At 69.9% G+C, this 57671-nt stretch carries 52 protein-coding genes (1 of these 52 running past the window's edge); 33 read left to right on the forward strand and 19 right to left on the reverse strand.

The window, feature by feature from the left end; all coding sequences use genetic code 11:
* From E4V01_RS14355 to E4V01_RS14415, 12 genes are all read left to right on the forward strand, one after another.
* Positions 1-2403 (forward strand): caspase family protein (locus E4V01_RS14355; RefSeq protein WP_245517568.1); only part of this gene is annotated, 2403 nt, incomplete at its 5' end.
* A complete protein-coding gene (locus E4V01_RS14365; protein ID WP_135298806.1) occupies positions 2400-2960 on the forward strand; it encodes a hypothetical protein in 561 nt (186 codons plus the stop codon). The genes E4V01_RS14355 and E4V01_RS14365, both read left to right, overlap by 4 nt.
* A gap of 7 nt (positions 2961-2967) precedes the next feature.
* Positions 2968-4119 carry a hypothetical protein gene (locus E4V01_RS14370; protein WP_135298807.1) on the forward strand — a complete coding sequence of 384 codons (1152 nt, stop codon included), beginning with the start codon at positions 2968-2970 and terminating at the stop codon, positions 4117-4119.
* A gap of 17 nt (positions 4120-4136) precedes the next feature.
* Positions 4137-5180 (forward strand): serine protease, encoded by a 1044-nt coding sequence (locus E4V01_RS14375; protein WP_245517569.1) that lies wholly within the window; start codon positions 4137-4139, stop codon positions 5178-5180.
* Positions 5181-5403: 223 nt separating this feature from the next.
* Positions 5404-6252, forward strand: a complete 849-nt coding sequence (locus tag E4V01_RS14380; protein ID WP_135298808.1) for an OmpA family protein — start codon at positions 5404-5406, stop codon at positions 6250-6252.
* A 29-nt stretch (positions 6253-6281) separates the two neighbouring features.
* Complete coding sequence (locus E4V01_RS14385) at positions 6282-7247, forward strand: hypothetical protein (protein WP_135298809.1); 966 nt, start codon at positions 6282-6284, stop codon at positions 7245-7247.
* Positions 7248-7437: 190 nt separating this feature from the next.
* On the forward strand, positions 7438-8433 hold the full coding sequence (locus tag E4V01_RS14390) for a hypothetical protein (RefSeq protein ID WP_135298810.1): 996 nt from the start codon (positions 7438-7440) through the stop codon (positions 8431-8433).
* Between the two features lie 51 nt (positions 8434-8484).
* Positions 8485-9252 carry a hypothetical protein gene (locus E4V01_RS14395; protein WP_245517570.1) on the forward strand — a complete coding sequence of 256 codons (768 nt, stop codon included), beginning with the start codon at positions 8485-8487 and terminating at the stop codon, positions 9250-9252.
* Positions 9253-9277: 25 nt separating this feature from the next.
* Positions 9278-9724 carry a hypothetical protein gene (locus E4V01_RS14400; RefSeq protein WP_153227047.1) on the forward strand — a complete coding sequence of 149 codons (447 nt, stop codon included), beginning with the start codon at positions 9278-9280 and terminating at the stop codon, positions 9722-9724.
* On the forward strand, positions 9721-10146 hold the full coding sequence (locus tag E4V01_RS14405; protein ID WP_135298812.1) for a hypothetical protein: 426 nt from the start codon (positions 9721-9723) through the stop codon (positions 10144-10146). Before E4V01_RS14400 ends, E4V01_RS14405 begins: the two co-directional genes overlap by 4 nt.
* A 97-nt stretch (positions 10147-10243) precedes the next feature.
* Entirely contained in the window at positions 10244-10507 is a 264-nt protein-coding gene (locus E4V01_RS14410; protein WP_135298813.1) for a hypothetical protein, read from the forward strand.
* A gap of 301 nt (positions 10508-10808) precedes the next feature.
* A complete protein-coding gene (locus tag E4V01_RS14415; RefSeq protein WP_135298814.1) occupies positions 10809-13124 on the forward strand; it encodes a Tex family protein in 2316 nt (771 codons plus the stop codon).
* On the opposite strand, the gene E4V01_RS14420 is transcribed toward E4V01_RS14415, so the two are convergent.
* Entirely contained in the window at positions 13111-13419 is a 309-nt protein-coding gene (locus tag E4V01_RS14420) for a hypothetical protein (RefSeq protein WP_245517571.1), read from the reverse strand. The two genes, E4V01_RS14415 and E4V01_RS14420, sit on opposite strands and share 14 nt — an antisense overlap.
* Before the next feature lie 673 nt (positions 13420-14092).
* Between E4V01_RS14420 and E4V01_RS14425 the strand changes: the two genes are divergently transcribed.
* Together E4V01_RS14425 and E4V01_RS14430 are read left to right on the forward strand one after the other, a co-directional pair.
* Positions 14093-14746 carry an ABC transporter ATP-binding protein gene (locus E4V01_RS14425; protein ID WP_135298815.1) on the forward strand — a complete coding sequence of 218 codons (654 nt, stop codon included), beginning with the start codon at positions 14093-14095 and terminating at the stop codon, positions 14744-14746.
* Positions 14747-14896: 150 nt separating this feature from the next.
* Complete coding sequence (locus E4V01_RS14430; protein WP_135298816.1) at positions 14897-16141, forward strand: capsule biosynthesis protein; 1245 nt, start codon at positions 14897-14899, stop codon at positions 16139-16141.
* Between the two features lie 8 nt (positions 16142-16149).
* On the opposite strand, the gene E4V01_RS14435 is transcribed toward E4V01_RS14430, so the two are convergent.
* The gene (locus tag E4V01_RS14435) at positions 16150-16866 is read right to left on the reverse strand and encodes a hypothetical protein (protein ID WP_135298817.1); all 717 of its coding nucleotides are present in this window, start codon (positions 16864-16866) and stop codon (positions 16150-16152) included.
* 36 nt (positions 16867-16902) lie between these two features.
* Positions 16903-17208: a hypothetical protein gene (locus E4V01_RS14440; protein WP_135298818.1), complete on the reverse strand. Its 306-nt coding sequence runs from the start codon at positions 17206-17208 to the stop codon at positions 16903-16905.
* 201 nt (positions 17209-17409) lie between these two features.
* On the opposite strand from E4V01_RS14440, the gene flhA reads away from it, so the two are divergent.
* A complete protein-coding gene (flhA, locus tag E4V01_RS14445; RefSeq protein ID WP_060768554.1) occupies positions 17410-19551 on the forward strand; it encodes a flagellar biosynthesis protein FlhA in 2142 nt (713 codons plus the stop codon).
* 530 nt (positions 19552-20081) lie between these two features.
* On the forward strand, positions 20082-21758 hold the full coding sequence (locus E4V01_RS14450) for a methyl-accepting chemotaxis protein (protein WP_060772126.1): 1677 nt from the start codon (positions 20082-20084) through the stop codon (positions 21756-21758).
* A 150-nt stretch (positions 21759-21908) separates the two neighbouring features.
* On the opposite strand, the gene E4V01_RS25715 is transcribed toward E4V01_RS14450, so the two are convergent.
* The 5 genes from E4V01_RS25715 to fliI form a co-directional block, all read right to left on the reverse strand.
* Positions 21909-22058, reverse strand: a complete 150-nt coding sequence (locus E4V01_RS25715; RefSeq protein WP_158509724.1) for a hypothetical protein — start codon at positions 22056-22058, stop codon at positions 21909-21911.
* A 223-nt stretch (positions 22059-22281) separates the two neighbouring features.
* Complete coding sequence (locus E4V01_RS14455; RefSeq protein ID WP_135298819.1) at positions 22282-23334, reverse strand: lysylphosphatidylglycerol synthase domain-containing protein; 1053 nt, start codon at positions 23332-23334, stop codon at positions 22282-22284.
* A gap of 280 nt (positions 23335-23614) precedes the next feature.
* Entirely contained in the window at positions 23615-24151 is a 537-nt protein-coding gene (locus tag E4V01_RS14460; RefSeq protein ID WP_135298820.1) for a hypothetical protein, read from the reverse strand.
* A gap of 347 nt (positions 24152-24498) precedes the next feature.
* Positions 24499-24903: a flagellar export protein FliJ gene (gene fliJ, locus E4V01_RS14465; protein WP_003599595.1), complete on the reverse strand. Its 405-nt coding sequence runs from the start codon at positions 24901-24903 to the stop codon at positions 24499-24501.
* A 95-nt stretch (positions 24904-24998) separates the two neighbouring features.
* A complete protein-coding gene (fliI, locus tag E4V01_RS14470; RefSeq protein WP_060768558.1) occupies positions 24999-26354 on the reverse strand; it encodes a flagellar protein export ATPase FliI in 1356 nt (451 codons plus the stop codon).
* 438 nt (positions 26355-26792) lie between these two features.
* Between fliI and ctrA the strand changes: the two genes are divergently transcribed.
* A complete protein-coding gene (ctrA, locus tag E4V01_RS14475; protein ID WP_003599593.1) occupies positions 26793-27494 on the forward strand; it encodes a response regulator transcription factor CtrA in 702 nt (233 codons plus the stop codon).
* Between the two features lie 327 nt (positions 27495-27821).
* On the opposite strand, the gene E4V01_RS14480 is transcribed toward ctrA, so the two are convergent.
* Both E4V01_RS14480 and E4V01_RS14485 read right to left on the reverse strand, forming a co-directional pair.
* A complete protein-coding gene (locus E4V01_RS14480) occupies positions 27822-28073 on the reverse strand; it encodes a DUF3297 family protein (protein WP_012252550.1) in 252 nt (83 codons plus the stop codon).
* A 33-nt stretch (positions 28074-28106) separates the two neighbouring features.
* Complete coding sequence (locus E4V01_RS14485; protein ID WP_060768560.1) at positions 28107-28733, reverse strand: CatB-related O-acetyltransferase; 627 nt, start codon at positions 28731-28733, stop codon at positions 28107-28109.
* A gap of 75 nt (positions 28734-28808) precedes the next feature.
* On the opposite strand from E4V01_RS14485, the gene E4V01_RS14490 reads away from it, so the two are divergent.
* Both E4V01_RS14490 and E4V01_RS14495 read left to right on the forward strand, forming a co-directional pair.
* Positions 28809-31142 carry an NADP-dependent malic enzyme gene (locus E4V01_RS14490; protein WP_060768561.1) on the forward strand — a complete coding sequence of 778 codons (2334 nt, stop codon included), beginning with the start codon at positions 28809-28811 and terminating at the stop codon, positions 31140-31142.
* Positions 31143-31244: 102 nt separating this feature from the next.
* Positions 31245-32684, forward strand: a complete 1440-nt coding sequence (locus E4V01_RS14495; protein ID WP_135298821.1) for an acetamidase/formamidase family protein — start codon at positions 31245-31247, stop codon at positions 32682-32684.
* Positions 32685-32923: 239 nt separating this feature from the next.
* On the opposite strand, the gene E4V01_RS14500 is transcribed toward E4V01_RS14495, so the two are convergent.
* The 5 genes from E4V01_RS14500 to E4V01_RS14520 form a co-directional block, all read right to left on the reverse strand.
* Complete coding sequence (locus tag E4V01_RS14500; protein WP_135298822.1) at positions 32924-33808, reverse strand: hypothetical protein; 885 nt, start codon at positions 33806-33808, stop codon at positions 32924-32926.
* Positions 33805-35880, reverse strand: a complete 2076-nt coding sequence (locus E4V01_RS14505; RefSeq protein ID WP_135298823.1) for a glycosyltransferase — start codon at positions 35878-35880, stop codon at positions 33805-33807. The genes E4V01_RS14500 and E4V01_RS14505 overlap by 4 nt, the downstream gene beginning before the upstream one ends.
* Positions 35881-35883: 3 nt before the next feature.
* Positions 35884-37905, reverse strand: coding sequence for a glycosyltransferase family 4 protein (locus tag E4V01_RS14510; RefSeq protein ID WP_135298824.1), 2022 nt, complete (start codon positions 37903-37905; stop codon positions 35884-35886).
* Entirely contained in the window at positions 37905-38603 is a 699-nt protein-coding gene (locus E4V01_RS14515; protein WP_135298825.1) for a hypothetical protein, read from the reverse strand. Before E4V01_RS14515 ends, E4V01_RS14510 begins: the two co-directional genes overlap by 1 nt.
* Positions 38604-38796: 193 nt before the next feature.
* Complete coding sequence (locus E4V01_RS14520) at positions 38797-40182, reverse strand: M20/M25/M40 family metallo-hydrolase (protein WP_135298826.1); 1386 nt, start codon at positions 40180-40182, stop codon at positions 38797-38799.
* 289 nt (positions 40183-40471) lie between these two features.
* On the opposite strand from E4V01_RS14520, the gene E4V01_RS14525 reads away from it, so the two are divergent.
* From E4V01_RS14525 to E4V01_RS14560, 8 genes are all read left to right on the forward strand, one after another.
* Positions 40472-40996 carry a (2Fe-2S)-binding protein gene (locus E4V01_RS14525; RefSeq protein ID WP_056501342.1) on the forward strand — a complete coding sequence of 175 codons (525 nt, stop codon included), beginning with the start codon at positions 40472-40474 and terminating at the stop codon, positions 40994-40996.
* Entirely contained in the window at positions 40993-42009 is a 1017-nt protein-coding gene (locus E4V01_RS14530; RefSeq protein ID WP_135298827.1) for a xanthine dehydrogenase family protein subunit M, read from the forward strand. Before E4V01_RS14525 ends, E4V01_RS14530 begins: the two co-directional genes overlap by 4 nt.
* A gap of 9 nt (positions 42010-42018) precedes the next feature.
* Positions 42019-44280 (forward strand): xanthine dehydrogenase family protein molybdopterin-binding subunit, encoded by a 2262-nt coding sequence (locus tag E4V01_RS14535; protein ID WP_135298828.1) that lies wholly within the window; start codon positions 42019-42021, stop codon positions 44278-44280.
* 321 nt (positions 44281-44601) lie between these two features.
* A complete protein-coding gene (locus tag E4V01_RS14540) occupies positions 44602-44925 on the forward strand; it encodes a CrcB family protein (RefSeq protein WP_245517575.1) in 324 nt (107 codons plus the stop codon).
* 11 nt (positions 44926-44936) lie between these two features.
* A complete protein-coding gene (locus E4V01_RS14545; RefSeq protein ID WP_135298830.1) occupies positions 44937-45374 on the forward strand; it encodes an EamA family transporter in 438 nt (145 codons plus the stop codon).
* Positions 45374-46036, forward strand: coding sequence for a M15 family metallopeptidase (locus tag E4V01_RS14550; protein ID WP_135298900.1), 663 nt, complete (start codon positions 45374-45376; stop codon positions 46034-46036). Before E4V01_RS14545 ends, E4V01_RS14550 begins: the two co-directional genes overlap by 1 nt.
* A gap of 168 nt (positions 46037-46204) precedes the next feature.
* Positions 46205-46480 (forward strand): hypothetical protein, encoded by a 276-nt coding sequence (locus E4V01_RS14555; RefSeq protein ID WP_060768571.1) that lies wholly within the window; start codon positions 46205-46207, stop codon positions 46478-46480.
* Complete coding sequence (locus E4V01_RS14560; protein ID WP_135298831.1) at positions 46477-46803, forward strand: hypothetical protein; 327 nt, start codon at positions 46477-46479, stop codon at positions 46801-46803. The genes E4V01_RS14555 and E4V01_RS14560 overlap by 4 nt, the downstream gene beginning before the upstream one ends.
* Positions 46804-46914: 111 nt before the next feature.
* Here the strand turns inward: E4V01_RS14560 and E4V01_RS14565 are convergent, their stop codons facing one another.
* Positions 46915-47556: a MarR family winged helix-turn-helix transcriptional regulator gene (locus E4V01_RS14565; RefSeq protein ID WP_060768573.1), complete on the reverse strand. Its 642-nt coding sequence runs from the start codon at positions 47554-47556 to the stop codon at positions 46915-46917.
* Between the two features lie 246 nt (positions 47557-47802).
* Between E4V01_RS14565 and E4V01_RS14570 the strand changes: the two genes are divergently transcribed.
* From E4V01_RS14570 to E4V01_RS14595, 6 genes are all read left to right on the forward strand, one after another.
* Positions 47803-49980 (forward strand): glycosyltransferase, encoded by a 2178-nt coding sequence (locus tag E4V01_RS14570; RefSeq protein WP_135298832.1) that lies wholly within the window; start codon positions 47803-47805, stop codon positions 49978-49980.
* Between the two features lie 31 nt (positions 49981-50011).
* Positions 50012-50779, forward strand: coding sequence for a glucose-1-phosphate cytidylyltransferase (rfbF, locus tag E4V01_RS14575; RefSeq protein WP_135298833.1), 768 nt, complete (start codon positions 50012-50014; stop codon positions 50777-50779).
* On the forward strand, positions 50779-51885 hold the full coding sequence (rfbG, locus tag E4V01_RS14580) for a CDP-glucose 4,6-dehydratase (RefSeq protein WP_135298834.1): 1107 nt from the start codon (positions 50779-50781) through the stop codon (positions 51883-51885). Before rfbF ends, rfbG begins: the two co-directional genes overlap by 1 nt.
* Entirely contained in the window at positions 51882-53111 is a 1230-nt protein-coding gene (locus E4V01_RS14585; protein ID WP_135298835.1) for a class I SAM-dependent methyltransferase, read from the forward strand. The genes rfbG and E4V01_RS14585 overlap by 4 nt, the downstream gene beginning before the upstream one ends.
* Positions 53112-53228: 117 nt before the next feature.
* On the forward strand, positions 53229-53762 hold the full coding sequence (locus E4V01_RS14590) for a dTDP-4-dehydrorhamnose 3,5-epimerase family protein (RefSeq protein WP_135298836.1): 534 nt from the start codon (positions 53229-53231) through the stop codon (positions 53760-53762).
* Positions 53759-54724 carry an NAD(P)-dependent oxidoreductase gene (locus E4V01_RS14595; protein ID WP_135298837.1) on the forward strand — a complete coding sequence of 322 codons (966 nt, stop codon included), beginning with the start codon at positions 53759-53761 and terminating at the stop codon, positions 54722-54724. The genes E4V01_RS14590 and E4V01_RS14595 overlap by 4 nt, the downstream gene beginning before the upstream one ends.
* Here the strand turns inward: E4V01_RS14595 and E4V01_RS14600 are convergent.
* From E4V01_RS14600 to gcvP, 3 genes are all read right to left on the reverse strand, one after another.
* Entirely contained in the window at positions 54699-55097 is a 399-nt protein-coding gene (locus tag E4V01_RS14600; protein WP_056200438.1) for a response regulator, read from the reverse strand. The genes E4V01_RS14595 and E4V01_RS14600 overlap by 26 nt on opposite strands.
* A 243-nt stretch (positions 55098-55340) precedes the next feature.
* Complete coding sequence (locus E4V01_RS14605; protein WP_135298838.1) at positions 55341-56591, reverse strand: adenosylmethionine--8-amino-7-oxononanoate transaminase; 1251 nt, start codon at positions 56589-56591, stop codon at positions 55341-55343.
* A 78-nt stretch (positions 56592-56669) separates the two neighbouring features.
* A protein-coding gene (gcvP, locus tag E4V01_RS14610; protein WP_135298901.1) for an aminomethyl-transferring glycine dehydrogenase crosses the window boundary here: on the reverse strand, positions 56670-57671 show its end. 1845 nt of this gene lie beyond the right edge of the window; the window shows 1002 of its 2847 coding nt (coding positions 1846-2847); its start codon lies beyond the right edge, outside the window — the gene reads right to left on this strand; it ends in the stop codon at positions 56670-56672.

The following is a 57671-nucleotide window of genomic DNA, read 5'->3' on the forward strand; positions in this document are numbered from 1 at the left end:
ACCGCCTGCCTTGCCCTCGTGGTGCCGGCCGAACTCGCGCTGGCCCAAGCGACACCCGAAGCGATGCCCTTCACCGACAACGCCGACTCGGTCGCGGTGGTGATCGGCAACCGCAGCTACAAGCAGACGGTGCCGGTCGATTACGCCCACAACGACGCCGAGGCGATCCGCGCCTATCTCATCGAGCGTCTCGGCTACCGCGAGAGCAACGTCTTCATCCTGAAGGACGCGACGCTCAACGAGTTCAACCAAGCCTTCGGCACCGAGCGCAACCCGCAATCGGGCCGGCTCTGGCGCAGCGTGCGCGAGGGTCGTTCGAACGTGTTCGTGTACTATTCCGGCCACGGCGTGCCGGATCTGACGACGCGGCAGCCCTTCCTGCTGCCCGAGGACGGCAACCCGAACCAGGGCGAGAGCGGATATTCTCTCGAAACCCTCTACCGCAACCTCGACCTCGTGAAGCGCAAGATCGGGCCCGAACGCCAGCTCGTGGTGATGGTCGATGCCTGCTTCACCGGCGAGACCGGGCGCAAGGGCGAGAGCCTGCTCGCGGTCTCTGCGCCCGGCTTTGCCCCGGCCCGGCCGAAGGCGGAGAGCGGCATCGTCCGCCTCGTCGCCACCTCCGGCGCGACGCCCGCGAACTGGGACGAGACGAACAAGCTCGGCCTGCTGACGAGCCGTTTCCTGATGGGCGTTTCGGGTCTCGCCGACGCCAAGGATGGGGCCGGCAACGGCGACGGGTTGATCCAGTGGCCGGAGCTGAAGGGCTACCTGCGCCGCGAGGTCGAGGAGGCGGCGCGGCGCGTCTCGGGCCGGGAACAAGTGCCGGAGATCGACGACGCACCGATCGTGGTGAAGGCCTCGCTCCCCGTCACGGCGGTGGCCGGCGGCGTCGCGGCGATCCGCGACGAGGCGGCGTGGCGGCGGGCGGAAAACCTCGGCACGCGCGAGGCTTTCGAAGCCTATGTCGGCACCTGCGGCGAAGCCTGCGCCTACCGTTCCCAGGCGATGGACCGGCTGCTCGCCGGCCGCAAGCGCGACGCGGCGGCGATCGACCAGGAGAACTGGGCCAAGTTCGGCGCGCAACGGCAGTATCAGGCTTATCTCGATTCCTGCGGCGAAACCTGCGCCTATCGCAGTCTCGCGGAGGGCTATCTCGGCGGCGCCAATCCGAGCACCGATCCGCGGGTGAAGCGCTGCGACGCGCTTGCCGCCGGCACCGACGATCCCGACCGGCCGAAGGGCGTGCCGGGGGTGAAGCTCGGGCGGGTCGAGGCCTCGGCCGCCATCGAGGCCTGCCGCGGCGCGGCGGCCTCCTATCCGCAACTGCGCCGCCTCAGCTACCAGCTCGGCCGCGCCTACGACCGGGCCGACCGCTCCAAGGACGCGTTTGCCGCCTACGACCGGGCGGCCAAGGCCGGCAGCGTCTCGGCAATGAACAACCTCGCCGCGCTCTACGAGAACGGCCAGGGGGTCAAGCGCGGGCAGGCCGAAGCCTTCCGGCTCTACCGGCAGGCAGGCGAAGGCGGCAACGTGGTGGCGCTCGCCAACGCCGCGCGGATGCTCGAATACGGCAACGGCATCCCGAAGAGCGAGGCGGAGGCGGTCGCGCTCTACAAGCGCGCGGTGGCGGGCGGCGACGGGCCCTCGATCTCGAAGCTGGTGCCGCACTACGCGACCGGTGCCTACGGCTTCCCGAGGGATCTGCGACAGGGTTTCGACCTGTTCCGGCAGGCGGCCGACAAGGGCGATCCCGTCGCCATGGCGACGATGGCGACGCTGATCGACAACGGTTTCGGCCGCTACTTTCCGGGCGTGCGCTCCACCGACATGGTGCTGCGGGCGCTCAAGCCCGGGGCCGAGCGCGAGGACCTCGCCGACTTCCTGCGCCTGGAGCCGTTCCACCGCACCCGTCCGCTGACGGCTTTGCGGGCGGCGAGCTTCGGGCGGGTGCAATCGGGCATCGCCAACCGCCTGCGCCGGGGCGGCGGCGGGGCCGAAGTCGCCGAGCGGGCGACCTGCGCCGAGGCCAAGAGCTACGCGGCGCTCCAAGAGCGGGCCGGCGCGCTCGCCGCTCATCTCGCCCGGATGCTGCGCATCGCGGCGGCCCTGCGCATCGCCGAGCGCGACGGACTCACCCCGGAGGTGCGGGCCGCGCTGGAGGCCGCGGAGGCGGATCTGCGCCGGGTGCGCCGGGCCGGTTTCGAGGACCGCGCTGCCCTCACCGCGGGCTTTGCTGCCACGCAAGCCGCGCTCCTGCGCCTCACCGAAGAAGCCGGCCGCCTCGAACGGGCGCTCGCGGCTTTGGCCCGGCAGCGCCCGCTCGACGCGGCCTTCGCAGCGGATCGATCCGTCTTCGCGGCCGCCTTCGCGGCGGCTTATGCCGAGGAGGCGGCTGCGTGAGCGACGAAGCCCAACTGCTCGCCGAAATCCACGCCGCCCGCGCCCTGATGCGAGTGCAGACAACCGCTGTCCGGCCAAGCCGCGCCGCTCAGCCGGGTCACGCCGCCCTCTGGGCGCATGCCAACCGGGAGCCGGGCGGCCCGGTCGATCTCGCGGTGGTCCGGGCGATCCGCTCCGATCCCGAGGCCGCGCAGCGCTACCGCACCCTGCTCGGCGCACAGGCCCTGGCCCACGCTCCCCTCGCGGCCGCGGCCTCGGACGGGGGGCTGACGCGGCGCCGGGGCGGCCCGTTCGAGCTGGAGATTCTGGAGGGCACGCCGCCGCTCCTGATCCTGCGCGGGCCGGACGGGCCGATGCCGCGGCGGATCGAAGCTTGGCTCGGTGACGAGACGGTGCGGCTCGATCTCGGCCCGCCGGTCGACGGCGCGATCCTGCTCGCCCTCGATCCGGCCTTGGCCGAGGCCGACCGGCTCGGCCGCATGCTGCGCGATCCGGCCTGCGCGGTGTTCCTGCTGGGAGGAAGCGGGCCGCGCCCCGGTGGAGTGCATCCGGCATGAGCGTGGCATGACCGGGCTCGCGATCCTCGTCCTCATCCCGACGACCCGGGAGCCGCTCCGTCTGAGGTCTTTGAACCGACGTCCCGGCCTGCCGGCGCCGGCCGCCTTCGCCGACGGCGATTACCGCCCCCTGCCCTGGTCGCCCGACTACGCGCGGCTCTGCGCACCGGGCGGGCCCGTCGCCCGGCTCGGCGGCGACGGGGGCCTGCCGCACGAACTGCGCCTGTCGGGCTCGTTCGATGCCGGCCGCTCCTGGGAGGTGCCGGTCTGTCTCGCCCACGGCCTCGCCGCCCGCGGCCACCGCTTCGTCGCGGAGCCGGCGCAGGCCGACCTAATCCTCTGGGCGACCGGCGCGGTCGATCTCGACCTCGCGGTCCTGCCCGGCGACTACGCGCTCCTCGACAAGATCGAGCGCTCCCGCGCCTTGCTCGCCGCGGCGCCGGAGGTGCCGCTCGCGGTCCTGCTGCCGGACGGGCCGGAGCGGGAGCCGGCCGCGGCGGCCTTCCGCGCGCTCGGACGGAAGGAAGCGCCCCACATTCTGCCGGCCGGGAATGTTCCGGCGGCCGTGGAGGCGCTGACCCGGCCGGGACGGGCGACCGCACCGGAGCCGCGGCGCCGCACGCTCCGCCTCGCCCTGCCCGTGAGCGCCGCCGCGGCCGTCGGCCTCGTCGCGCTCGGCGGATTCATCGCGCTCGGGGCCCGGCAGGCCCCAAGCGTCGGCGCGGGGAACGAACCCGCTGCCCTGCCCGCCTCCTTGGCCGAGATCGCCGCGCCCTCCCCTCCCCCGGTCGAGACGCCGGCCGCGATCCGCGTCGAGGAATTGCGGGCGCCGCCCGGCTCGTCCTGCCGCCGCGTCGCCTTCGGCGCCGAGCCGGCCGAGCGCCGCCCTGTCGCACCGGAGGACGGCGACCGCCTCGCGCCGACCCGGCTCGTGCCCGAACTGTGCGGGGTCGCCATCGCGGCGGCACCGGGGCTGCGGCTCGAAATCGGGCCGGAGCTGCGCGCCGCCGCCCTGCCCCCGGTCCGGCTCGCCGACGGGGCGCAAGGCTACTTCCTGCGCGCGGCCGGGCGGCAGAACCTCGTCTACGCGGTCCAGGCTCAACCGAAACCGGGCGCCGCCCTGTCCGGCGGCCGGATCATCCACGCTCTGACGCGCTGATGGCGGAGCCGCAGCCGATGATGTTCGACCCCGCCGCGAGCGGCCCGACGACGATGCTGACGCAGAGGAGGGAGACGATGACCCCGATCCGCCGGAGACGCCGGGCCGCCGCTTGCCTGCTGCTGGCCCTCTGCACAGCCGGCCCCGCGCGGGCGCAGAGCGTCGGCTTCGACCCCGCCGATTACGGCCGGGCGCAGCTTCCGCTGCGTCAGACGACCGGCGACGCGGCGGCCTATGTCGATCAGAACAAGGGGGCGTTCGAGCCGATCAGCGAGCTCGACCCGAAGGACGGGCTCGCCGCGCTCGCTCGCCCGATCGGCCGCGTCGACATCGTTCTGCGCAACAACCGCACCGGGCAGCAGGTCGGCGCCTCCTGCACCGGGGCGCTGCTGCCCGGCGACTCCGTGCTGACCAACCACCATTGCCTGCCGCAATCGGGCGACCTGACCCCGATCAAGGCGTCGATCCTGATGGATTTCCTGACGCTGGACGGGAAGGGCGCGCGCCGCTTCGAGATCGACCCGAAGCCGGTCGAGCACGACGCCCGCCTCGACTACGCGCTGGCCCGCGTCGCCGGAAACCCGAGTGCGACCTACGGCACAGTCCGCCTCTCGGGCGAGACAGTTCCGGGCAACCGCTCGATGCTCGTGATCCATCACCCGCTCGGGCGGCCGAAGGTGATGAGCCGCTTCCGCTGCTTCGCGATGAAGGATCAGGCCGAGGGGCCGGACCTGCGCCACCGCTGCGACACGCTCGGCGGCTCCTCCGGCTCGCTGATGTTCGACGCCTCCGTGGCCGGTATCGCCCTGCACAAGGAGGGCGGCCTCGACCCCAAAGATCCGTCGAGCTTCAACAAGGCGACCCGGCTCTCGGCGATCCTCGGGCGCAGCCCCATCCTCGCCGCGATCGCCGCCGGCCAGGGCCGCCCGGTCGCCGCCGCTTCACCCGCCGGCGACGCGCCGCCCAAAGCGAGTGCGGCGCCCTCCGCCAAACCCGCCGCCCCGCCCGCGGACGGGCCCCTCGACCCCGCGAGCATGAACGCGATCCTGCGCGGGCGCTGACGTGGCACCCGGCAAGGTTGCGATATGATGGCACTCGGCTACCACCCCGTTCGAGGCCGCCGGAATCAGCGTCATCGATCCGTGGCGGGTCGGGGGGTAAGCGGGGCGCCGCGAACGCATTCGCGTTTTTTCTCATAAGCAGGCGGCAAAAGCCGCTCTGCGAAGTCCAGGGATGCGGGGGGACGGGGCCGCGGCAAGGCCTCTTGAGACGGAGACGAAAGCCATGGGGGCAATCGAGGGGACAGCCGCGCCTGCGCGCGGTGCAGGCGGAAAGGCCGGGGAAGCGGCGCCGGCATGGCGTCGGCGTCTCGGCCCGATTCTGGCGGCGAGCGTCATCCTCGCCGTCGCACCCGCCCGTGCCAACCCGCTGACCGAGGCGCCGGGCACCCGCACACCCGCCGCCGAGGCGGAGGCGCCGCCGGCCCGTGACGAGGCCGCCGAGCAGGCCGAAGCCGGGGCGGTGAACCCGTCCGCGAACGCGATCATCCGCTCGCTCGCCCCCTTCGCCGACGGCAATCCGGGCCGTCCCGCCGCGCCGGTCGCGGTCTCGCCCGGCGATGGCGGCCCGAGCCTGCGGGTCGATCCCGCCCGCTCGGTCGATCTTACCGTGTTCTTCGCCTACGACAGCGCCCGCCTGGCGCCGGAGGCGCGCGTCCAGCTCGAACCGCTGGGCCAAGCGCTGCAATCCCGCGATCTGGCCGCCCACGGCTTCCTCATCGCCGGACACACCGATGCCGCGGGCGGGCTCGGCTACAACCGGCGCCTGTCGCTCGCCCGCGCCCGTGCGGTGAAGGCCCATCTCGCCGAGGCCTACGGCATCGATCCGCGCCGCCTTCGCATCCACGGCTGGGGTCCGTCCCGGCCGAAGGATCCGGCCCAGCCCCTCGCGCGGATCAACCGGCGGGTCGAGGTGAGCCTGATCGCGCCCCTGCAAAGCGGCGCCCTGCGCTTCGTCCTGCCCGCCGCCGCGGAAGGCTGCGGGGCGGACGGGCTCGGCGATCCGCGCCGCCGCCTCCCGCTCGACCTCGACGATTTCGACGCGGCGCCGACGCCGCTGCCCTGCACCGAATGACCCTCGCGACATCACCGCCGACCCACAGGATGCTTCCGATACTGCGCACACCCGCCCGAACGCTCGCCACCCTCGCCCTGATCGGCGGCGCCCTCCTCGGCTTCGCCGCGCAGGCCGAGGCGCAGACCCGGCCGAATATCGTCGTGATGGGCGAGGATGCCGACGAGGATTCCGTGCCCCGCGGCAACCGCATCTTCCAGCGGGTGATCGCCGAACTCTCCGAAACGATGAACCTGCGCGGCTACAACGTCTACGACGAGACCGCGGTGGCGATGGGGATCACCCAGGCCAACCGGGTCCGCCGCCGCGACGCGGAGCTGATCGAGGTCGCCCGCGCGGTCCAGAACCCGCCGCTCGACGTGGTGGCGGTGTTCCAAGTCTACGCTTCGGCCTCGAAATCGGGCTATTCCGACATCGTGCGGCCAGAGGTGCGCATCCCCGGCCGGCTCCTCAATGTGCGCACCGGACAATCGCTCGGCGCCTTCGAGGTGGCGGGGCTGCAGCTTCCGCCCCTGCCCCAGGGCTGCGACCGGGAATGCCTGCTCGAACGGGTGGGCGCCGAGGCCAAAAGCATCGCCGCCGACGTCGCCACCGCGCTCACGGCCAAGCTCGACGGCGTGATCGCCCCCCGCCGTGGCGCCGATGCCGGTGCGCCTGCGAACGCCCTTCCGAACGCGCTTCCCGGCACCGAGCCCCCGCCCGCGGCAGCAGGTGGAGCCTGCGGCGGCCTGCCGACGGCCTATGTCGTGCGCCTCAGCGGGTTCTCGCCGCAGGAGGTGCAGGCGGCGGAGGAGTACATGGCCGCCTTCCGCTGCTACGAGCACCATCGCCCGGTGCGCTCCTCCGGCGCCACCGCCGAGTACTGGTACGAGACCCGCTCCGATTCGGCGCGGCTCGGCCGCAACCTGCGCCTCATGCTCGAGCACATGAGCGCGCCGGGGCAGGTCCAGTTCTCCGGCAACACCTTCGTCGTCAGCCGCGTCGCCACCCGCTGACCCCGGTGCCGGACATGGCCGAGGCTGTGCCTGATGGGGCCGGCCCGCGAGATCGCGATCCACGACGACCGGTTCGAACTTGACCGGTTCGGTCCCGGCGCCACTCGGGTCCACGGATGGCGCTGTGGCCCGGACGCACCGCAGCCGATACCCTCGACGCGCTTCTGCACGCCGCCTTCGGAGAGACCCCATGACCGATCGCACCCCGCTGCGCCGCACCCTCGCCCGCCTCGTCCCCGGCCGGTGGGCCCGGCGCGGCCTGTTCGCAGGGCTGATGAGCGCGCTGACGGCCTCTTCGGCGCCGGTCCTCGCGGCCGAGCCGGTCTTCCCGCCCGCCGGCTCGCTCGGCCTCGCTCCGCCGCCCGGCATGAAGCCGGCCGCGAGGTTTTCGGGTTTCGAGCACCGCTCCGGCGCCTCGATCGTCCTCGTGGAGATGCCGCCGGAGGCCTGGGATCAGATCAACGGGAAGTTCACGCCCGAGGCCATGGTGCCCTCCGGCTTCCGGGTGAAGGGCGGACCCGAGCCACTGACCGTCGCGGGTGGCGAGGGCTTCGTCCTGCGGGGAATGCAGGGTGCCAACGGGCTCACCTACACCAAGTGGGTCGCCGTGGTGCGCGGCACCTCCGGCACCGGGCTCGTCACCGTTCAGGTGCCCGAGACGGCGGCCAAGCAGGTGCCGGCTCCGGCGGTCGAGGCGGCCCTGCGCACGATCGCCTTCCGGACCAAGGCGAGCCTCGCCGATCAGGTCGCGGCCCTTCCCTACACCGTCGGCGACACCGCAGGCTTCCGCCCGATGGGGGTGTTCGCCGGCAACGGCCTCATCCTGACCGAGGGACCGAAGGACATCGATCCCGAGCGCGAGCAGCCGGTGGTCATCGTCGCGCCCTCGCTGGGTCAGGCGCCGGCGGGGGCGGAGGTCGCCTACGCCCGCCGGATCTTCACCACGCAGAAGGATCTGAAGGACGTGGCGATCACCGACGAGGCACGCAGCACCCGTGGCGGCGCCGTCGTGGTGCGCCTGCGCGGCACCGGCACCGATGCCAGGAACGGGCGGACGCTTGGCATGACCCAGACGACGGTGTTCGAAGGCGGGCGCTATATGCGCGTGATCGGCTTCGCCGATGCCGGCCGGGCCGACGCGCTGGCTCGCGCCGAGCGCGTCGCCGCTTCGGTCGCGATGCGCTGAGCCCTCGTGCCGCGATCCCCCGTTCGCATCGTCCAGACCGAGAGCGCTTCCGTGAGCTACCCCCATTCGATCCCCCGGCCGGGCCTTCGGTCACGCGGCCTGATCCTGCTGGCACTTCTCGCTGCCACCACGGGCGCCGCACGGGCGCAGGATCGGGAGGCCTCCGCGAAGAACGAGTGCCGGCGCACGCCCTCGCTCTCCGAGGGACCGGCCCTCGGCTTCGGGCGGATCACCGCGACGGGCCGCACCCCCTTCGTCAGGGACGGGCTCGCGCAGAACGGCTGCCCCGATGCCAGCGCGGAATGCCGCGAGCGGGCCTATCTGGTGACCGGCGACCCCGTGATCCTGGGCGAGCGCCGCGGCGGCTATGTCTGCGCCAGCTACCGCGGCGCGAAGGGCGATTTGGCCCGGACCGGCTGGATCCCGGCCGACGCCGTGGCGGCCGAGCCGCCGGCCCCGGTCGCGCTCGACGACTGGCTCGGCACCTGGACCCAGGCGGAAGGGCGCATTCAGGTGAAGCCGGGGGACAAGCCCGGCGCGCTCGCGATCTCGGGCGAGGCGACCTGGGGCCTCGGCGATCACGAGCGGGTGAAGCGCGGCGGCGTTCATCTCGGCGAGATCTCCGGCACGGTCACGCCCAGGGGCGACGGCGCCAGCTTCGCCATGGGTGAGAAAGAGACCCTGCCGGTCGAGAAGGGCGGCGCGTCCGATTGCAAGGTCTGGCTGCGGCGCCTCGGCCCCTGGCTCGTGGTGGAGGACAACCTCGCCTGCGGCGGCATGAACGTCACCTTCCGCGGCGTCTACCGGCGCGAACCGTGACGGGGTGCAGGCGATGGGACCGGGCATGACGGAGCACGGCCGGGAAACCCTTCGCCGCCTCGGCGCCCGGGCGCGGCGAGACTTCTCGCGCGCGCACATGTCGGACACGACGTGGCGCAAGCGTCTCTGCGCCCTCGACGAAGCTGGCTTCGGCCGGGGGCAGATCATCGTGCAGTTCATCGCTTGTCCCGGGCCGCGGGTCATGACCCGGCCGACGCGGGCCGACCTCTGGCCGCCGCGGCCTTCCGTCGATTCGATCGCGGTCGGCCCGTTCGAGCTGCGCGCCATCGCGTGGCGCGAGCGACCCACCCTCGCCCGATGGCCCAGCCGGGACGGACGCCCCGTACCCACCGTCCCCCAGGACGGGGCGCACGCCCGCGCGGTGCCGGAGGTCCTCGGTCGCTTCCCCCTGGAGGAGACGGAGCAGGGATTGCGCATCCTCGGCTTTAGCGGCCGGTGGAGCGAGACATGATCCGGCGCGCTTTTCTCGTCGCCCTCGCCGCCGGTCCAATACTCGCGGCCTGCTCATTCCCGCCGACGACGATGACGCCGGAGGCCGTCGAGGCCTTTCTCGCAACGCCCCTGCCGCCCGGCCGCCGCGACCTGCGGACCTACACCGAGGCGGGTATCGACCGGCTGGTCCTGCTGCGCCTCGACGCGCCGGAGGCGGAAGCCGACGCCTTCGCCGCCCGCCTCATACCGGACGGTCTCGAAGCGGGCGTCGATCCGGGGCTCGGCTTGCTGAGCACGTCGTTCGAGGGCTGGATCGCGACGCCGCCGGAGGGAAGCTTCGGCGGCGAGGCGCCGTACGACGGGCGCCGGTCAGTGAAGGTCGTCGTCGCGCCGGCCGAACCCGGCTGGCGGCGGATCTGGGTCGCGAGCTTCACCCTATGAGCCCCGCATGCCGGCAGCATCGCGTCGCCCGAAGCGGAACGTCCGGTGGTGCAGAACGGATCGGCGAGGATGGAATCTTCCGCGGAGAAGCCGGCGCATGATGCTTGCCGTGACCGCCCTCGTGTGGACGCCGGCCCTGCTGTTCGCGCTCGGCTTCGGGCTGGCCCACCTCACCGGCTGCCGGGTGGACGAGGGAAGCGCGCATCCCTGCCTCGTCGCCGGCATCGATATCGGCGGCCTGCTCTACACCCTGCTGATGATGGGCTGGCTGGTCATCCTGGCCCTGCCCTTCATGCTGCTGACGGGTCTGATCTGGCTCGGCATCGGCCTGCGGGCGCTCGCGAGCACGTGGCTGTCGTGAGGCCGTTGCCGCGCCGGTCTTCGCGCGTAATCCGAAGAATCGGCCACCGGTTCGTCGAAAGAATCCGCCACACCCTCACCCCGACCGGCGCGGACGGACACAGCCGGCGCCTGTTCTTCGCCTACAGCTCCCAGAATGAGCCGCCCGAGGTCGATCGCGACATGATCTTCGCCGGCGACAGCGTGTTCAGCGCGGACGACTGCGCGCTCTCCGAAGAACGGGCACCGCTTGCGCCGCCTCGCCCGATCGGAGAAGGACGGCCGCTCGACATTCCCTGCCACTGCGACCGAGGCCTGATCCCGTGAAGAGCGTGAACCTGCTGATCGCCGAGGAACTCGGTGCCCGCGAGGCGCAGGTGGCCGCGGCCGTGGATCTGCTCGACGGCGGCTACACGGTTCCGTTCATCGCCCGCTACCGCAAGGAGGCGACCGACTCGCTGGACGACGCGCAGCTCCGCACCCTCGAGGAGCGGCTGGGCTATCTGCGCGAGCTGCGCGACCGGCGTGCAAGCGTCACCGAGAGCATCCGCGCCCAGGGCAAGCTGACGCCGGAACTCGCCGCCGCCATCGCTGCCGCCGACACCAAGGCGCGGCTGGAAGACATCTACCTGCCGTTCCGGCCCAAACGCCGCAGCAAGGCGCAGACCGCCCGCGAGGCCGGGCTCGCGCCGCTGGCCGAGACCCTGCTCACGCGCCCCGAGACGGTGCCGGAGCGGGCGGCGCAGGGCTTCGTGGACGCCGCCAAGGGCATCGAAACCGCCGAGGCGGCCCTGGAGGGCGCCCGGGCGATCCTGATCGAGCGCTTCGCCGAGGATGCCGACCTGATCGGCCGCCTGCGCGAGGATTTTTGGCGCGGGGGCGAGGCCGTGGCGAAGGTCCGCAAGGGCAAGGAGACGACGGGTCAGAAGTTCTCCGACTATTTCGATTGGCGCGAGCGCCTGGAGCGGATGCCCTCGCACCGGGTGCTGGCGGTGTTTCGCGGCGAGAAGGAGGAGGTGCTCGACCTCGCCTTCGCGGCCGAAGGCGAGGATTCGGCGGCGGGCGTGCCGGGGCCGTTCGAACTCGCCGTTTGCCGCCGGTTCGGCGTGTCCGCGCGCGGCCGTCCGGCGGATGCGTGGCTGCTCGACACCGTTCGCATCGCCTGGCGCACCAAGATCCGCACCGGCATCAAGGCCGATCTGCGCGCGCGCCTGTTCGAGCGGGCGGAGGAGGCAGCGGTGAAGGTGTTTGCCGGCAACCTCAAGGATCTTCTGCTCGCGGCCCCGGCGGGCGGGCGAGCGACGCTCGGGCTCGATCCCGGCTACCGCAACGGCGTGAAGGCGGCCGTGGTCGACCGCACCGGCAAGGTCGTGGCGGTCGAGACCACCTATCCGCACGAGCCGCAGCGGCGCTGGAAGGAGGCGGTGGCCTCGCTCTCCCGTCTCTGCCGCCAGCACGGCGTCGAGTTGATCGCCATCGGCAACGGCACCGCCTCGCGGGAGACCGACCGGCTCGCCACCGAGATCCTGGCCGCCAACCCCGATCTCAAGATGGCCAAGGTCACGGTGTCGGAGGCCGGCGCCTCCGTCTACTCGGCCTCGGCCATCGCCACCCGTGAGTTGCCCGATCTCGACGTGTCGCATCGCGGCGCCGTCTCCATCGCCCGGCGCCTACAGGACCCGCTGGCGGAACTGGTGAAGATCGACCCGAAATCCATCGGCGTCGGCCAATACCAGCACGACGTCACCGAGCAGAAGCTTTCGCGCTCGCTTCAAGCGGTGGTCGAGGACGCGGTGAACGCGGTCGGTGTCGATGTGAACACCGCCTCCGGCCCGCTCCTGGCCCAGGTCTCGGGCCTCGGCACGTCGGTGGCGGACAAGATCGTCACCCACCGCGACGCCAACGGCCCGTTCCGGACCCGTGCCGGGCTGAAGAAGGTGCCGGGCCTCGGCGCCAAGACTTTTGAACTCGCGGCGGGCTTCCTGCGCATCCCCGATGGCGAGGACCCGCTCGACCGCTCCGGCGTCCACCCGGAGGCCTATCCGGTGGTGCGACGCATTCTCGAGGCGACGAAGAGCGACATCCGCGTGCTGATCGGCAATGCCGCGGTTCTACGCCCGCTCTCGCCCGCCGCCTTCGCCGACGAACGCTTCGGCGTGCCGACCGTGCGCGACATCATCACCGAGCTGGAAAAGCCCGGCCGCGACCCGCGCCCGGCCTTCAAGACGGCGAGCTTCCAGGAAGGCGTCGAGACGATCGGCGACCTCAAGCCCGGGATGCAGTTGGAGGGCGTTGTCACCAACGTCGCGGCCTTCGGCGCCTTCGTCGATATCGGCGTGCATCAGGACGGGCTCGTCCACATCTCGGCGATGGCCCGCAAGCGGATCGCCTCGCCCTCCGAGGTGGTGAAGACCGGCGACGTGGTGCGCGTGCTGGTGCTGTCGGTCGATGTACCGCGCAAGCGGATCGCACTGTCGATGCGGCTCGACGACCCCCTCGAGGGCGCGACGGCGCCGCGTGGAAACGCCCCCCGCCCCGATGCGCAGCCCCGGCGCCCGGCGCCCACAGCCCCGCTGCAGGACGGGGCGCTGGCCGAAGCGCTCCGGCGCGCCGGCGTCTCGTCGCCTAAGCGTTCCTGAGCGAAAAGCGTACGATCTGCCCGCGGGCGGGGACCGGCTTCTCGCGGCGGGAGACCTCCGGGACCGTCGCCGACCGGTGAGCCGGCCACCCCAGCACGTCGCCCGCCTCACGGTGGGAATGCGCGTTCCGACAGAGTGGTAGCCCGGCCTGCTTCGTCAGCGCGACGGCGGGCGTATGCCCGGCCGAATTCCAGCTCTTGAACCGGCACAGCACGAGGTAGTCCTGGATCGTGATCAGGTCCGCGTCCACGAGTGCCAGAGCCTCTTCGCGAGTCTCGATGAGATCGGGATTCAAGACCAGCTCCATTGCCAAAAACAAACCTAGAAGAAATTATTTCACGTAAAATATCAACCCAAGGTAGGCGCCGGGGATCAAACCGGACAGTTTCAGGCACGCGAAAGGCTGCTCATGAGCGAGCTGTCGCCCCGACGGTCCATCGCCGATACAGTGAGAGCAGTCTCGCCGACTTAACATTGTCTCCTCAAATATCCCTTGAGCAAAAGCAATTCGTCCAGGCAATCGATTGCACACGCCTCGGCATTTATGCCGCTTGACCCAACATTCTATAGCTTCGTTCGCCCGAACATCATTTGGCATCTCTTGATCGCACTCAGCGTATCCGGCGGCGATGGCATCCCATGACGTGAAACATCGACAAAGATCGGGATGGCCGACGCCGTGCTCATCGCGGAGGGAGGACACTCGGACGCAGTGCAGCAGAGCGGGCAGATCCCCTTGTGCACGCCGCCCCGGAGACCCTCGCGTTCGAGATGGCGTCGCGCGGGTTCGCATCGCCTTGCCGTCCCCAGATTCGCCGTTTTTTTCGGTTTCCTACGCGGCACAAGGTGCGGGCTTCACCCGCCCGATATGCCTCGCCGACTTTCGCTGGCGACGCGGCGGTCGTACGGCGCGCGCATCCGTCGCGTCGGTCCGGCCCGCAACGTTCACCGGTGGAGCCTACCGAACCGTGATCCGCTTCGAGAACGTCACCAAGGTCTATTCCACCTATGGTCGGCGGCGCACCATCCTGGACCGGGTGAACTTCACCCTGAAGCCCGGCATCAGCTACGGCATCATGGGGATCAACGGTGCCGGCAAATCGACCACCATGAAGCTCATCGCCGGCGTCGAGGAGCCGACCCGGGGCCGCATCGTCCGGGGCCTTCGCGTCTCCTGGCCGCTGGGCTTTGCGGGCGGCTTCAACTACAAGATGACGGGTCGCGACAACGTCATCTTCGTTTCCCGAATCTACGGAGAAGATCCGCGGCGCGTGCTCGAATTCGTCGAGGATTTCTCTGAACTCGGCAGCTACCTCAACATGCCGGTTAGCACCTACTCCTCCGGCATGGGCTCGCGGCTCGCCTTCGGGATGAGCATGGCGATTCCCTTCGACACCTACCTCATCGACGAAACGCTCTCGGTGGGCGACGCGCGCTTCCAGAAGCGGTGCGCCGAGGTGTTCAACAAGCGGCGCGAAACCGCGGACGTGATCCTGATTTCCCACAGCATGGAACAGATCCGCGAATATTGCAGTCAGGCGCTGATCCTGATCAACGGGCAGGCGGTGGTCTACGACGATGTCGATGAGGCGATCACCGCCTACCGGCGCCTGAACAGCTGAGGGGTCGCCCGGCCGCGTGACCGCATCGGCCCCTTTCAAGGTTCGGACACGCTTTCGCCGCGAGGGCGGGCCAGAGACGCAAGCGTGCGCTCCGTCGCTGCCCCTTGATGCGGCACGGCAGACCGCGCGAGGCGTGCGAGCACCGAGACCATGAGCACCGAGATCAGCAGTCCGAACAGCGCAGCGGTGACCACCGCCGACCGCTCGACCGCGGTCACGGAATCGCTCAAGCGGTTCGCCCGCATCGCGCGCCAGTCCGACCACAAGAAGGGCATTCGCGCCTATCAGACGCATATCCGGCGCGATCCCTGGATCCCCGCCTTCTTCGTGCTTCTGTTCCTGCTGCCGACGATGGTCACCGCCGGCTATTTCTACCTCGTCGCCTCCGACCGCTACATCACCGAGGCACGCTTCGCCCTGCGCCCGGCGCTCGGCAACGTCGACAAGGTGCAGAGCGAAGAAACGGGCAACAACAGCTCCCTGTCCAAGCAGATGATCGCCCAGGACACGCTGATCACGACGAGCTACATCGCCAGCCGGCAGATGATCGAGACCATGGAGCGGCAGATGCCGCTTCGCGAAATGTTCTCGCGGGATGGCATCGACTTCTTCTCGCGCTTCGACGCCAGCGAGCCGATCGAGCGGTTCATGCTCTACTGGCACAAGCGCGTGACGACCTCGGTCGATTCCAATGGCGGTATCATCAGCCTGAAGGTCGCCGCCTTCGATCCGCAGGAATCCTACACGCTGACTCGCGCGCTTCTGGACGAGAGCGAGCGCATGGTGAACGAACTCAGCCTCAAGGCGCGCAACGCCGCGCTGGCTGAGAGCACCCGCGAACTCAAGAACGCCGAAGAGCGCCTGCTCACCGTCCAGCGTGCCATGCGCGACCTGCGCAACCGCGCCGGCATTCTCGATGCGCAATCGGCCAACAAGAACAACCTCACGGTCATCGCGGAGCTGCGCAAGAAGCGCATCGACCTCTCGGTGCAGCTCAACCAGAGCCTGCGCGACCTCGCGCCGGAGCGGCGTCCGATTCAGGATTTGAAGGCGCAGATCCAGGATCTCGATGACAACATCGAGAAGATCGAACGGCAGATGACCAGCACCGATCCGGATCAGCGACGCCTGCTGTCGGAGGCGATGACGGAATTCGAGGGGCTGGAGAACGAGCGCAAGAACGCGCTGCTCTATCACAACAAGGTGTTGGCCGCGAGCGAGCAGGCCCGCATCGTCGCCAACCGTCAGATCGAGTTCTTCACCCCCGTGGTCAATCCGGTCGTGCCCACATCGGCGATCGAACCGCGCAAGCACCTGATCACGAGCATCGTCGCGCTCGTGGCCATGGCTTTGTTCGGCTTCAGCGTCCTGATCCGCAAGTATCTCTATAGCTGACGCACCGGTCAGGCGATCTCGCCGGGCGGACGGCGGGTCGGCGGCGAGGCGGTGGGATCGGCCGGCGTACCTGGCTCGGGCGCGAGGGCCGGGTCGGGCACCGGCGAGGGCGTTCCGGTCGCGCGCGGCTCACCCGTGGTTCCGCCGGTCCAGCCCTGCGCCCGCCAGCCCTCGGCGCGCTCGTCGAGATCGACCGCCCCGGCGCGCTGCATCAGGGCGATGACGCGGTCGGCGACCTCCCCGTCCGCCCGCACGGTGACCAGGGTGCCACCGCGCCGGATCCCCTCAGCATAGGTCTCGGCATCGGCGCCGCTCAGCCCCGCGCCGGTCAAGGCGCCGATCAGGCCACCCGCGGCCGCCCCCACCCCTGCCCCCGACAGGGCGGCGACGAGCCAGCCCGCCGCGATCACCGGACCGGCGCCGGGAATCGCGAGCAGCCCCAGGCTCGCGAGCAGGCCCGCGCCGCCGCCGAGGACGGTGCCGACCGTCGCACCCGCACCCGCCCCTTCGGCCGCCGAACCCTCGTGCTCGCTTGCCGAGGCATGGCCCGGCGCCACCGACTCACCCGTGGCGCCACCGGCCAAGGCGCCGGCCGGCCGATCCGCGCCGTTCAGCGAAACGATGCCGATATCCGAGTGCGGCACCCCCTCCGCCTCGATGCGATCGATGACGCGGGCGGCGGTGTCCTGATTGTCGAACAGGGCGGTGACGGCGCGTGTTGCCATGGTCGTTCCTCTCGTCTGATTTGGGGTGGCCAGCCGCTACTCGGCGGCGACGTTGCCCCGGAAATCCATGCCGACGCTCAGCGTGCGGCCCGCATGCTCGGCACGCCCGCGCCAAATGCCCTGTCCGTCGAGTTGCAGATCGGCAACGTCGGCAAAGCCCATCTCGGCGAACCGTGCGCGCACCTGCGCGGCGGTGAAGCTGTTGGCGCCCGGTTCGAGCCGCCCGGCCACCGCCCCGTGCGCCTTCTCCGCGGGTGTCGCGGTGGGTGCCTCCGGCTCCGGCGCGGCACGGACCGCCGTCGATGCCAGCACGGCGAGAAGGAGAAGGAGAGGGGCGCGCATGACTCGAGGCTCGTCCGCAGGAATCCGGCCGTTCGCCGAGCCGGTTGCCTGACCAAGCTCCGGTCCCCGGCCGAGGTTCCGTATCGAGGCGGGCGTTGTCGGGGCCGGCGTTAACGCATCGCTAACCCTGCACCCGGCAAATCCTGCCGGGTGCGGTCCTGCGGGTGGGCCCGCGCGATTCGTCTTCGGAGATTCGGCGCGATGAGCGAGACGGCCAGGGCCGTTCCAGCGGGAACAGGCGGGCTCGGCGGCCTGTCGTCCCTGCGTATGCCGAGCCGGGCGAACTTCCAGGCGCTCTCGAAGCGCTCGGACCTGTTCTTCGCCACGGCGGTGATGGGCATCCTCACGGTGCTGATCTTCCCGCTGCCGGCCTTCCTGCTCGACCTCCTGCTCGCGGTCTCGATCATCCTCTCTGTGCTGATCATGATGACCGGGCTGTTCATCGACAACCCGCTCGAGTTCACGGTCTTCCCGACGCTGCTGCTGGTCGCGACCTTGCTGCGGCTCGCGCTCAACCTCGCCTCGACCCGGCTGATCCTCGGCCACGGCCACGAGGGCACGGCGGCGGCGGGTCACGTCATCGAAGCCTTCGGGCACTTCGTGATGGGCGGCAACTTCGTGATCGGGATCATCGTCTTCGCGATCCTGATCATCGTGAACTTCGTCGTCATCACCAAGGGCTCGGGCCGCATCGCCGAGGTGGCGGCGCGCTTCACCCTCGACGCCATGCCCGGCAAGCAGATGGCCATCGACGCCGACCTCTCGGCCGGGCTGATCGACGAGAAGGTGGCCAAAGCCCGCCGCTCGGCTCTGGAGGAGGAATCCTCGTTCTTCGGCGCCATGGACGGTGCCTCGAAGTTCGTGCGCGGCGACGCGGTGGCCGCACTCCTCATCACCGGCATCAACGTGGTCGGCGGCATCATCATCGGCGTCGCCCAGAACGGACTCGGCTTCGCCGAGGCGGCCAAGACCTACACGCTGCTCACCATCGGCGACGGGCTGGCCTCCCAGGTGCCGGCGCTGATCGTCTCGACCGCGGCCGGCATCCTCGTCTCGAAGGCCGGCGTGAAAGGCTCGGCCGACAAGGCGCTCGGCAAGCAGATGGCGAACTATCCGAAAGCCCTCGGCATGTCGGCGGGCGTCATGATCCTGATCGCGCTCCTGCCCGGTATGCCGATGCTGCCCTTCCTCGCGCTCGGCGGCGCCTCCGGCTACGCGGCGTGGCGCATCGCCAAAACGCAGCGCGAGACCCCGCCCGCGGCAGCCGAGGGCACGCCCGGCGCCGCAGCCCCCGGCGGGGCGCCGGCCGAGGAGACCGTCACCGACCTGCTGAAGCTCGACGACCTCAAGCTGGAGATGGGCTACGCGCTCCTCGCCCTCGTCAACGGCGAGGGCCAGGATCGGCTCACCGACCAGATCAAGGCCCTGCGCCGCCAACTCGCGGCGGAGCTCGGAATCGTCATGCCCTCGGTGCGCATCCTCGACAACGTGAGCCTGGAGGCCAACACCTACGTGGTGCGGGTGAAGGAAATCGAGGCCGGCACGGGACAGGTCTTCCCCGGACAGTTCATGGCGATGGACCCGATGGGCGGTCAGGTGCAGCTGCCCGGCCAACACCTGCTGGAGCCGACCTTCGGCCTGCCCGCAACCTGGGTCGATGCCGGCTTACGCGATCAGGCCCAGCTCAAGGGCTACACCGTGGTCGATGCGGCCACCGTGATCTCGACGCACCTGACCGAACTGATCAAGGCCCACGTCTCGGAACTCCTGAACCACGTCGAGGTCCAGAAGCTCCTGCGCGAATTGCCCAAGGAGCACACGGAACTGCTCAAGGAGGTGGTGCCCTCGCAGATCGCCACCACCGGCATCCAGCGCGTGCTGCAGCTGCTGCTGACCGAGCGGGTCTCGGTGCGCGACCTCGGCTCCATCGTCGAGGGCATCGCCGAGGTCGCCGGCCACGTGAAGAACCCGCGCGACATCGTCGAGCATGTCCGCGCCCGCCTCGGCCGCCAGATCTGCGCGCAGTATCAGGGCCCGGACGGGACGCTGCCGATCATCACCCTGTCGCCCGCCTGGGAGCAGGCCTTCCTCGAATCGATCGTCGGCGAGCGCGAGGAGCGCTACCTCGCGATGCAGCCCTCCCGGCTGACGGAGTTCGTCAACACGGTGCGCGACCGCTTCGAGCAGGCGGCGCGCATGGGCGAGATGCCGGTGCTGGTCACCTCGGTCCAGGCCCGGCCGTTCGTCCGCTCGATCATCGAGCGCTTCCGCCGCGAAACCCCGGTGATGAGCCAGGCGGAGATCCATTCCCGCGCGCGGCTACGGACGGTCGGATCGGTGTGATGCGGTTCGATCCGTTCGGATCGAGCCGGAGTCCGTCGTCATCGCCAGAAGGCGCCCGGATCACGGCCCTGTCCGGAGAGGTTGCGCGGGAGATCGCTGTTGCCTCGGCTAGCGATGAGGGACCGGGACGAGGAGCGAAACCGTCGACCAGATGTGTGTGTGGCGGCTTCCGCCCGAGACCTTGCGGCTTCACCCCGTCGTCGTGAGGGAAAGCGAAACGATCCGAAGTGAAGCCCTTCCGGTCAGATCTCCCATGGGACGCCCCGGCTCGCCCTGCGGTGACGGCCCGCGGATAACGGTGGTGATGCCGGGGAAGACGCGCCGGATCGTGCGTCGATCCGCAAGACGACGTTGTCCTCCCCTGGGGGGCAAAGCCGGATACTGATCGATGGCCTGCCCAGGTCGAAGGCGGCCGCGAGAACGCAATCCGGCTGGCGCGGACTTTGAGGATCATTAACGATGGACATTTATCAACGCAACGTTGCCCCACGATAAGATTGTTGAACCTGGGGGCGTTCGGGGGTTTGCTGATGTTCCGGTTCGATATCCCGAGAAAGCTCTATGCTCTGGTGGCCCTAGCGGCTTTGAGCCTCGTGGCGATCGGCGCCGTGGCGCTCACCTACCAGTACGAGGCGATGTACGGGCAGCGCGTCAACCGTCTCAGCCTGATGACGGAATCGGCCGTCAACCTGATCGATCACTACCGCCAGAGCGTCGAGAAGGGCGAGATGACGGAGGCCGCGGCCCGGTCCACCGCCTATGCCGCCGTCACGTCGATGCGGCACGGCAAGGACGGCTACTTCTTCGTCTACGACCGCGACGTCGTCGTGGTCGCCCACGCCACCCCGAAGTTCATCGGCCAGAGCTTCCGCGACCTCAAGGACACAACCGGCTACGCCTTCATCGCCGACGTGCTGCCGCGCGCCGTGCGCGATGGGGTGGCCTCGGTCGTCTACACCTGGAAGCGGACGCCCGATGCGGCGGCGACGCCGAAGCTCGGCGTGTTCCGGTTCTACGCCCCCTGGGGGGTCTATATCGGCACCGGCGTCCATATCGACGACCTGAAGGCGACTCTGTGGGAGCAGATCGAGCGCCTCGGGTTCGTGGCGCTGGGCATCCTGCTCGTTCTCGGCGTCGCCTCCTGGGCGATCATCCGCTCGATCGTCCGGCCGATGAGCGCGCTGCAGGCGACGATGGGCCGGCTCGCCGAGGGCCGCACCGACATCGCCCTGCCGGAGGCCAAGCGCAACGACGAGGTCGGGGCGATGGCCCGCGCCGTGGCGGTCTTCCGCGACAACGCCATCGAGCGCGAACAGCTGCAGGGGGCGCAGGAGGCCGATCAGACGCTCAAGATGCAGCGGGCCGAGCGGCTCAACGGCCTGATCCAGGACTTCGAGGGCACGATCACCGGCATCGTCACCACCATCGGCGGCGCCGCCACACAACTGCAATCGACCGCGCAGGGCCTCGCCGGCACCGCGAACCAGACCGCCAGCCAGTCGACCGCCGTCGCTGCCGCCGCCGAGGAGGCGACCACGAACGTCAACACCGTGGCCGCCGCCGCCGAGGAACTGGGCAGCTCCGTCCAGGAGATCGGCCGGCAGGTGGACGGGTCGGCCGCCCTCTCCCGCACCGCGGTGGACGAGGCGGGGCAGACGGGCAAGCTGGTGCAGGACCTCAGCGAGGCCGCCGCCCGCATCGGCGACGTCGTGGCGATGATCTCCGACATCGCCGGCCAGACCAACCTTCTGGCGCTGAACGCGACGATCGAGGCCGCGCGCGCGGGCGAGGCGGGCCGCGGCTTCGCCGTGGTGGCGGCGGAGGTGAAGGAGCTCGCGAGCCAGACGGCGCGGGCGACCACGGACATCTCGGAGCAGATCGCCCGCATCCAACGCTCGACCGGCACGGCGGTCGGCGCGATCGGCGACATCGCCACCCGCATCCGCGAGATCAGCAGCGTCTCCACCTCGATCGCGGCGGCGGTCGAGGAGCAGAGCGCGGCGACCCAGGAGATCGTCCGCAACGTCGCCCAGGCCGCGACCGGGACGAGCGAGGTGACGCACAACATCTCCGGCGTCGCCCGCGCCTCGGAGCAGACCGGGACGGCCGCCGCCCACGTGCTCGGTGCCGCCACGGAGCTGTCTCAGCAATCCGATCACCTGCGGGCCGAAGTCCGACGCTTTCTGGCCACGGTGCGCGCGGCCTGAGGCCTGAGGCGATCGCCGACGGCCGGAGGCAAAAGAGCCGAGCCCACCTCAAAAGGTCGGCTCGGCTCTGCGATCTGCCCGCGTTGTTCTGTTGGAGAGCCGGCGTCGCCGGGAGGCGGGAAACGGCTCGGCGCTTGAGTCGGATGCCGCTCAGGCGTGTCCCTCGATCGCACGCAGGACGGCGACCATTTGGTCCGCCTGCGAACGGGTGAGCCCTTTGCTGATGATCGTGCCGTCCCGGCAGATCGAACAGGTGCCGTCCTCGGCGACCCGAATTTTGATCGAAGCCATGATGTCCATCCAGGAGCCAGAGCGGCTCCCCATTCCGTCGAAGCTTAACCGTTCCTGAAGGGCTCGCAACCCTGCGCGTCCCATTCATCCACGGAAGCGGTGTGAGGTAAGGATCGCTGATCCCGCCGTCACTGCGACGAAATCGACCTGCAATTCGAAACTCGTGACCCGAAACGCAACCGGCGGCGCGCTCGAGCGAGCGGCCGCCGGCAAGGGCCTCGCGGATGGTGGATCAGACCGCCTTCTTCTCGAGCCGCCGCTCGATTACGTGATTGTCGAGGCCGGGCGCGACGAGCGGCGGCTCCGGCGCGGCCTTGCCGTCCTTACCCAGCGCGTTCGAGAGGCGGGAGCGCTCGAACAGCAGCACCACGACGATGGCCACGGCAAAGGGGATGATCAGGTAGAACAGGCGGAAGATCAGCACCGCGGCGAGAACCGGCGCCTTCTCGGCATCGGTCTGAAGCTGCATGGCAGTGAAGAACACGAGTTCGAACACGCCGAGGCCGCCCGGCGCGTGGGAGGCGAGCGCGACGGAGAACGAAGCGAGGAAGATGCCGAGCACCGGGATGAAGCCGGGGTTCAGGGCATCCGGCAGGGCGAAGTAGATGATGCCGGCGGCACCCAGCAGCTCCAGCGGCGCCGCGATGAGCTGGCGCACCATGATCCCGGGCCGCGGATACTCGATCTTGAAGTTGCGGATCGTCAGCGGACGGAAGCGCAGCACCGAGCCGAGGACGTAGAGCGCGACGAAACCGAGTAGGCCGAAGCCGACCAACCGCGAGGTCGCGGGATTGGTCAGCACCGCCGGCAGCAGGTTGTCGAGCCGCGCGAGGAGGTTCGGATCGTAGACCAGAACGAAGCCGCCGAGCAGGATCGTGCCGAGTCCGAAGGTGAAGGAGCACAGGGCCACCAGCACCGCGACCTGCGCCGCCGAAAGTCCCTTCGAGGTGTAGGCCCGGTAGCGCACCAGGGCGCCGGAGAAGACCGAGGCGCCGATATTGTGCGAGAGGGCGTAGGTCGTGAAGGAGCACAGCGAGACGAACCGCCACGAGATGTGGCGCACGCCCAGATGCAGCAGCGCGATCCGGTCGTACCAAGCGAGCGCGGCGTAGGCGATGAGGGTGGAGAGGGCGGCCAGCAGGAAGTGGTGGAGCGGGATGGCGGCAAACGCCGCCTCGATGCTCGCCCAGGACAGGGTCTTCAACTGGCCCCAGAGCAGGTAGCAGGACACCGCCACCGCGGCGAGGCCGATCAGGCCCCAGAAGACTTCACTGACTTTTTTCATGGATGTCCGCCGCCTCTCTCGGGAGCGGTCTCTCCTGCGCCACGACCGCGCGCATCGCAAGCGGGACTGGGCGACCGTCTCGATGGGGCCGGCTCTTGCCGTCAGATCATGACGCTTTCATGCCGAACGATGCGGCCCTGGCCGATTCGGCGGGTCTGGCGAGCATCGCATTCAGTGCGGCTCGAGCGGTCGGGAATGGCCCCTCGATGAACGCAGCGATCGATCGGGCAGGAAAGCACGGCTCGGCGGGAAGCCGTGCGGAGCGGGCTGGCCCCCTGCCCTACCGCGAAGGCGTGACCTGATCGATATAGGCCGCGTTGGAGCCTCTCGAAGGAGGAGGGCTCACCCGTTCGCGGCGACCCGAGGACCGACCCTTGATCGATCCCGGGATCGGACCTGCCGCGTCGAGCAGCTCCTCGTCCGTGATCAGGCTCGGGCGACGCGCGCTGGCCCGAGGCCCCGGTCCCAAACGCTGTCCCTCGTAGAGGTTGATACAATCGCGCAGGGCGATCGGGTCTCGAATGAAGGTGCAGTCATTCACATTCGGAACGGGCGCCGCTCCGTTCGGAGTGACGAGGTTCTGCGCGACCACGGCCGGCGATGCGGATGTCGGACCGAGCGTATCGACCCGATCGGCGATGCCGTCCGTCGTGACGGCGTTTCGCGCCGTCGCAACGGACGGGGCGTCCCCCAGATTCCACGCGATCGTCTGAGACCCGCTTCCATCCAGCGCGATGACGCGCTGCGCAAAGGCGGCGGAGGGGATGAAGCCGGCGATACAGGCCGCGAGCAGGACCTTGGTTCCAGACTGCAGCATGTCGCACCTATGCAAGAGCGGAGCGCGCCAGAATGCGGTTCGCTGCCGACGACATAGGTAAAAACTTCGTTTCCTTTTCGCGGTTCCTCCCCGGGGCCGACAGGCCGGCACCGGCTGTCATTCGGGCCCGCCCGGCAGGATCGAGGGATGCGGATCCTACGGGGTGATGGCGGGGAACCGTGGACGCGCCCGGATCACCGGCCTCGTGCCGCCGACGCGCTCGGCCATCCTGCCGATAGCCGCCTCCGACCTGATGGCATCAGGCCGGCGCCTCTCGGTCCTTGTTGACGCGCCTTCCTTCGACGAACCGGCACACTTCGTCGGAATGCGCTTGAGGATCTCGCCGGTCAGGCCCGAGCCCGAAGTCCGATCGCGTCCATCTCGGCCTGCTCACGGGCGGCTTCGGCCGCACGTTCGGCGGAGCGCTCGCGATCCTCCAGGATCTCGACCTTCTTGAGTTCCTCGAACGCCTCGCCCAGTTCGGCCTTGGCCTCGGCAAGCTGCCCTTCAAGGGCGGCGGCCGACTGGCGCATGTTGTCCCGGCGGCCGGTCGCGGCGCGGGCATAGGTCGGGTAGGCGAAATGGGCCGGATCGGAGATCCCGGCACGGGCCTCCTCCTGCGAGACTTCCCGGTCGAGTTCGGCCGCCATGCGGTTGAAGTCGGCCATCATCATCTCGATCTGCGCCACCCTGCGGCGCTTCTCATCCACCTGGAACCGACGCAACCGGATCAGCGTGTCACGCGATTTCATGTCGGGCCATCCACTCCACGCTACGCCGGGACGCGACCCGATCGGCGCGGGCGATCCACACGGACCGTTATCCCGACGCGCTTCCCGAAGCCGCCTCACGCACCGCCGACAATGGCGGCCAACCGGTCATAACCCTCGCTGATGGAGGTTGCTTCTTCCTTACCCTGCCCCAGAAAAGCCGTCAGATCGGGCATGAGAGCGACCGCTTCGTCCACCTCCGGCGACGAGCCGGCGCGGTAGGCCCCGAGCCGGATCAGCTCCTCCATGTCGGCATAGGTCGCCAGCACCTTTCGCGCACGACGGACGGTGGGGAGATGGGCCGGGTCGCAGGCCCGCGGCATGGTGCGCGAGACCGAGCGCAGGACGTTGATCGCCGGGTAGCGCCCCTGTTCGGCAATGCGCCGCTCCATGACGATGTGCCCGTCGAGAATGCCGCGCACCGCATCCGCCACCGGCTCGTTGTGGTCGTCGCCCTCCACCAGCACGGTGAACAGGCCGGAGATCGCCCCCTCCCCCACGCCCGGCCCGGCCCGCTCGAGAAGGCGCGGCAATTCGGAGAAGACGGTGGGCGTGTAGCCCTTGGCGGTCGGCGGCTCGCCGCCGGCCAGCCCGATGTCGCGCTGGGCCATGGCGAAGCGGGTGATCGAATCGATCATGCACAGGACCTGCGCGCCCTGGTCGCGAAAGTACTCGGCCACCGCCAGGGTCACGTAGGCGGCGTTGCGGCGCATCAGCACCGGCTCGTCAGAGGTCGCCACCACCACGACCGAGCGGGCAAGCCCCGCCGCGCCGAGGTCGTCCTGGAGAAACTCCTGAACCTCGCGACCGCGCTCGCCGACGAGGCCGATCACCGCCACGTCGGCAGCGGTGTAGCGGGCCAGCATCGAGAGGAGCACCGACTTGCCGACGCCGGAGCCGGCGAAGATGCCCATGCGCTGCCCGCGGCACATGGTGAGAAAGGTGTTGATGCAGCGAACCCCGAGATCGAGCGGCGGCCCGACGCGCCTTCGTCCGTGCGCAGGGGGCGGATCGGCCCGCAGGGGATAGATCGCGGGCCCCTGCGCGAGGGGGCCGAGGCCGTCGATCGGGCGCCCGAGGGCGTCAACGGTGCGCCCGAGCCAAGCGGCGGAGGGGCGGATCGCGCCCGCCGCCTCGTCGCGCACCAGGGCCGGACAGCCGCGGCGCACCCCCTCCAGCGAGCCGAACGGCATGGCGAGCGCCCGGTCGCCGGCAAAGCCGATCACCTCGCACGGCACCGTCGAGGCCGCGACCCCGGCGCCCTCCACCATCACGTCGATCCGGCCGCCGAGCCGCATCGCGGAAACCGGCCCGGCCACCTCGACCAGAAGGCCGCGGATCGCCGTCACCCGGCCGAAGGTCTCCAGGGTCTCGACGGTCGAGAGCGCGGCGAGTGCCGCCGCCAGCCCCCCGGAGCCGCGCTCCTGCGTCATGTGCCCCGACCCCGTTAACCGCGTCCCGCCACCGAACCGGCCGATGTCTTAACACCGCCAGACCGCTCGCCAAGGCTCCCAGGCCTCCATCCGGATGGCGATGCCGACGCTCGCGGGAACGGGAACGACGACGAATCGTCACCGTCACCTTTCCGCAACAGAGAAGCCAACCTGAGACAACAGAAGGAGTTAGCAGGGGAGGCTCATCCCCGGTTTCGGGAGAGCGCACGGTGTTGGGGAGCAGATCGCCAACGATCGGGAGAATCGCTGCCGGACTCGAAAGAGACAGTGCTTGCAAGCGGGATTCGGGTTTTGTTAACGGTTAAGGAATAGCGTTTCGAAAGTGGGAATGAGGGAGCGTCCGCCGTGGCCATCGGCGGACGACCGGCGGCGGCTTGTCTCAAGCGCCCCGAAACGGCCTGTCCGGTGGGGATCACGATGCGCGTACTTCTGATCGAGGACGACAGCGCCACGGCGCAGAGCATCGAATTGATGCTCAAGTCCGAGAACTTCAACACCTACACAACTGACCTTGGCGAAGAGGGTGTCGATCTGGGCAAACTCTACGATTACGACATCATCCTTCTCGATCTGAACTTGCCCGACATGTCGGGCTACGAGGTGCTGCGCTCGTTGCGCGTCGCCAAGGTGAAGACCCCGATCCTGATCCTGTCCGGCATGGCCGGCATCGAGGACAAGGTGAAGGGCCTCGGCTTCGGCGCCGACGACTACCTCACCAAGCCCTTCCACAAGGACGAACTGGTGGCGCGCATCCACGCCATCGTCCGCCGCTCGAAGGGCCACGCTCAGTCGGTCATCACCACCGGCGACCTGATCGTGAACCTCGATCAGAAGACCGTCGAGGTCTCGGGCTCGCGGGTTCACCTCACCGGCAAGGAGTACCAGATGCTGGAACTCCTCAGCTTGCGGAAGGGCACCACGCTCACCAAGGAGATGTTCCTCAACCATCTCTACGGCGGCATGGACGAGCCGGAGCTGAAGATCATCGACGTGTTCATCTGCAAGCTGCGCAAGAAGCTGGCGAACGCCTCTGCGGGCAAGAACTACATCGAGACCGTGTGGGGCCGTGGCTACGTGCTGCGCGAGCCGGTCGAGGGTGAAGACCGCATGGCGGTCTGAGCCCCATCCACCGGACCTCACCAACGAACCCCGCTCCGGCGGGGTTCTTTCGTTTCAGGGACCGACGATCCGCTGGCCGAGGGACTGGGCGATCGGCCCACGGATCGCACGGGTTCCTCCGTCCCGTCGGTTTGCCCATCGGATTGGCGGCCGAGCCGCACGCTGATCGTCAGCTCGCCCTCGCCCGCGGTGCAGAGGGGCGTCAGCCGGTCCGTCTCGGCCCGCGCCGCGAAGCGATCACCGGCAGGGGCGCGAGGCCGAGGAGGGCGGCAACGGCCCGTCGGCGCCTCCGCCCCGTTCCCTCTCGACCCCGATCGATCCGCCGAATCAGGCCTCGGCCGGCTCCTCGCGGAAATACGGCTCGACCGCGCCCTTGAGCTTCACCGTCATCGGATTGCCGGCTCGGTCGAGCGCCTTGCCGGCCGAGAGCCGCACCCAGCCCTCGCTGACGCAGTATTCCTCGACATTGGTCTTCTCGGCACCCTTGAAGCGAATGCCGACGCCCCGGGCGAGGACCGCCTCGTCGTAATAGGGGCTGTTCGGATTGACGGAGAGGCGATCGGGAGGGGTTTCGGACATGGGTCGTGCGTTCCTGGAAGTCGTGCCGGCCGGTTACGGCAATCGCGGCGCGCCCGCAACGGCACGCTCGGCCCGCGACGCGTCGATCAGCTCCGCCACCCGTCCGCTCTGCAGGAGCGGGATCCACCGCATCACCGTCTCATGCGGGAAGTCCCACCACGCCGCCTCGACGAGTGCGGCCGTCGTCGCCTCGTCGAAGCGGCGGCGCACGATCCGCGCCGGGTTGCCGGCGACGACCGCGTAGGGCGGCACATCCCGCGTGACGACGGCGTGCGCCGCCACCACCGCGCCATGCCCGACGGTGATGCCCGACAGAATCATGCAGCCCGATCCGAGCCAGACGTCGTGGCCGATGATCACGTTACCGCGCGAGGAATGATAATCCTGAGGTGCGTCCGCCCCCGGCCACAGGCCGGTCATCGCGGCGAACGGATAGGTCGAAACCCAGTCGAGCCGGTGGTCGCCGCCGAGCAGGATCTCAACCCGATCCGCGATGGAACAATACCGGCCGATCGTCAGCCGCTGGCCGGATTCGGGGAAGCGCACCTTCGGCCGGCCGTAAGAGTATGCGCCAATTGTGAAATTCCAGCGCCGGGCCAGCTTTTCCAGATGCAGCCGGGTCTCGTTGTGCGGGTTGCGCCCCCGCCTCAGCCGTTGCAACAGATGCCTCAACAGTGCCCCCCGCAAGAAGAGGGTGCGGGCGCGCAAAAACGAGCGGAAGAGGACGGCATCGCCATGGCCGACAATATGTCCGAGGATCTGAAGTCCGGGGCGCTCGTCTACCATCGACTGCCGAAACCTGGAAAGCTCGAGATCCAGGCCACCAAGCCGCTCGGCAACCAGCGCGATCTGGCGCTCGCCTACTCTCCCGGCGTGGCCGCCGCCTGCATGGCGATCTACGACGACCCGCAGGAAGCCGCCACCCTCACCATCCGCCAGAACCTCGTCGCCGTGCTCTCGAACGGCACGGCCGTGCTCGGCCTCGGCGATATCGGCCCGCTGGCCTCCAAGCCGGTGATGGAGGGCAAGGCGGTCCTGTTCAAGAAGTTCGCCGGCATCGACGTCTTCGACATCGAGGTGGACCAGAAGGACGTCGACAAGCTGGTGGACGTGGTCTGCTCCCTGGAGCCGACCTTCGGCGGCATCAACCTCGAGGACATCAAGGCGCCGGAATGCTTCGAGGTCGAGGAGCGGTGCCGGGAGCGGATGAACATCCCGGTCTTCCACGACGACCAGCACGGCACGGCGATCATCGTCGCAGCCGCGGTTCTCAACGCCCTCGAACTCGCGGGCAAGCGGCTCTCGGATGCCAAGATCGTCACCTCGGGTGCCGGCGCGGCGGCTCTGGCCTGTCTCAACCTGCTGGTCTCACTGGGTGCGACGCGTGAGAACATCACCGTCACCGACATCAAGGGCGTGGTCTACAAGGGCCGCGCCGAGCTGATGGACCGCTGGAAGGACGTCTACGCGCAGGAGACCGAGGCGCGGACGCTCGCCGAGGTGATCCCCGGCGCCGACGTGTTCATCGGCCTCTCGGCCGGCGGCGTGCTCAAGCCCGAATATCTCGAGAAGATGGCCGAGAAGCCGCTCATCATGGCCCTCGCCAACCCCTATCCCGAGATCATGCCGGACCTGGCCGAGCAGGCGCGGCCCGACGCCATGATCTGCACCGGGCGCTCGGACTTCCCCAATCAGGTCAACAACGTCCTCTGCTTCCCCTACATCTTCCGCGGCGCGCTCGATGTCGGCGCGCACAAGATCAACGAGGAGATGAAGAAGGCGGCGGTGAAGGCGATCGCGGCGCTCGCCCGCGAGACGCCGTCCGACGTGGTCGCCCGCGCCTATGGCGGCGAGGCCCGGCCGTTCGGGCCGCGTTCGCTGATCCCGAGCCCGTTCGATCCGCGCCTGATCGTGCGCATCGCCCCCGCGGTGGCCAAGGCAGCGATGGATTCGGGCGTCGCCGGCCGGCCGGTGGAGAATATCGACGCCTACGCAGAATCGCTCGATCGCTTCGTGCACCGCTCCGGCTTCATCATGAAGCCGCTCTTCTCCAAGGCGAAGAGCGACCCGAAGCGCGTCATCTACGCCGAGGGCGAGGACGAGCGCGTGCTGCGCGCCGCACAGGCCGTGGTCGAGGACAAGGTGGCCCGGCCGATCCTGGTCGGTCGCCCGCGGGTGATCGAGACCCGCATCAAGCGCTTCGGCCTCGACCTCAAGCAGGGCGAACATTTCGACCTGATCGATCCCGAGGACGATCCGCGCTACCGCGCCTACGTCTCGACCTATCTCGAGGTCGCGGGGCGGCGCGGCATCACCCCCGATCTCGCCCGCACGCTGGTGCGCACCAACTCCACGGTCATCGCAGCGCTGGCGGTACGCCGCGGCGAAGCGGACGCGCTGATCTGCGGCCTGGAAGGCCGGTTCGAGACGCGGCTGAGGGTGATCCGCGACATCATCGGGCTCTCGCCCGACTCGATCGACTTTGCCGGCATGAGCCTGATCGTGACGAAGAAGGGCGCCTTCTTCCTCGCCGACACCCATGTCCGCCAGGATCCGAGCGCGGAGGAGATCGCCGATGTCGCCATCGCCTGCGCGAACCATGTCGGTCGCTTCGGTTTGACGCCGAAGATCGCGCTCCTGAGCCACTCCGATTTCGGCCAGTCGGACTCCGCCTCCGCAAAGAAGATGCGGCGCGCGCTCGAACTGATCCAGACGCGCGCGCCCGATCTTCAGGCCGACGGCGAGATGCAGGCGGATTCGGCCCTGTCGGAACTCGTGCGCGACCGGGTGCTGCCGAGCTCGAACTGGAAGGGCGCGGCCAACATCCTCGTCTTCCCGAATCTGGATGCCGCCAACATCGCCTTCCAGTTCGCCAAGGTGCTCGCCGACGCCCTGCCGGTCGGGCCGCTGCTGATCGGCCCGGCCAAGCCGGCGCATATCCTCACGCCTTCGGTCACCGCCCGCGGCATCGTCAACGTCACCGCCGCAGCGGTGGTGGAGGCGCAGGCCATGGCGCCGGTGGAGACGGCGCCCGAGGCCGAACCCGGCGTCGGACCGCTCTCGGAGTAACGCACCGAGCCTCGGGGCCCCCTCCTTTACGCAAGGATGGGCCCCGAGCTTGGCTGTGATTTTGCATTCAGTTCCGGGCGTTGAACGCGTCCGGAGTCTGCAATGTGTCTTGGTGACGATCCGACCTGTGCCGCCTTCGCCGAACATCGGCTGCGCTACCGGCGCGACATGGAGCCGGAGCGGCGAGCCTTCCTGAAGAGCAGCTTCGTCGCCACCGGAGGCGCCGCGGCCCTGGCGGCGGGCGGCCTTTCCCTGGTGAGCCCGGCCCTGGCGCAGAGCAGCGCGCGCCGGCTGAAGCAGACCGCTCACTATCACCTGCCGGCCCATGCCGAGACCATCCACTGGGGCTACTTCTCGAAGACTCTCAAACCCCAGGTCGAGATCGAGTCGGGCGACTTCGTCACCATCGAGACCCTGACCCACCACGCCAACGACGACGCCGAGCGGATGGTGACGGGCGATCCCGGCGCCGAGAGCGTGTTTCTCTGGACCAAGGAGAAGAAGGGCGTCGCCCGCCGCGGCGCCGGACCGGAGGATTCCAAGCTCGGTCCCGGCGGCGGTCTCGGCGTCCATATCTGCACCGGCCCGGTTGCGATCCGCGGCGCGGAGCCCGGCGACGTGCTGGAGGTGCGTATCCTCGACGTGGAGCCGCGCCCCTCGGCCAACCCGAAATTCAAGGGCCGGACCTTCGGCAGCAACGCGGCGGCGTGGTGGGGCTACCACTACAACGACATGCTGGGGGCCAAGAAGCGCGAGGTTCTCACCATCTACGAAGTCGATGCGACCGGCGAGCGCGACTGGGCCAAGGCCGTCTACAGCTTCCCCTGGCCGGGCGTGACCGATCCGGACGGCCGCGAGCATCCGACGATCGACTATCCCGGCCTGCCGGTCGATCACACCAAGACCAAGCGCAGCTTCGACGTGCTGAAGGGCATCCGCGTGCCGATCCGCCCGCATTTCGGCACGATGGGCCTCGCCCCGTCCGAGGCGGAGATGGTGAACTCGATTCCGCCGAGCTACACCGGCGGCAACATCGATAACTGGCGCATCGGCAAGGGCGCGACGATGTATTACCCCGTCGCCGTGCCCGGCGCCCTGTTCTCGGTGGGCGATCCCCATGCGAGCCAGGGCGATTCCGAACTCTGCGGCACGGCGATCGAGTGCTCGCTCACCGGCACCTTCCAGTTCATCCTGCATAAAAAGGCGGATCTCGCCGGCACTTCGCTGGAGGCCCTCGACTTCCCGATGATCGAAACCGCCGACGATTGGGTGCTCTCGGGCTTCAGCTACCCGAACTACCTGAAAGACCTCGGCCCGGACGCGCAGAACGCGATCTTCCAGAAATCCTCCCTCGACCTCGCCATGCGCGACGCCTTCCGCAAGATGCGTCAGTTCCTGATGCAGGCGAAGGGACTGACCGAGGACGAGGCGATCTCGCTGATGTCGGTCGCGGTCGATTTCGGCATCACCCAGGTGGTCGACGGCAACTGGGGCGTCCACGCCATCGTCAAGAAGGCGATCTTCTCGGAGCGGGCCGTCTGAGGCTGAAGCCGCGCGGCACGGGCTCGGCGTCGTGCGGCTCTCACAGAGCGCTTTCCGACGAAGTGGACACCGGTTCGGCGATGAGAATGCGCGTCGAAACGAGAACCTCGAGACGCCGGCTTGATGCGGTCAGGTCGGATACGGCTCTGGCGCCCGGATCCTCTCCTCGATCCGCGTGGCCTCCGCCTTGTCCACCTGCACCGGCCGCCCGCCGCCGCGTCGGTTTCCCGGGCGGGGGATCAGGCCGTCGGCCACCCCTCTCCTTTCGCCAGCAGCCGCGCCGAGAAATGGCCGCCGGGGAACACGGCCGACACGCCGGGCCGCTTGATGCGCAGGTCCCAAGCGCGCAACTCGGCGTAGCGCAGATGCAGCATCCGGCCGTCGCCGGAGCGGGAGACGAAGCAGCGCTCGAACGCGAGGAGCTGCGTCGGCATCGGCGGATGCGGGCCGGCGCCCGTGTCGATCTCTAGGGTGAGGGAGGCCTGCGCGCCCGCCTCGAAGGCGCGGAACGCGTCGAGCAGGGCGTCGTACTCGACGCCGTCGACGCAGAGCTGGAGGCAGAAGCGCGGCGCGAAATCCGCCGCGCGGTCGAGCGGGCTCTCGCGCAGAAGCGACAGGGCGAAGCGCCCGCCCTCGGCCTTCGGCAGGGTGAGGCTGTGATCCTCCGCCACGCCGTCGAGCGCCCGCAGGCGGTCGGGCTCGATCGGCGAGGACGCCGCCTCGCGCCCTTCCGCCCGGCCGTCGGTGCGGAAGTGCAAGAGCGGGTTGATCCCCGCCGCGACCACGTCGGGATAGCGGGCGAGATAAAGGCTGGTGCTAAAGCCGGGGCTCGGGTCGAGACCCTGCGCCGCGCCGACCTGCCCGTAGTGGCGCAGGGGGTCGAGCCGGGTCCGGCCGCTCTGTCGGCGGTAGAAGGCGGTGTCGAAATCCGCGTTCGGATTGCGGTCCCGGCGGGCGCCGAACCACGCGTAGTGCAGGAACGGGTCGAGGCCGCTGCGCGCCACGCCCGGATTACGCTCGCGGTAATAGGCGGCATCGAACAACTTCGGGACGCGGCCGATCACGACGCGGCGCAGGAGCCCGCTGGCAAGGCCGACGAGGCGGGCGACGGGGGATGCGCTCATGCGACGACCTGCGCCTCGCACAGGGCCCGGATCGCGGCCGCGAAGGAATCGGCGTCGCAATCCTCGGCGATGTGCCGGCTCCCCTCCTCCCGAACCGCGCCCCACAGGGCGGCGTCCTCGTGGAGCGCCACCAGCGCCTCGGCAAAGGGTATTGGGTCGCGCCAGTCGCGCACGAGGACGCCGGCGCCGTCCGCCCAGCCGACTTGATCGGCGAGGATCGGCGTGACGACACAGGGCAGGCCGCGCGCCACCGCCTCGTGGACCTTGTGCGGAATGCCGGCGGCGAAGCGCGTCGGCGCCAGGAACACGCGGGCGGCATCGAGATAGGGCTCGGTCTGCGGCACCCGGCCGGTGACCTGCACACCCGGCTCGCGCGCGTAGCGGTCCCGGATCTCCGGCGCGATCCCACCCACGACGGTGAGGTGCGCTCCCGGCAACCGCGCCCGCACGAGCGGCCAGACGCTCGCAAGAAACCAGTCGAGGGAATCGACATTGGGCTGCCCCTCGCGGGCGAGCGCGCCGACGAAGGCGAAGCCCGCGCGCCCGGCAAAGCCCGGCGTCGGCGCTTCGGGCCGGGTCAGGGCGTGGCCGAGCACGGTGGCGTTGCAGGCGCTGTAGCGGGCGAGCACCCGTGCCTCTGAGGGCGAGACGCAGACCACCGCGTCGGCGAGCCCGAACAGGCGCGTCTCGCGCTCCGCCTGCCACGCCAGATCGGCGGCCACCGCGCTGCCCGCGGTCGCGGCCTCCGTCACGAAGTCGCGCAGGGCGAACAGGGCCTCGGAATCGAAGATCACCTTCGAGCGCACGAAGCTGCGCGGGTCGAGCCCGGCGGCGTGCAGTGCCTGCGTGACGAAGAGGATGTTGTGCGGCCGGCTGACCCAGAGCACGTCGTAATGGTCGCGCCGCTCGGCGATCAGGCGGGCGAACCCCTCGTCGCCGTTGGCGTAAGAAATCTCGATGCGCTCATCGAGGTCGCGGTAGCGCCGCGCCTCCTCCGCATCCGCCTCGTAGTTCGGGAAGAACGTCACCGCGTAGCCGAGATCCGCCATGGCGTTGAGGATGGCGTTGGCCCGCGGCAGGCCGGCGCCGAGATCGCGATGCGGCACCCGATCATCGACGTAGAGCACCCGCAGGCGCCAGGGATCGTGGTCGAGAAGGCCCGCCCCCCGCGGCTGCGGCCCCTGCGCGAACAGGCTCTGCCGGTGCCGGTCGAGGAAGCGGGCGCGGTTGCGGTCGAGCAGCGCCTCCACGTCCTCGCGGCGGGCGCTGGTGGCGTTCTCGTAGTGGATCGCCGTGGCGCGCGGCTGCACGATCACCCGCCGCCCGGCCTGATGGCAGCGCAGGCAGAGATCGGTGTCCTCGAAATAGGCCGGGGCGAAGAGCGGATCGAAACCGCCGAGCGCCTCGAACAGGGCCCGCTCGATCATCAGCACGGCGCCCGAGACGTAGCCGACATCGCGGGTCGCGGCGTGTTCGGGGGCGAAGGGGTCGGCGTTGCCGCGTCCGTGGGGATGGGTGAGTTGTGCGTCGTCGCGAAAGCCCGCGCCGGATTCCTGCAACATGCCGCCGGGGAAGACGAGGCGGGCGCCGACGATGCCGGCGCCCTCATGATCGCGGAAGGTCGCGACCATCGCCGCCAGCGCGCCGGGCAGGAGATCGACATCCGGGTTGAGGAACAGGATGAAGCGCCCCCGCGCCCTTGCCGCGCCCGCGTTGCAGGCGGGCCCGAAGCCGGTGTTGGTGGCGTTCTCGATCAGCGTCACCCCGTCGAGATGCGGGTAGAGGGCGCGGGTCTCCGGCGCGGAGGCGTTGTCGACCAGCACGACCTCGAAGGTCACGCCCGCGAGCGCCTGGCTCGCGCAGAGGCGATAGAGGGTGAGCGCCAGGAGGTGGCGGGCATCGCGGGCGACGATGACGATGGAGACGTCCGGATCGGGCTGCGGCGCGAAGGCGAGGCGCACGCCGTTGCGCTGGATCGCCTCGACCATCAGCGCGGCCTCGGCCAGCGCCGCGCGGCGGCCTGTGCCGGGATCGACGGTGTCGAGCAAGGGGACGGCGGGGGTTTCGCTCATGGGCTAAGCCACGCCCTCCGGCAGAATGATCCGGCCGATCCCGTCATCGGTGAGGAACAGGAGGCACCCGCTCGACGGGGGCATGACCGCCGCGCGGAAGGACAGGCTCACGGGTAGCGGCGCGGGCAGGCGTCCGGTGAGGTCGGCATAGCCGTCGATCTTGCGCCGATGGAGCGGCGTGACCCGCTCCAGGCGCCATTCGGAAGCGCCCTCCCCCACCACCAGGAAGGCGGCGGCCGGATGGGTGCCGTGGACGAGCACGCCGGGCAGCAGGGTTTCGATCTCAAGGCGATCCCCTGCGCAGCCGACGATCCGGCCCTCCGTCTCCCAATCCGCCTGAATCCGGGCGAAGGCGCGGGCCAGCGCCGCGCGGGTTGCGGGCGGCAGTTTTCGTTCACGCACCCATTCGGGCGACAGGGCGACATCGAGCGCGCCAAGATCGGGCGCCGCGCCGTCGGCGGACACCTCCGCACGGGCGAACCAGCGCTGACGCCGCGGCGTGTAGACCGAAGCCGTACCATGCCCGGGTCGCCGCTCCGTGGCGACCAGCACGCCGAGATCGGGGTCGGCGGCGGGCCGGGAGCGGGCGGAGGTTTCGCAAGTCAGGACGAGACCGCCGCCCTGGATGACGATCGACCCCGAATCCGGATTGGCCTTTCCTCTCCCCGCACGCGGGGAGTGGCCTCTGCCGACCTCGCCATCCGCAGAGCGAGCCGGCAAGCGATGGTGAGGGAGCGTCGACGAAGGAGTCTCGAGCTGATCCGCCCCCTCACCCTCGCTACCGCTCGTCACGCCGACGACGTGGTCGTCACGACCCTCTCCCCGCGTGCGGGGAGAGGGGGACGTACGGTGACCTCCCTGCGCGCTCAGCAACTCGATCAGCTCCGCCTCGGCCGCCAGCGCCGTCGCAGCGTAGCGCGTGAACAGCGCCTCGCTCGCCCGCGTCAGCCGCGCCAGGGCCTCGGCGTCGGCGGCCACCGCCAGCACCGCCATCTTCACCGCCTCCGCGTCGCGGCAGCGATGGGCCGGCTCCACCGGCTCGAAGCCTTCGAGACCGACCTCGGTCCCGATCACCGGCCGGCCGAAGGAGAGCGCCTCGCCGACCTTCATCTTGAGCCCGGAGCCCATCAGCATCGGCGCCACGACGAGGTCGGCCTGCGCGTAGAAATCCTCAAGCCGGTCGAGATAGCCGAGCAGCCGCACGCCCGGTCCCTCGACGCCGGGCAGGCTGCGGCAGATTTCGCCGGCGATGACGAGTTCGGGCCGATCCGGGGTCCAGCCGTCGTGCCACGCGCGGATGAAGCGGCCGATGGAGAACAGGTTCGGGTCGTTGCCGTGGCCGAGAAAGCCGATGCGGGCGACCCGCTCCGGCACGGCGAACGGCGTCTGAGCCGGGAAATGCGGCGGCAGCAGCAGGACGCGGCTGTCGGTCAAACCGGCGAAATAGCCGGCTTCCGCCGCCTGGATCGCCAGCACGATGTCGGCGCGGGCGAGACCCGCCGCCTCGCCGGCCGCGTCGGTGTAGAAGAAGTTCGGCTCGGCGCGGAACGGGCGGTACTGGGTCTGGCGGCCGGCGAAGCGGTCGTGGGTGTCGATGAGCCGGAGCACGCCCGGCGGCATCCGCTCCAGGGCGCGCGACAGGAAGACGTAGTTCACCAGCACCGCGCCGGTCTCGGGGTAGGCGGAACAGTACCACGCGACGAAGTCACCGACCTCGTCCGGGCACCATTCGTCGATCCCGAACGCGGTGGAGCGCGTCTTGAGCGGGATTACGGTCCGCGCCTCGATCAGGAAGACGTTGCGGAACGTCCTCTCCATTTCCAGGAGATCGGTCGGCGGGTGCTGGCCGAAGCGGCGGTAGATCTGATCCTCGTGGGCGTAATAGGCGAGATCGATGGCGAAGCCGCCGCGGGTCAGCGCCTCGCAGGTGGCCGCCAACCGGCGCCGGTTTCCGGCGCTCACTGGCGCGGCCGGCATCGGTGCGAGCACGAGGATCGCGGGCTTGTCCGCGCGGTCGGGCGGCATCACGAGGCCCCTATCGTCAGTGCCGTGAAGCCGTGGGCGTGGAGCGCGAAGGAGCGCTCGGGCAGACCCTCGGGTGCCGCGCCCCAGACGGGTTCGAGCGCGAGTTGCTGGCGCGGGTTCCGGCCAAAGCGCAGCCGTGCCCCGGCAACCCGCGCACAGCCCCAGCCCGCAGGCGCGCGAAACAGCAGGCCGTGCGGGATCGCGGTGCCGCCCAGCGACCAACCGTGATCCCCGTCGGCGAGGCCCGGCGCATCCTCGGCGACCGGCAGCGCGATGACCGCCGCCTCGACGAGACCGAACAGGCGCCCGAGCGGAGCGAGCCCGGCCGTGCCCGACGAGAGCAGCGCCCTCGCCAGCAGGGTCTGCTCGTCCGAGGACAGAACATCGTTCGCGGCCGGCTCGGGCCGCACCACGAGGTCGCGGAAATGCGTGGCGAGGGTGACGCTCTCGCGCAGCGCAGCACCCTCCGCCTCGAGCGCCAGCAGGCAGACGGGACCGTCCGGCGCACCCGCTTCGAGGCCGGAAAAGACCCAGGTCACCAGTCGCACCGTCTCGGGCGCCGCGACATGCAGTGGAATCGGCAGCGACGGCGGAAGGGGAAAGCGCAGCACGCAGGCGCCGGGCGCGGCCTCCACGAGTTGCCCAGGTACGGGTACAGTCCCATCCCCCGTCGGCCGCACAACCGCAGTGGCGCTCATGCCGTCACGCCATCTGCCGGGGCGTTCGTCGGGCCTCCCACCCACAGCCTCATCCTGAGGTGCCGCGCAGCGGCCTCGAAGGATCGTCCAGATCCCGCGCGATCCCTGGAGGATCCTTCGAGGCCCGCTGACGCGGGCACCTCAGGATGAGGAATGTGGCCTGGAAGATCCATTCGCATCGCCGCCGCGCCGCTTAGGCCTGCGCCAGCGCCGAGAGGATCCGCGCCCAAGAGCGCGTGCCCTTGTGGAAGCTCGTCAGCTCGTACTTCTCGTTGGGCGAGTGGATGCGGTCGTCGTCGAGGCCGAAGCCGATCAGCAGGGTGTCGAGGCCGAGGATGCGCTTGAAATCGCCGACGATCGGGATCGAGCCGCCGGCCCCCACCGCCACCGCCGCGCGGCCCCACTCGGCCGAGAGCGCGGCCTGGGCCGCGGCGAGCTGCGGCATGTCGTAGGGCAAGGCCACCGCCCGCGAGCCCTTGTAGCAGACCACCTCGACCGAGCAGTCGGCAGGGATGCGTTCGCGCACGAACGCCTCGAAGGTCTTCGAGAGCTGCTCCGGGTCCTGGTCGTCCACAAGGCGGAACGAGACTTTCGCGGAGGCCTGGGAGGCGATGACGGTCTTCGTTCCCTCGCCGGTATAGCCGCCGATGATGCCGTTCACGTCGCAGGCCGGCCGCGACTGGATCAGTTCGATCGGCAGGCGCCCGCGCTCGCCGGCCGGCTCCTTCAGGCCGATGGGGCCGAGAAACTTTTCCGCGGTAAGGCCGAGGCCACGCCACTGCTCCAGCAATTCGGGCGGCGGCTCGCGCACGCCGTCGTAGAAGCCCGGCAGGGTCACGCGGCCCTCCGTGTCGTGCAGGTCGGCGATGATCCGGGACAGGACGTGGATCGGGTTGGCTGCGGCGCCGCCGAAGAAGCCGGAATGAAGGTCGCGGTCGGCGCAGGTCACCTTCACTTCGTAATAGGCGAGCCCGCGCAGCGAGGTGGTGATCTGCGGCGTCTGCCGATCCCACATGCCGGTGTCGCAGACGAGCACCACGTCGGCCTTCAGCCGCGCGCGGTTGGCCTCGACCCATTCGGGCAACCCCTGCGAGCCGTTCTCCTCGGCGCCCTCGATCAGGATGGTGACGCCGACGGGCAGGTCGCCGTTCATGGCGAGGTGCGCCCGGCAGGCCTCGACGAAGGTCATGACCTGACCCTTGTCGTCGGACGCACCGCGGGCGACGATGCGCTTGCTGCCGTCGGCCTCCTCAATGCGCGGCTCGAACGGCGAGGTCCGCCACAGGTTCAGCGGATCGACCGGCTGCACGTCGTAATGGCCGTAGAACAGCACGTGCGGCGCCCCCGGCTTCGGGCGGTGCGCCAGCACGACGGGATGCAGCGAGGTTTCCTCGACGCTGGTCTCGAAGCCGAGCGCCGTCAGGTTTCCTTCGAGCCACCGCGCCGCCTCGCGGCAATGGCCGGCATAGGCGGAATCCGTCGAGATCGAGGGAATGCGCAGCCACGCGAACAGCCGCTCCAGGCTGTTGTCCAGATCGCGGTCGATGTCGTTGAGGACGGGGTCGAGTGCATCGGCCATGGCGGCTCCTCGAAGTCGGCGTGCGGGGCAAGCGTTAGCCGAGCTTCTCGCACCGCGGAACCCCGGCCGACCGGGCAGCGCACGTCCAAGCCTCGCCGGTCCGTGATCGCGCGCCGCCCGTTCCACAGGGATCAACGGAACAGGGCCACCTTGGAATGGTTATCGACACGACCCGGCGCGGGCCCCCGAGCCTACGCCCTTTCAAGACGCGCACTCCGTCCGGCCCCTCGCGACACCCACGGTGCCGCGTTTCGTCCATGCGGGCCTGCGCCTCATCACGGATGTCACCATGCTTATCGATAGCGGTTCGCCCGGCGCCGTCGGGACAATCGGCATCACGCTCACCATCAACGGCGAGCGGCGCGCGCTTCAGGTGGCGCCCTGGACCACGCTGCTCGACCTCCTGCGCGAGCGCCTCGATCTGACCGGTACCAAGAAGGGCTGCGACCACGGCCAGTGCGGCGCCTGCACCGTTCTCGTGAACGGCACCCGCATCAATTCCTGCCTCACGCTCGCGGTGATGAAGGACGGCGCCGAGATCACCACCGTCGAGGGACTCGCCGGCCTCGCCCAGCGCGAGGGCAAGAACAGCCTTCACCCGATCCAGGAAGCCTTCGTCGAGCACGACGCGTTCCAGTGCGGCTACTGCACGCCGGGCCAGCTCTGCTCCTCGGTCGGCCTGATGAACGAAGGCCACGCCAAGACGCGCGACGAGATCCGTGAGGCGATGAGCGGCAACATCTGCCGCTGCGGCGCCTACACCAACATCGTCGATGCCATCGAAGAGGTCATGCACCAGGGAGACGCCCGATGAACCGCTTCGATTACGTTCGCCCCAGCACGGTGGCGGAGGCGGTGCAGGCGCTGGGCAGCGACCCGGCGGCCCGCTTCATCGCCGGCGGCACCAACCTCATCGACTTGATGAAGTACGACGTCGAGCGGCCGGGCAAGCTCATCGACATCACCCGCCTGCCGCTCGGCGCGATCGAGGAGCGCGACGGCGGCCTGCGCATCGGCGCCCTCGTCACCAACGCGACGCTGGCCTACGATGCCCGCATCCGCGAGCGCTACCCGCTGCTGGCGGATGCGATCCTGGCCGGCGCCTCGGCGCAGCTGCGCAACGCGGCCTCGACCGGAGGCAACCTGCTGCAGCGCACCCGCTGTTACTACTTCTACGATACGGCCACGCCCTGCAACAAGCGCGAGCCCGGCACCGGCTGCTCGGCCATCGGCGGCGTCGATCGCATCCACGCGATCCTCGGCACCAGCGAACATTGCATCGCCACCCACCCCTCCGACATGTGCGTGGCGCTCGCGGCGTTGGAGGCGACCGTTCAGGTGAGCGGGCCGCAGGGCGAGCGCGCGATCCCGTTCGCCGACTTCCACCGCCTGCCGGGCGACAATCCGGCCAAGGACACCAACCTCGCGCCCGGCGAGATCATCCTCGCCATCGACCTGCCGGCCAAGGGCTTTGGCGGCAAGCACCACACCTACCTGAAGCTGCGCGACCGGCTCTCCTACGCCTTCGCGCTGGTCTCGGTCGCCGCCGCGCTCGAACTCGACGGCCAGACCATCCGCACCGCGCGCCTCGCGCTCGGCGGCGTCGCCCACAAGCCTTGGCGCAACACGGAGGCCGAGGCCTTGCTGCAGGGCAAGCCCGCCACCCGCGAGACCTTCAAAGCGGCGGCGGACCTGATCCTGCGAGAGGCCAAGCCGCAGACGACCAACGGCTTCAAAATCGAGCTGGCGCGCCGCACCATCGTCCGCGGTCTGGAGCAGGCCGCCGCCGGCACGCCCCAGTCCCAGTCCGACAAGCGCATCCAGTAAGGAGCAGCCATGACCGTTCAGATCAGCACGGCGGCTGGCCGCGACCGTTTCGTCGGCAGTGCCGTCAGCCGCGTCGACGGACCGGCCAAGGTCACCGGCCTTGCCAAATATGCCGGCGAGTTCGCCGCCCCCGACCTCGCCTACGGGGTGGTGGTGTCGAGCGCCATCGCCAAGGGCAGCATCCGCAGCATCGACGCCTCCGCCGCGGAAGCGGTGCCCGGCGTCATCAAGGTGATCACCCACGAGAACCGCCCGGCCACGTCCGACAACCCGGAGGATTACCAGGACGCGGTGGCGCCCCCCGGTGCGCCGTTCCAGGCGCTGGCGACTGACCGGATCGTCTTTTCCGGCCAGCCGGTGGCCCTCGTCGTCGCCGAGGATTTCGAGACGGCGCGCTACGCCGCCTCCCTTGTGCGGGTCGATTACGGGGTCGTCGCCCCGCGCACCAATCTCGAAGCCCAGGCGCCCGAGGCCTACGATCCGCCGATGAAGCGCTCCGGCATCAAGCCGCCGCCGGAGCCGTGGGGGGATGCCGAAAAGGCGTTCGACGCGGCCGAGATCCGCGTGAACGGCCAGTACCGGATGGCCGACGAACACCACAACCCGATGGAGCCGCACGCCTCCACCGTCGTCGTGGAGAAGGACGGCACCTACACCGTCTACGACAAGATCCAGGGCGTCTCGAACACTCACGACTACATCGCCAGCGCGTTCGGCCTGAAGCCGGAGCAGGTGCGGGTGCTGAACCCCTATCTCGGCGGCGGCTTCGGCTCGGGCCTTCGCCCGCAATACCAGCTCTTCCTGGCGATGCTGGCGGCCAAGGATCTCGGCCGCTCGGTGCGGGTGACGCTGACCCGCGACCAGATGTGGTCGTTCACCTACCGTTCGGAGGCGCTCCAGACCGTCTCGCTCGGCGCCGACCGCTCGGGCAAGCTCACCGCGCTCAAGCACGACGCGGTGCAGGGCACCTCGGCCTACGAGGATTATCAGGAGGTCGTCGTCAACTGGTCGGGCGTGCTCTACGACTGTGACAACGTCGAACTCACCTACAGCCTCGCCAAGCTCGATACCCCGACGCCGGGCGACATGCGCGCGCCCGGCGCCGTGACCGGCGTCTACGCCATCGAGACGGCGATGGACGAACTGGCCTACGCCACCGGCCAGGATCCGATCCAGCTTCGCCTGAAGAACTACACCGAGAGCGACCCGACCGAGGACAAGCCGTTCGGCTCGAAGGCGCTTAAGGACTGCTTCCGCCAGGGCGCCGAGCGCTTCGGCTGGAGCCGGCGAAACCCGCAGCCGCGCTCCATGCGCGAGGGCCGGGAACTCGTCGGTTGGGGCATGGCGACCGGCATCTGGGAATCGATGATGATGCAGTCGAGTGCGCAGGCCGTGCTCACCGCGGATGGGCGGCTCGAGGTCGGCAACCAGACCGGCGATATCGGCACCGGCACCTACACGATCCTGACCCAGATCGCCGCCGACACGCTGGGCCTGCCCCTCGACCACGTCACGACCAAGCTCGGCGACACCAAGCTCGCCAAGGCCCCCGTGGCCGGCGGCTCGTGGACGGCAGCCTCCTCCGGCACCGCCGTGATGAAGGCCTGCCGCGATATCGCCGAGCAGGCGTTCAAGCTAGCGCGCGGCATGGAGAACTCTCCGCTGGCCAACGTCGATTTCGAGCGCGTGGTGTTCACGAACGGCCGCATCGAGGTGGCGGGCGATCCCTCCAAGAGCGTGGCGCTCACCGACGTGCTGAAGGCGACCGGAACTCAGAAGTTGGAGGCGACCGGCGAGGCCGCCCCGGACAAGGACTTCGCCGAGGAATACGAGGCCTACACCCACTCGGCGATCTTCGCGGAGGTGAAGATCGACGAGGAACTCGGCCAAGTGCGCTGCACCCGCGTGGTCTCGGCCATCGCGGCGGGCAAGATCCTCAACCCGAAGACGGCCCGCAGCCAAATCCTCGGCGGCGTCGTCATGGGCATCGGCTCGGCCCTGCACGAGGAATCGATGCTCGACCACCGCATCGGCCGGTTCATGAACCACAATCTCGGCGAGTACCACGTGCCGGTGCATGCCGACATCCACGACATCGACGTGATCTTCGTCGACGAGGAGGACAAGGCGAACCCCCTCGGCGTGAAGGGGCTCGGCGAGATCGGCATCGTCGGCGTGGCCGCCGCGATCTCCAATGCGGTCTACCACGCCACCGGCAAGCGCATCCGCCACCTGCCGATCACGCCTGATAAGATTCTGGGCGAGGGTTGAACCGTCCCGTTGCCTCGAAACCGGAGCCCCGTCGGCCCAGTGCTGGCGGGGCTTCCTCTTGACGAGCCGGCTCCGGCGGCCCCTGCACGACCTCTGACCGTCGTGGTGCCTGGATTCGCGTCGCTGACGCTCGCAAAGACGGCCGCGCATGGCCCTAACCGTCATCGCACAGCGCACCGGTTTCGGACGGAGCGCGCCTCCGGCCGCTCGATGCGCTAGATCTGCACGCGCCTTGCAAGCCCGCGCCGTGACGGCGTTTCATCCCGAGCCTAAGCCTTGAACACCTTTCTCGTCTTCCTCGGTGCCGGCATCGGCGGCGTGATGCGCCACGGGATCAACTTCTGGGCCGTGCGGCTCGGGGCGAGCTTCCCGTGGGGCACGCTCGGCATCAACGTCGCCGGCTCCGTGCTGATGGGGATCGTCACCGGCTGGTTCGCCCTTCGCGGCGGGCCGCCCCAGGCGCGGCTGTTCGTGGCCACCGGAATCCTGGGTGGCTTCACCACCTTCTCGACCTTTTCCCTCGAAGCCTTCACCCTGATGGAGCGCGGCGACGGGCTGGCGGCCATCGCCTACGTGCTCGTCTCGGTTCTGGCGGGCATCGGCGGGCTGGCCCTGGCCTTGATCGTGATGCGCCACGCCCTGTGATGGAGGAAGCGGTGAGCGAATGGCTCCTGTCGTGGCGCTTCTGGGCCCTCCTCTCCGCCGGGTTCGCCGCCGCCACGGCGATCCTCGCCAAGGTCGGCATCGACGGCGTCGCGCCGGATGCGGCGACCTTCATTCGAACGCTCGTCGTGGTGGCGCTCGCCGGTGCGATCCTCGTCGCATCCGGAGAGGCGCAGGAGTTGGGCCGCGTCTCCGGCAGAAATCTCGTCTTCCTGATCCTGTCGGGGCTCGCCACCGGGGCGTCCTGGCTCTGCTACTTCCGGGCGCTCGCCCTGGGTGACGCCGGTCGCGTCGCACCGCTCGACAAGCTGAGCGTCGTGCTGGTGGCCGTGTTCGGCGTCCTCTTCCTCGGCGAACGCCTCGCACCGCATCACTGGCTCGGCGTCGGGCTGATCGCGACGGGCGCGGGGCTGCTGGCATGGCGGGCCTGATGCGCGCCGCGTTGGCCGGCCTCGCCCTCGCGGCGTCCCAGCCGGCCGGGGCGGAGAGCGATCCCTTCGTCGATGCCGCCCGGCACGTGCCGGGGCTCGCTCTCGACATGCGCTATGCCGGCTCCGACAACTTCGTCGGCCGGCCGATCGCCGGCTACGAGGCGCCCCGCTGCCTGCTCACCCCGCAGGCCGCCCACGCGCTGGGCCGGGTCCAGGCGTCGCTGGCACCGGACGGCCTCGGCCTGAAGGTGTTCGACTGCTACCGTCCGCGCCAGGCGGTGGCCGACTTCGCCGCCTGGGCGCGCGACCCGGCCGACACCCGCATGAAGGCGGCCTACTACCCGCAGACGGACAAGGCGGATCTGTTCCGCCTCGGCTACATCGCCGAGCGCTCGTCGCATTCCCGCGGCTCCACCGTGGACCTGACGCTGGTGCGAAAAGCCGACGGCGCCGAACTCGACATGGGCACGCCATTCGACCTGTTCGACCCGGCCTCGGCGACGGATTTTCCCGGCGTCAGCCCGATCCAGTCGCGCAACCGTAACCGCCTGCGCGATGCGATGATTCGCGCCGGCTTCACGCCCTACGCGCAGGAATGGTGGCACTTCACCCTCAAGGGCGAGCCCTACCCCGAGACGGCCTTCGACCGGCCCGTCCGCTGATCGACACCGTCCGGCCGCGCCAAACCGAGATGCCGTAGTGATTTTTTGAAGCGAGTTGAATTGTTCTAAATCGATAGCGCAAAGCTTCAGAACAGAATTCAATTAAAGCATTTCCAATGTTTTGAAGATCGCTTGCGAAATATCGACAGATTGAGCCATGATGACTGCATGGCGCACCTTCTGACATTTCCGAACGTTTCTCACGTCAGCGCGTGGCCGTCGCGGGCCGATACGCAGTCCTCGGTCCGCGACGGCTCCGGCGGCTTGGCTGGTCTGCTGGCGGCCCTCGACGCCCTGCTCGAATCCGTGCGCCTCGCGTGGTGGGACGGCTCCTCCCTCGGCTTGAGCCGGGGTGGCCTCGAATCCCTGGTCGGGCTAGAGCCGGGCGACGCGACACCGCCGCGGCTGGTGCCGGTCGACGTGCGGGCGCAGGTGCAGGCATGAGCGCCGGTCTCGTCACGGCCCCGCCCGACGCGGCGGAGCGTCACGCGCAAGGCACGTTGGAGCGCGCGCTCACGACCGCGTTCTGGCAGGCACTTCAGCGCGAGCCGATGCATGTCATGGCCGCACTCGAAGCCGCCGCGCGCACCGTCGGCACGCTCTACCGGCAGGTGGCCGCCGCTCACGGCCCCGACGGGCACTGCCCCTGCGGCTGGGAGCCCGACCCGGAAACCGACGTCATCGTCCTGGAAGCAATGCTGGCCGCCGCCCTCTCCCGCCCGGCCCAGGTGGATCTCGCCGACATGGTGCCCGCCGGGCGGGCCTGACCGGTCGGGCGAGCACATTGCCCCAGACGCCGAGTCTCAAGAATCGGCTGGCCACACGACACGTGGCGAGGCGGAACCTCTCGATAGGGGCTGCGCGCCGCCGGCTTCGCTTCAGGACGACTGCGCCACCGTGCCCGGAGCCAGCAAAGCCTCGTCCTCGTCATCGGCCTCGCCGTCGATCTCGGCATCGGCCTCTTCGTGACCGGACACGCCCGCGGCGCCCGCGAGGCTGCGGGCGACACGGCGTAGGAGCTTGCGCAGGCGGCGGCGCTCCTTGTTGTCGAAGTCTTCGAGCAGTTCGGCCTCGACCTCGTCCCAGATCCGCTCGATCGCGGCGGCCTTGGCAAAGCCCGTCTCGGTGAGGCGCACGCGCACGATGCGCCCGTCGCCGGCCTCGGCCCGGCGCTCGACGAAGCCGAGGGCGGCGAGCCGCGAGATCGTCTTCGAGGCGGTCGGCGGGCGCACCCGCAGGGTCGCGGCGAGGTCACCCATGGTCATGCTGCCGGCCGCCGCCAGCGCCTGCACCACCTGCTCCTGGCCGGCGAACAGGTCGAGTTCGGCGAGCCGGTCGCCGATCCGGGCGCGGTGGAGCCGCGCCGCCTGGACCAGCGCCCAGCCGACGCTCTTGGCCGCGGGGGGGCGCAGCCGCTTGACGGTCTTGCCCGCCTTGTCTTTTGCCGCGTTTCGACCGCCCGGCTGAGCGGGAGCTTCGCCGTGTGCCGCCACGGCGACCACTTCGTTTGCCGCCGACATGATCCGGTTTCCCTTCACGGACGTGCGGGCTCCTGAACGCTGCCCGGAAAGAGTGCCCTCTGGGCGGCCCGCAGGGCAAGCATCTGCCGACCGGCGATGAAACTTCGATGACAGAAACCCTTCGCTGTGCCGACACAGGGCCGACAACACACCGCTTTTGCAAGAAACCGCTTCACGGCGCGGCCGATTTCGTGGATTCCCGCGCCGCATGAGCTTCCACCGGAACCGAGACGACGGGCTGTTTCCATGAAGCGCCGCGAGGCGCTCGGCCTCTATCCCCTGCGTGACCTGCGCCTTCGTGCGGACGACGCCTGGAGCGCGACCGGCCCCGATCCGGTCTTCGCGCTCGGCCCGGCGGACGCGGTGTCGGCCCTGTCGGGCCAACGCATCCGCATCCGCTGCCGTCCGGATTCGGTGCGTCCGGTGCTCGCGGTCGAGGCGCAGGGCGAGGCCGAGTTGCGCCGCTACCGGCTCACCGTGCGGGCGGACGGCACCGACGACCTGATCCGCCTGCCGCCCGGCACACGCGCGCTGCGCCTGGAGGCCGCCGAGGCGGGCCCGCGCTTCCGCCTCGACGCGGTGCGGATCGCGCCGGCGGGCCGGATCGAGGCGGCCGTCCTGTCCGCTCGAAAGATCATCGAACGGTTGCCGCCGCAGGAACGTCGGCCGCTGCGCCTCCTGCGGCGCGCCGTCGGCCTCCTGCGCAGCGTGCCGCCGGGCGAAATCTGGCGCCGCCTCACCCGCGCCGCCCAGACCCGTCGTCCGCCCGCCACGTACGCCGCTTGGATTCAGGCGGTGGAAGCCAAGGCCCTGCCCTCCATCGAGACGATGCGCGCGCAGCTCGGAGCCCTGCCGGAGCGCCCGCGGATCTCTCTGCTGGTGGCGGGCGGCGACGATCCGGTCCAGCTCGGGGAGACGGTCGAGAGCCTGCGGGCGCAGGTCTACCCGGATTGGGAATTGTGCCTCGCCGCGGCACCATCGGCGGCACTCGAGGCGCTGGCGACGGAGGACGGCCGCATCCGTCTGCTCCCGCCCGCGAAAAGCAAAGCGGCCTCCCTTGATGCGGCGCTGGCGCAGGCGCGCGGCCCCTATCTCGCCCCGATGGAGCCCGGCGCCCGGCTTGCGCCGCAGGCGCTTCTCGCCCTCGTCCGGCGGCTCGCCCGCGAGCCCGATCTCGACCTGCTCTACACGGATGAGGATCGGATCGGGCCGGAGGGCGAGCGCTGCGATCCGCATTTCAAGCCGGGCTGGTCGCCCGAGACGCTGGAGAGCAGCTTCTACATCGGCGGGCTTGCTCTCTACCGGACCGCCCTGGTGCGGGCGGTCGGCGGCTTTCCGAGCGAGAGCGAGGGCGCGGCCGATTACGACCTCGCGCTCCGCGTGACGGAGCGCAGCGAGCGCGTCGGCCACATCCCGCAGGTGCTCTGCCATCGCCGCGCCGCCGCGCCCGACCCGGAGGCCGCCGCCCGCGCGCTCGCCGGACGTGCCCGGCGCACCGGCGGGCTCGATGCCGTCCGCGCGCTCGGCCCCGTGCATTTCGCTCTGCGGCGCGCGCTCGCGACGCGCCCACTCGTCTCCCTCGTGATCCCGACCGCCGGGCGCGACAGCCTCATCGGCGGGCGCCCTATCGATCTGCTCGCCGCCTGCCTCGCCAGCATCCGCGAGACCGGTACTTACGAAAACATCGAGATTATGGCGGTGGATAACGGCGACCTGCGCCCGCAGACGCGGGCCGCCGTCGAGCGGTTCGGGGCGCGCACCGTCACTTGGGACAAGCCGGTCTTCAACGTCGCCGCCAAGATGAATCTCGGCGCAAGGGCGGCGAGCGGCGAAGTGCTGGTGTTCCTCAACGACGACATCAGCGTCCTCACGCCGGACTGGATCGAGGCGATGCTGGCGCAGCTCGCCATCCCCGGCGTCGGCGCGGTCGGCCCCAAGCTCCTGTTCGAGGACGGCAGCCTTCAGCATGCCGGCGTGGTCTTCGGCGAGGGTCTGCCCGACCATGTCCGCCGTGGCTTCCCCGGTGACGACGCCGGGTATCACGGCTCGAGTCTGGCCAACCGCAACTACCTCGCCGTGACCGGCGCCTGCGTGATGGTGGGTCAAGCCGAGTTCGAGGCGATCGGTGGCTTCGACGAGGCATACGCCATCAACTACAACGACATCGACCTCTGCCTGCGGCTCGGCGAGCGGGGCCTGCGCACCGTCTATTGCGCCGAGGCGAGCCTGCACCATTACGAGAGCCGCAACCGCATCCCCACGGTCGATCCGGCCGAGCAGGCGCGCTTCCGCAAGCGCTGGGGGAGGCGGCTCGCCCGCGACCCGTACTATCCGGACCCGTTCGGGATCCGGCCGCCCGCCTTCACGCTCGACGCCGAGCGGTTTCCGGCAGCATGGCAGCGCATGGTAGAGGCGTGGCGATGATGACGACGACAGACAGACCCGGAGATCAACCGTGAAGGCCGTGATCCTCGCGGGCGGGCTCGGCACGCGGCTCTCGGAGGAGACCGTGGTGCGTCCCAAGCCGATGCTGGAAATCGGCGGACGGCCGATCCTCTGGCACATCATGCAGATCTTTGCCGCCCACGGCGTGACCGAGTTCGTGATCTGCCTTGGCTACAAGGGCTACGTCATCAAGGAGTTTTTCCTCAATTACCGCTTGCACTTGAGCGACGTCACGCTCGATCTCGGACGGGGCGACGTCGAGTTCCATCGCTCGGCGGCCGAGGACTGGAAGGTCTCGCTGATCGAGACCGGCGACGCCACCATGACCGGCGGGCGCCTCAGGCGGGTGCGCGACTATCTCGGCGAGGACGATTTCTTCATGACCTACGGCGACGGCGTCGCCGATATCGACCTCACGCAGCTCGCCGCCTTCCACCGGGCGCACGGGCGCCTCGCAACGCTGACGGCGGTGGTGCCGCCGGGCCGCTTCGGCGCGCTCGACCTCGCGGGCGACGCAGTGCGCAGCTTCCGCGAGAAGCCGGCGGGCGACGGCGCGACCATCAATGGCGGTTTCTTCGTGCTGTCTCCCAAGGTGCTCGACCGGATCGAGGGCGACGCCACCGTGTGGGAGAGCGGCCCGCTGGAGAGCCTCGCCCGCGACGGCCAGCTCCACGCCTACCATCATCACGGCTTCTGGCAGGCGATGGACACCCTGCGCGACAAGAAGCACCTCGAAGAACTCTGGGCCCGCGGCGACGCGCCCTGGAAGGTGTGGTGATGGGTGCGCTCAACCCCGATCCTGCCTTCTGGGCGGGTAAGCGCGTGCTGCTCACCGGGCATACCGGTTTCAAGGGCGCGTGGCTGAGCCTGTGGCTCGCCCGCCTCGGCGCCCGCGTCACCGGCTTTGCTCTCCCCCCTGAGACGCGGCCGAACCTGTTCGAGGCGATCGGATTTCCGTTCGACGACTCGCGCATCGCCGACATCCGCGACTTGCCGGCGCTCACGGCGGCCATGGCGGCTGCCGAGCCCGAAATCGTGATCCACATGGCGGCACAGGCCCTGGTGCGGCCCTCCTATGTCGATCCGGTCGGCACCTTTGCAGTCAACACCATGGGCAGTGTCCACCTGCTGGAGGCGGTGCGGTCGGCGCCGAGCGTGCGCGCCGTCGTCGTCGTGACGAGCGACAAGGCCTACGAGAATCGCGAATGGCCCTATGCCTATCGCGAGACCGAAGCGATGGGCGGGCGCGATCCCTACAGCGCCTCGAAGGGCTGCGCCGAACTCGTCACGAGCGCCTACCGCGCCTCGTTCTTCGGCGCGGGCGGCCATCCGGCGCGGATAGCCAGCGCGCGGGCCGGCAACGTCATCGGTGGCGGCGATTGGTCGGCCGACCGGCTGATCCCGGATATCGTGCGCGCGTTCGAGGCCGGGGAATCGGTCGAGATCCGCGCGCCGCACGCGATCCGCCCCTGGCAGCACGTGCTGGAACCGCTGGCCGGCTACCTGCGCCTCGCCGAATGCCTCGCGGGCGCCGACGGCGCGGCCTTCGCGGAGGGCTGGAATCTCGGGCCGGCGGACGAGGATTGCCGGCCGGTCTCGTTCCTCGTGGAGCGGCTGGCGCGGGGCTGGGGCGGGGGGGCCGGCTGGCACCTCTCGCAGAAGACCCATCCGCACGAGGCGACCTATCTCAAGGTCGATGCCTCCAAGGCTCGCGCCCGCCTCGGCTGGGACCGGCGGCTGACCCTCGACATGGCGCTCGATTGGACCGCCGCTTGGTACCGCGCGGCCGCTTCCGGCGCCGATCCCCGCGCTCTGGCCGAGGCCGAGATCGCGCGCTACGAGGCGCTGGGCCAGCCTGGAGCAAAAGCCGGAGTCCCAGCGTGACCGCCCCGACCTGCCGCGCCTGCGGCGCCGCCCTCACCCGGACCTTCTGCGATCTCGGCCTGTCGCCGCTCGCCAATTCCTACGTCACGCCGGAACGGCGCCACCGGGGCGAGATCTTCCACCCGCTCCACGCCTATGTCTGCGACGCCTGCTGGCTGGTGCAACTCGAAGCCTTCGAGAGCCCCGAGGCGATCTTTTCGGATTACGCCTACTTCTCCGGCTTCTCCGCCGGTTGGCTGCGGCACGCCGAGGCTTACGTCGCCGCGATGATCGCGCGCTTCGGCTTGAGCGCCGAGAGCAAGGTCGTCGAAGTCGCGAGCAACGACGGCTACCTGCTGCAATACTTCGTCGCCCGTGGCGTGCCGGTGCTCGGGGTCGAGCCGGCGGCCAACGTCGCCCGCGTCGCCGTCGAGCGCGGCGTGCCGACAGAGGTCGCCTTCTTCGGCCGCGAGACCGCCCGGCGCCTCGCCGCAGCGGGCCACAAGGCGGATCTGACGGCGGCCAACAACGTGCTCGCCCACGTGCCCGACATCCTCGATTTCGCGGCGGGCTTCGCCGAGATCCTGAAGCCGGAGGGCGTGGCGACCTTCGAGTTCCCGCACCTCCTGCGGATGATCGAGCATCGGCAGTTCGACACGATCTACCACGAGCACTTCTCCTACCTCTCGCTCGGCGTGGTCATCGGCATCCTGCGCCAGCACGGCTTGCGGGTGTTCGATGTCGAGGAATGGCCGACCCATGGCGGCTCGCTGCGCGTCTTCGCCTGCCACGAGGCCGCCGCGCACGCGCCGACGCCGGAGTTGGAGCGAGTGATGCTCAGCGAGTGGGGGGCGAACCTGTTCGACCCCTCCGGCTATGCCGGCTTCGGGCGGGCGGTGGCCGAGATCAAATGCGCGGCGCTCCGCTTCCTGATCGAGGAGCGGGCCGCGGGCCGAACGGTCTGCGCCTACGGTGCGGCGGCCAAGGGCAACACCTTCCTCAACTATTGCGGGATCGGCCCGGAGTTGATCCGGGCGGTGGCCGATCGCTCGCCGCACAAGCAGGGCACGTGGCTCCCCGGCAGCCGCATCCCCGTGGTCTCGCCGGACGACCTCCTGGCGATGCGCCCCGATACGGTGCTGATCCTGCCCTGGAACCTCAAGGACGAGATCGCCGGCGAGATGGCCGCGATCCGCGCATGGGGCGGACGCTTCGCCGTGGCGATCCCCGAACTGACGGTGTTCTGATGCCGCGGGTCCCTTCCGGCCGCACCCTCATCCCGAGGGCTCCGCTTCGCGCCGCCACCTCAGGATGAGGTCGAGGGTGGGATCGGCCATGCCTTCGCAACCAGGCACACGCATCTCATGATCTTCGAGGAACTCGCGCTGCCCGGCCTGTTCCGCGTCGTGCCCGAGCCGCACGCGGACGAGCGCGGCTTCTTCGCCCGCACCCAGTGCGAGAGCGAATTCGCGGAGCGCGGGCTGGTCGGGCGCTTCGCGCAGTCGAGCGTGTCGTTCAACCATCGCCGCGGCACCGTGCGCGGGATGCATTTTTCGAAGTTGCCCCACGCCGAGACGAAGCTCGTGCGCTGTACCGGCGGCGCGATCCACGACGCGGTGATCGACCTGCGGCCCGATTCGCCGACCTATCTCCGCACCGCGTCCGTGACGCTCTCGGCCGAAAACCGCCACGCCCTCTACATCCCGGCGGGCCTCGCCCACGGCTTCCAGACGCTGAGCGACGATGCCGAGATCCTCTACATGATCGACCGGCCCTTCGTGGCCTCCGCCGCGGACGGCGTTCGATGGGACGATCCCGCTTTCGGGCTCGCGTGGCCCGAGCCGGTCACCGTCATCGCACCGCGCGACCTCGCCTTTCCCGATTGGACGGGGCGGTGAAGCGGGTTCTCGTCACCGGAGGGGCCGGCTTCGTCGGCCGCCACGCGGTCGCCGCTTTGGCCTCTCGCGGCTTCGAGATTCACGCCATCGGCCGGACCGCGCCGAAGGGTGTCCACGCCTTCCACGCCGCCGACCTGCTCGATCCGGCCCAGCGCCGGACTGCCGTGCAGGCGGCCTCGGCGAGCCACCTGCTCCACCTCGCTTGGGTCACCACACCCGGCCGCTACTGGCAGGCGCCGGACAACCTCGACTGGACCACCGCCAGCCTCGACCTCGTGCGGACGTTCCGCGAGGCGGGCGGTACCCGCGCCGTGGTGGCCGGGACGTGTGCCGAGTACGATTGGACGGGGATCGCCGAAGCCCTCTCCCCGCGTGCGGGGAGAGGGGATGCAGCGGCGATCCGGGAGAGCCTCGTTGAATCCGCTCACTGCTGCCCGGCGACCCTCTACGGCGCCGCCAAGGACGGCCTGCGCCGCATCCTGCAAGCCTACGCGGCAACCGCCGGCCTCTCCCTCGGCTGGGCGCGATTGTTCTACCTCTACGGTCCCGGCGAGACGCCGGGCCGGCTCGTCGGCGATGCGGCGCGGGCGCTGCTCACAGGCCAGCGTCTCGCCACCAGCGAGGGCCGGCAGCGGCGCGACTTTCTCCATGTCGCCGATGCCGGCGCGGCCTTCGCGGCCCTGCTCGACTCGGACATCGTGGGCCCGGTCAATCTCGGCTCGGGCGAAGCGGTTCCGGTGCGCAAAATCCTGGAAACGATCGGTGCGCTGACCGGACGCCCCGATCTGATCGATTTCGGCGCCCGCCCACTCGGCCCGACGGAGCCGGCCTGCATCGAGGCCGACATCCGGCGCCTGACGGACGAGGTCGGGTTTTCCCCGCGCTACAGTCTGGAACAGGGCTTGGCGCAAACCGTCGCGTCTTGGCGCGCCGGGCTCAGCAATGCGGCATCAGTCCCTTGAGCCGCGCCAGGATATCCTCGCCCGCGCAGGGGCGGGCGATGAACTGCGCGCCCTCCGGCATGCGCTCGGGGTCGGGCGAGGCGCGGCCGGACACGATCAGGATCGGCAGGTTCGGCCGCGCCTGGGCGACGGAATTGGCCAGATCGAAGCCATCGACCCGGCCCGAGAGCTGCACATCCGTGACGAGGCCGCAGATGTCGGGCCGGGCCTGAAGGATGGAAAGCGCGCGCTCGGCAGAGGCGCATTGCACGGTGTCGTAGCCGCCCTCCTCCAGCACGTCGCCGAGGTCCATGATGGTCAGGGCCTCGTCCTCGACGATGAGGATGACGGGACGGTCGGCTTCCGGATTCGTCGTCTCGGTCTGGCTCGCCACCTTACGCTCTCCCCAATTTGCTCCAGCGGCCCAAGATGTTCGCAGACTTTTTGTTGACAGACTCAGCCTGCCCACAGACCTGGCCCGCTCACAGACTTAGCCTGCTCACAGGCTTGGCCGTTTCCCATACCGGGAACCGCTGCGCTGCGATCATCCAACGAGTAACCCCGCTGCGGGTTGCAGGGTCCCGTGGTTCTCTGCGGGCAAGCTTCGCGCCACAGGGCCGATCGCGGCGCGCCGGCCTCATGTGACGGCCTCGGTCACCGCCGTCACCGCCGCGATCAGACGGTCGAGGTCGCCCGCTTCGATGGTGAGCGCCGGGGTGAGGTAGACGATGTCGCCGAACGGGCGCACCCAGACGCCGCGCTCGACGAAACGCCGCTTGAGGTCGGCAAGGTCGGGCGTACCCGCGAATTGCACCGCGCCGATGGCGCCGAGCACCCGAACGTCCCGCACACCGGGCAACCGGCTTAAGGGAGCGAGCCCCTCTTGCAGGCGCGCAGCGATGGCCTGGGCCTGCGCGAGGCGCGGCTCGGTCTCGAACAAATCGAGGCTGGCATTCGCCGCCGCGCAGGCGAGCGGGTTCGCCATGAAGGTCGGCCCATGCATCAGCGCCGCCGATGCCTCGTCGGACCAGAAGGCGGAAAAGATCTCGGTGGTGGCGACCGTGGCGGCGAGCGCCATCGTGCCGCCGGTGAGCGCCTTCGACAGACAGAGGATGTCGGGCACGATGCCGGCCTGCTCGCAGGCGAAGAGCCTCCCCGTGCGGCCGAACCCGGTAAAAATTTCGTCGGCGATGAGCGGCAGGCCGTGGCGGCGGGCCAGCCGCGCAACGGCGGCCAGGACCTCCGGCGGATGGATCAGCATCCCGCCCGCCCCCTGCACCAGGGGCTCGACGATCACCGCAGCGAGTTCGTGGCGGTGGCGGGCAAGGGCCGCATCGAGCGCCGCCTCGTCCTCGGCCGTGCGCGGCAGCGTGCAAAATATCTGAGCGGGAAGGTAGGCGCCGAAGCGGCGGTGCATCCCCTCCTCGGGGTCGCAGGCCGACATCGCGCCCATCGTGTCACCGTGATAGCCGCCGCGGAACGCGAGCACGCGGGTGCGGCCGGTCTCGCCGCGGTTGAGCCAGAGCTGCACCGCCATCTTCAGCCCGACCTCGACGGCGACCGAGCCGGAATCGGTGAAGAAGACGTGGTTGAGCCCCCCCGGCAGCAGCGCGGCGAGGCGCGCGCCGAGCCGCTCGGCCGGGGCGTGGGTGAGCCCACCGAACATCACGTGCGGCATGCGCATGAGCTGGTCGGCCATCGCCGCGGCGATGTGCGGGTGATTGTAGCCGTGCACCGCCGTCCACCACGAGGCGATGCCGTCGATGAGTTCGCGCCCGCCTTTCAGCGTGATGCGCGTGCCCCGCGTCGCGATCGCCTCCAGCGGCGGCGCGGCGGTTTTCATCTGGGTGTAGGGTCGCCAGAGGTGATGGTGTTCGAGCGCGGTCATGCGCGGGGGATTGAGGGGCGGCGCTGACGGAGTCAAACGCGCCACGCCCCTCCCCCTGATGGGGAGGGGCGTGGCGCCCTACTCCGCCGCTTCGCCGTAGGCCTCCGTCGGCGGGCAGGAGCAGACGAGGTTGCGGTCGCCGTAGGCGTTGTCGACGCGGTTCACCGGAGGCCAGTACTTGTCCATGCGCAAGCTGCCCGACGGGAAGCAGGCGGCCTCGCGGGAATAGGGCCGCTCCCAGGCGCCGATCAGGTCCTGCACCGTGTGCGGCGCGTTCTTGAGCGGGTTGTTCGCCCGATCCATCCGCCCGTCCTCGATCGCCCGGATCTCCTCGCGGATCGCCAGCATGGCGTCGCAGAAGCGGTCGATCTCGGCCTTGGTCTCGGATTCGGTCGGCTCGATCATCAGCGTGCCGGCCACCGGCCAGCTCATCGTCGGCGGGTGGAAGCCGCAATCGATCAGGCGCTTGGCGATGTCCTCGACGGTGACACCCGCGCTCTTCTGGAACGGGCGGACATCGACGATGCATTCGTGCGCGACCCGTCCGTTCCGGCCGGCATAGAGGATGGAATAGGCCCCATCGAGCCGCCGGGCGATGTAGTTGGCGTTGAGGATCGCCACCCGCGTCGCCTGGGTCAGGCCGCGCCCGCCCATCATCAGGCAGTAGCTCCACGAGATCGGCAGGATCGAGGCCGAGCCGAAGGCGGCGGCCGAGACCGCGCCCTCCTCGCCCGAGCGCGGATCGGAGGGCAGGAACGGGATCAGGTGCGTCTTCACGCCGATCGGCCCCATGCCCGGCCCGCCGCCCCCATGCGGGATGCAGAAGGTCTTGTGCAGGTTGAGGTGGCTGACGTCGGCGCCGATGTCGCCGGGCCGCGCCAGCCCCACCATCGCGTTGAGATTGGCCCCGTCGAGATAGACCTGTCCGCCGTGCCGGTGGACGATGTCGCAGAGTTCGCGCACCCGCGCCTCGAACACGCCGTGGGTGGACGGGTAGGTGATCATGCAGGCGGCCAGCTTGTCCGCGTGCTGCTCGGCCTTCTTCGCGAAATCCTCGACGTCGATGTTGCCGTGGGCGTC

It is taken from the genome of Methylorubrum sp. Q1 (assembly GCF_004683995.1).
In the GTDB taxonomy this organism is placed as follows: Bacteria; Pseudomonadota; Alphaproteobacteria; order Rhizobiales; family Beijerinckiaceae; genus Methylobacterium.

Excerpts from the sequence above, each read along its gene's own strand:
- E4V01_RS14370 (WP_135298807.1), top strand. The coding sequence starts at position 2,968 with ATGACCGGGCTCGCGATCCTCGTCCTCATCCCGACGACCCGGGAGCCG.
- E4V01_RS14375 (WP_245517569.1), top strand. The coding sequence starts at position 4,137 with ATGATGTTCGACCCCGCCGCGAGCGGCCCGACGACGATGCTGACGCAG.
- E4V01_RS14380 (WP_135298808.1), top strand. The coding sequence starts at position 5,404 with ATGGGGGCAATCGAGGGGACAGCCGCGCCTGCGCGCGGTGCAGGCGGA.
- E4V01_RS14385 (WP_135298809.1), top strand. The coding sequence starts at position 6,282 with ATGCTTCCGATACTGCGCACACCCGCCCGAACGCTCGCCACCCTCGCC.
- E4V01_RS14390 (WP_135298810.1), top strand. The coding sequence starts at position 7,438 with ATGACCGATCGCACCCCGCTGCGCCGCACCCTCGCCCGCCTCGTCCCC.
- E4V01_RS14400 (WP_153227047.1), top strand. The coding sequence starts at position 9,278 with ATGACGGAGCACGGCCGGGAAACCCTTCGCCGCCTCGGCGCCCGGGCG.
- E4V01_RS14405 (WP_135298812.1), top strand. The coding sequence starts at position 9,721 with ATGATCCGGCGCGCTTTTCTCGTCGCCCTCGCCGCCGGTCCAATACTC.
- E4V01_RS14410 (WP_135298813.1), top strand. The coding sequence starts at position 10,244 with ATGATGCTTGCCGTGACCGCCCTCGTGTGGACGCCGGCCCTGCTGTTC.
- E4V01_RS14430 (WP_135298816.1), top strand. The coding sequence starts at position 14,897 with ATGAGCACCGAGATCAGCAGTCCGAACAGCGCAGCGGTGACCACCGCC.
- E4V01_RS14435 (WP_135298817.1), bottom strand. The coding sequence starts at position 16,866 with ATGGCAACACGCGCCGTCACCGCCCTGTTCGACAATCAGGACACCGCC.
- E4V01_RS14440 (WP_135298818.1), bottom strand. The coding sequence starts at position 17,208 with ATGCGCGCCCCTCTCCTTCTCCTTCTCGCCGTGCTGGCATCGACGGCG.
- flhA (WP_060768554.1), top strand. The coding sequence starts at position 17,410 with ATGAGCGAGACGGCCAGGGCCGTTCCAGCGGGAACAGGCGGGCTCGGC.
- E4V01_RS14450 (WP_060772126.1), top strand. The coding sequence starts at position 20,082 with ATGTTCCGGTTCGATATCCCGAGAAAGCTCTATGCTCTGGTGGCCCTA.
- E4V01_RS25715 (WP_158509724.1), bottom strand. The coding sequence starts at position 22,058 with ATGGACATCATGGCTTCGATCAAAATTCGGGTCGCCGAGGACGGCACC.
- E4V01_RS14455 (WP_135298819.1), bottom strand. The coding sequence starts at position 23,334 with ATGAAAAAAGTCAGTGAAGTCTTCTGGGGCCTGATCGGCCTCGCCGCG.
- E4V01_RS14460 (WP_135298820.1), bottom strand. The coding sequence starts at position 24,151 with ATGCTGCAGTCTGGAACCAAGGTCCTGCTCGCGGCCTGTATCGCCGGC.
- fliJ (WP_003599595.1), bottom strand. The coding sequence starts at position 24,903 with ATGAAATCGCGTGACACGCTGATCCGGTTGCGTCGGTTCCAGGTGGAT.
- fliI (WP_060768558.1), bottom strand. The coding sequence starts at position 26,354 with ATGACGCAGGAGCGCGGCTCCGGGGGGCTGGCGGCGGCACTCGCCGCG.
- ctrA (WP_003599593.1), top strand. The coding sequence starts at position 26,793 with ATGCGCGTACTTCTGATCGAGGACGACAGCGCCACGGCGCAGAGCATC.
- E4V01_RS14480 (WP_012252550.1), bottom strand. The coding sequence starts at position 28,073 with ATGTCCGAAACCCCTCCCGATCGCCTCTCCGTCAATCCGAACAGCCCC.
- E4V01_RS14490 (WP_060768561.1), top strand. The coding sequence starts at position 28,809 with ATGGCCGACAATATGTCCGAGGATCTGAAGTCCGGGGCGCTCGTCTAC.
- E4V01_RS14495 (WP_135298821.1), top strand. The coding sequence starts at position 31,245 with ATGTGTCTTGGTGACGATCCGACCTGTGCCGCCTTCGCCGAACATCGG.
- E4V01_RS14500 (WP_135298822.1), bottom strand. The coding sequence starts at position 33,808 with ATGAGCGCATCCCCCGTCGCCCGCCTCGTCGGCCTTGCCAGCGGGCTC.
- E4V01_RS14505 (WP_135298823.1), bottom strand. The coding sequence starts at position 35,880 with ATGAGCGAAACCCCCGCCGTCCCCTTGCTCGACACCGTCGATCCCGGC.
- E4V01_RS14510 (WP_135298824.1), bottom strand. The coding sequence starts at position 37,905 with ATGCCGCCCGACCGCGCGGACAAGCCCGCGATCCTCGTGCTCGCACCG.
- E4V01_RS14515 (WP_135298825.1), bottom strand. The coding sequence starts at position 38,603 with ATGAGCGCCACTGCGGTTGTGCGGCCGACGGGGGATGGGACTGTACCC.
- E4V01_RS14520 (WP_135298826.1), bottom strand. The coding sequence starts at position 40,182 with ATGGCCGATGCACTCGACCCCGTCCTCAACGACATCGACCGCGATCTG.
- E4V01_RS14525 (WP_056501342.1), top strand. The coding sequence starts at position 40,472 with ATGCTTATCGATAGCGGTTCGCCCGGCGCCGTCGGGACAATCGGCATC.
- E4V01_RS14530 (WP_135298827.1), top strand. The coding sequence starts at position 40,993 with ATGAACCGCTTCGATTACGTTCGCCCCAGCACGGTGGCGGAGGCGGTG.
- E4V01_RS14535 (WP_135298828.1), top strand. The coding sequence starts at position 42,019 with ATGACCGTTCAGATCAGCACGGCGGCTGGCCGCGACCGTTTCGTCGGC.
- E4V01_RS14540 (WP_245517575.1), top strand. The coding sequence starts at position 44,602 with ATGCGCCACGGGATCAACTTCTGGGCCGTGCGGCTCGGGGCGAGCTTC.
- E4V01_RS14550 (WP_135298900.1), top strand. The coding sequence starts at position 45,374 with ATGCGCGCCGCGTTGGCCGGCCTCGCCCTCGCGGCGTCCCAGCCGGCC.
- E4V01_RS14555 (WP_060768571.1), top strand. The coding sequence starts at position 46,205 with ATGGCGCACCTTCTGACATTTCCGAACGTTTCTCACGTCAGCGCGTGG.
- E4V01_RS14560 (WP_135298831.1), top strand. The coding sequence starts at position 46,477 with ATGAGCGCCGGTCTCGTCACGGCCCCGCCCGACGCGGCGGAGCGTCAC.
- E4V01_RS14565 (WP_060768573.1), bottom strand. The coding sequence starts at position 47,556 with ATGTCGGCGGCAAACGAAGTGGTCGCCGTGGCGGCACACGGCGAAGCT.
- E4V01_RS14570 (WP_135298832.1), top strand. The coding sequence starts at position 47,803 with ATGAAGCGCCGCGAGGCGCTCGGCCTCTATCCCCTGCGTGACCTGCGC.
- rfbG (WP_135298834.1), top strand. The coding sequence starts at position 50,779 with ATGGGTGCGCTCAACCCCGATCCTGCCTTCTGGGCGGGTAAGCGCGTG.
- E4V01_RS14590 (WP_135298836.1), top strand. The coding sequence starts at position 53,229 with ATGATCTTCGAGGAACTCGCGCTGCCCGGCCTGTTCCGCGTCGTGCCC.
- E4V01_RS14605 (WP_135298838.1), bottom strand. The coding sequence starts at position 56,591 with ATGACCGCGCTCGAACACCATCACCTCTGGCGACCCTACACCCAGATG.